Source organism: Richelia intracellularis HH01 (assembly GCF_000350105.1).
Taxonomy (GTDB): domain Bacteria; phylum Cyanobacteriota; class Cyanobacteriia; order Cyanobacteriales; family Nostocaceae; genus Richelia; species Richelia intracellularis.
In genome coordinates this window covers 1-56729 of record NZ_CAIY01000016.1, presented here as the reverse complement: position 1 = coordinate 56729, position 56729 = coordinate 1, and the positions used below count along the sequence as shown (strand labels likewise).

Below are 56729 nucleotides of genomic sequence, written 5' to 3'. Positions count from 1 at the left end.
GGAGAATTCTTGACTACATAATTTATTATTATTGTTACATTCTAATATTTGTTGTAATAGATTTATTATTTGTATTTTTTCATATTTACAACAAATATTTTTCGTATTAGAATACTGAAAAGCTCACCTAAATTATGCATCACTTTATATTCACAATTTCATAGCTAAAACAACAAAAATAGTAATTACAATGTCAAAATATTCTGAATATAAAGAATTCCATTGATGTATATTTACTATTTATTTAAAAATAAGTTTCTTATATAAGTTTCTCTCCTAATTAGATATTTTTTTCAGTCAATACTGTGCTTCTAGTATCGAAACAATAGCTCGCTGATAAATCTTAAGCTCACAAGTCTTTTCTATTGATCATTACTATGATACTGGGTTATGTTTATGATATTTTAGAATCAATGGGGTAATTTATTCTCATTAAATAAAATATATGTTGAGTGAAATTTAGCATTAACTTAGCATATACTTTTATATATTTTATTTTTGATTTTTATCATTAAATAATCAAGTAATAGCTCCTGTATTTGCAATATTGTTAACAAATACTTAGTAATCAGTATTCTTGCAATTATAAGTTTTTCTTCCTGGAATATCTAATTTTTTCTAATACATTATATTCTAGGTTTAGGTAAGAAGTTAATGCTATTCCTACTTTAAATACAACTATTTGACTATGTTAATATCATTATTTTAAATATAATGTATTTTTTATATTTTATGTACCAGCCTAACTTTCTAAACAACTAATTTTATAAAATATTTTACAAAGAAAAGTTATTGTCTAATAGACCTATCCATGTGTGAATAGTAGACAGTAATCCTGTAATCGATACAAGCAAGAATAGCTACAAGTATCTATTTAATTTCTTTTGTATAAACTGATTGGTAATCTAATTCCTAATACTAAAATATGAATATAGAATCATTCAAATTATAATTTATTCATTAAGCATATAATCTTCTGTATTTTCTCAAAATGATTAACATATTAAGCTTTACCTTAATACTTGCCACAATGATATGATTTATACATGTAACCAGTATGTAAACTTTGCTTAGCCTAAAAATAGGCTATAATCCTAAATAATTGAGTATTAACAGTATTAAGAAATTAATACATAGTCCATTATAATAGATACCTTATAAAATATGTATCTGGATAAATTCAGCTTTTATGATTACCTCTTAATACAATAAGTAATAGGTTTTCATATTAGTTTATCAAACTATTTTTAAGATCTGATTAGATTAATAGTATTGTACTAGTAATAAATATTGTGCAGGTAAGATTATATGTGTTTGATTTGACAAGATATTTATCATTAATCTGGAAATATAAAATATCATCTCAGAAAAATTATATATTGCAGTTATTAATATTGATATTGTGAGAGATAGACTAAGATACCCAGCCTATAACATATTTTTAGATATTCTTGGAGTTTTAGAGTTTATAAAATGATGAATTAAATTTTAGATCTTGAAAAAATAATTAATAGCTGAAAAAATCAAAATTAAGAATAGCCTTAGGATATTCTGTAGTTTACTCTTCTGTAAGGAAATTAGTGAAAATTTTAGTTGTTGGTAATGGTGGACGCGAACATGCTCTTACTTGGAATTTATTACAGTCTCCACAAGTAGAAAATGTATATTGCGCTCCTGGAAATGGGGGTACAGCTACCTTAACAGGTTGTCATAATTTACCTCTTAAGATAGATGATTTTTGTGGTTTAGGTAAAGCGGCTCTGGAATTAGGAGTACATATGGTGGTTATAGGACCAGAGGTACCGCTGGAAAAGGGTATTAGTGATTATCTACAATCGCAAGGCTTAATGGTCTTTGGTCCAACAAGGGTAGGAGCACAGATAGAAACTAGTAAAATTTGGTCAAAAAAGCTCATGCAAGCAGCAGGAATACCTACAGCTCAAGCAGCAGTATTTACACAGTCCTCAAAAGCAAAGTCCTATATCAGGAGACAAGGACTACCAATAGTTGTGAAAGCAGATGGTCTAGCTGGTGGGAAAGGTGTAACAGTTGCCACTACAGTTGAAGAAGCAGAAGCAGCTGTGGACTCTATTTTCCAAGGAAAATTTGGCAGTGCGGGTAAATTGGTGCTTATAGAGGAATATTTAACAGGACAAGAAGTATCGGTATTAGCATTGACTGATGGTCTAACAATTATTCCTCTTTTACCAGCTCAGGATTATAAAAGAATTGGAGAAGGAGATACAGGAGGTAATACCGGTGGAATGGGAGCTTATGCCCCTGTACCTATAGCTACCCCAGAATTAATGGTAAAATTACAGGAAGAGGTTTTTGAACCAGCAATTAACAATTTGAGAGCTAGGAAAATAAATTATTGTGGAGTACTTTATGCTGGCTTAATGATTTCTCACAAATTAGATTTTAAAGTATTAGAGTTCAATAGTCGCTTTGGCGATCCTGAAACCCAGGTAATTCTGCCTTTGCTGGAAACACCCCTTGAGGAGTTGATGTTAGCTTGTGTTCAGCAGCGCTTGGCACTAATGCCCTCTATTAAGTGGAAGCAGGGAGTAGCTGCCACAATAGTAGCTTCTTCCGGGGGTTATCCTGGTTACTATGAAAAAGGTAAAGTAATTACTGGCATTAGGGAGTCTGAAGCATTAGGAGTTACCGTATTCCATGCAGGAACACGATTAGTAGACGAACAAATGGTTACAGATGGTGGGAGAGTATTAAATGTAACTGCAACAGGTGAAACATTACATCAAGCTTTGGGCAGTGCTTATGCTGGAATTAAATGTATTGAATTTGAGGGAATATATTATCGTCGTGACATTGGTTATCAAGCATTGTAGCTATACTTTAAACTGATTTAATATTCTTAGGAACTTGCTGATTAATAATCTTTGTATTAATTTAATCAATTAAATTAGTTTTTATATGGTTATTATGACAAGCTACAAAGTAATTATATGCTACTAACTTAGCAAAAAAATATAAACAATCAAGCCTTTCTAGAATCTCCCAAATTTAGTTTCATTTTTGATGTTTAGGTTTATTAGCATAATTGCTTCTGAGTGAGTTTCTCTAAACCTTAGAATGATAATCTAAATTGGTTTTATAAATAAATGTAGGCTATTGTTTTCGGGCTAATGGGGAATAGTTAAATTTATCGCTTTTTTCTTTCCTTTTATTACCCCTATTTAGTTTAGATTAACTGTTAATTTTTTACTTGTTGGAATTTGTTTATAGAAAAACTACTAAGAACTTTCATAAAATGCTTGCTATTTGTCAAAATATCCGACAAGCTACCACGAACTGGTGGTCTGAGTTCACACTCCAAACCAAGCTTTTAGCTGCTGCAACCTTAGTAGTATCATTAGTGATGAGTGGTCTCACTTTTTGGGCCGTTAATACCATCCAACAAGATGCTCGTCTCAATGATACTCGCTTTGGTAGGGATTTAGGATTATTACTTGCTGCTAATGTTGCTCCTCTTGTTGCTGAGAATAATCTTACTGAAGTTGCTAAATTTTCTCGGCGTTTTCATAGTAGTACTTCCAGCATCCGCTACATGCTTTATGCAGACAAAACAGGCAAAATATTTTTTGGTATCCCTTTTCTCAGTCCAGAATTAGAAACATCTCTCAGTATTGAAAGGCGAATTGAATTGCCGAATAGTTATGCCAACAATGGAGGCAAACCTATGGTTCGCCAACATATGAGTCCCAGTGGTGTAGTAACTGATGTGTTTGTTCCCCTTATTGCAGATCAAAAATACTTGGGTGTGCTGGCAATTGGTATTAACCCTAATCCCACAGCCGTTATTTCCTCTAATATCACACGTGATGTAACCATTTCTGTATTTATTTCTATTTGGATAATGGTAATTTTAGGGGGGGTCATTAATGCTGTAACTATCACTAAACCTATTAAAGAACTATTGGGAGGAGTTAAACAGATTGCAGCAGGTAATTTCAAACAACGGGTTTATTTACCTTTGGGTGGGGAGTTAGGAGAATTAATTTCTGGCTTCAATGAAATGGCAGAACGTTTAGAATGCTATGAAGAACAAAATATAGAGGAATTAACAGCTGAGAAGGCCAAGTTAGAAACCCTAGTTTCCACAATTGCCGATGGAGCAGTATTAATTGATAATAATATGCAAGTTATTTTAGTTAATCCTACCGCCAGGCATATTTTTGCTTGGAACAATATCGACATAGTTGGCAAAAATGTCTTATATTACCTGCCATCATCAGTACAAATAGAAATCACTCACTCACTCCACAAAATGGCAATGGGTAATTGTGAGAGCGCAGAATTTAGGGTTCAACTTAACGAACCGACCAATAAAACTATCTGTATCTTGCTAACAACAGTTATAAATGTACAACGGGAAAATATCAAGGGCATAGCTATGACAGTACAAGATATCACCCGTGAAGTAGAACTGAATGAAGCTAAAAGTCAATTTATTAGTAACGTTTCTCATGAGCTCCGTACACCCCTATTCAATATTAAGTCCTTCATCGAAACTTTACATGACTATGGGGAAGATCTAGGTGCTGAAGAAAAACGAGAATTTCTTGAAACAGTGAATCATGAGACCGACCGTTTAACACGTTTAGTTAATGATGTTTTAGATTTATCCAAATTAGAATCTGGACGTAGTTATAATTTACATCGTGTAGATTTAACTCAAGCAATTGAACAAACTTTGCGTACCTATCAACTCAATGCTAAAGATAAAGGTATTGAAATCATTCAGGATGCCCCTTCAAATTTGCCGCCAGTAGTGGGTCATTATGACTTGTTACTGCAGGTTCTAGCCAATTTAGTTGGTAATGCCCTAAAATTCACTGAAGCAAAGGGAAAAGTTGCACTACGAGCTTACGAATTAGCAAATACATCATCTTTTGAACGAGTACCTCAAGTAAGAGTTGAAATATCTGATACTGGTACTGGTATTAGTTTAGAAGACCAACAAGCAATCTTTGACCGTTTTTTCCGGGTTGAAAATCGGGTTCACACTTTAGAGGGAACAGGCTTAGGACTATCGATTGTCCGAAATATAATAGAAGAAAAGCACCATAGCCACGTCCACTTAGTCAGTGAGTTAGGAGTTGGCACTACTTTCTGGTTTGACCTTAATATCTTTGATGAGGAAACTAAATCCGAATCACAAGATATTAAAAATAATAGTAGGTTAGATATGCATATTACCCCGGAAAATTCGTTGAAAAAAATGTGTTGAATTATGCACCAACTAGTTAAACTTGCGAGTTTATTGGTTAGTATATATGCAAGAGTTTGGTATTTGAGTATTAGCAATTAGCCAGTTGGATTGCCATAGTCATGAGAATAAGATATGTGTATCATTTTTAGCATCTATGATAAGTTATCTAGTCAAAATTATAAGTACCATGCACGTTTACATGATGACTTTAAAAGCTAATATAACTTTATAGATAAAAGTTTTTAAAAATATAATAATCTTATCTGAGATACTCAAAATAGTAGCCGGTTTTACAAGTATACAAGTCAAGCTAAGAAACTTCTTAACTCCTTACCTGGGTCAATCATAATAATAGTTTTAATATCCTAGAGCATTTTTATAAATACAACATATTAATAAACTGTCCGAATATATTTTGACGTGAATAGTTAATACAAAACAGTTTGAATGGAATACGAATTTAATTAAGAATATAGAGATTTATAGACATCAAGAAAAGTCCCTAATTGAGATTTTAGATAAACAATAGTATATTGACTCACCTATATAGATGTATTGTCTTCTTCCAGATTATGGTATTTAATTCTTACAAGCCTTATTTAAAATAAATAATATATTCTTAGAAAATATATAAAGTTAGTCAAAACTTATAAGTATTAGATTAAAGCATATTAATTGATTTGGTACTAGATAAATATAACAATTAGAAGACAGTAAGATTATAATTCATAAATTATTTTCCCAAGAATCTAGCACCATTGAATAGTATTATCAGCTTCTATAAAAAATCAAATAAGGTTGCATAATTAGATTAATTCTGCAACCTTATTTGTATCGGTATTGATAGATACTTCTGATCATAAGAAAAATAGTATTTACTATTGATAATTATCATACTTAAAAATAGCATTTATTTACTGAAGCTAACAAAGAAAATAATTAGGATAACAACTCTTTTATAAATACCGCTAATAGAGTAATGATCTCAGATTTTTTCATTTTACAATTAAATAAATACTCAAATCAGAATTTTTATAGATATAGCAAAAGTATCAATATTACCTATTAGTGAATAATGAAATACCGGAAAGCCATTATTAACTTTCCTTTAAGTTAACTTGGAGGAATATAAGTGATTTGCTGATATGATTATATTTAATCCTATTTGTTTTATTAGAAAAATTAACTCCCTAAAGAAATATGGTATTGAAAATAAAATCATTTGTTTCAAAAATCTGACTTTATTCTAGAGTTTTTTTGCTTAATTGACTGCTATTTTGGAACAAATTAAACGGTTTTTAGTTGTTGAGATTGTGCAGGACATTCAAATTTGTAACCAACACCCCTTACTGTTTGAATTAGTGCAGGTTGAGTTGCATCTATTTCAATCTTTTTGCGGATCTGACCAATATGGACATCAACTACTCTTTGATCTCCTACATATTCATAATCCCATACTTCCTGGATTAACTCAGCTCTTCGCCATACTCGACCTGGATGACTAGCTAAAAAATGCAATAAATCAAACTCTAGTGCTGTTAAAAGAATAGGTTGACTATTTAATGTCACTTCCCTACGTACTGGATCAATCATCAGTTTTTCAAATACAAGGCGCTTCTGCCCAGCTGTAGTTACAACCCTCTGACGGCGTAGTACAGCAGCGACTCTAACCTCTAGTTCTCCCAAACCAAATGGTTTTGTCAGATAATCATCTGCACCTTTTGAGAAACCACGAATTTTATCAGCTTCATCTGTACGACTAGTAAGCATAAGAACAAAAACACCATTACGACTTTGCATATCTTGACATAAATTAAAACCGATAATGTCGGGCAAATTCACATCCAGAATTACCAAGTCCGGATTAAACTGCTCAAACAAAGCTAAGGCAGTCTTGCCATCTTCAGCAGCTTCAACCTGGTAGCTTTGTTTCATCAGAAAGCGTTGGATTAAGTTTCGAACCGCAGGATCATCATCAACAACAAGAATCTTGGCTGGAGCCATGACTATCACTTTAAACAAATACTCATAGGATTAACAGACGGATTGGGTATTAATTAACCACTGTTTCCGTTTTACAAACAACTATTGACTACAAGAGGGCAGAATTAATTTGCTGGCTTTCGAAGAATAGCTTAACTTGGAACACATGCCATAACATTGATTTTTGTCCTGGTTTTTGCCCTTGTATTTGCTATTTTTATATACTCACATTTTATGTAGATGCATGAGTTACAAAATGGAATCACAGCAAATTAAAATTACTTATTGAACTCAACCACATTACCGTGTGATATCCTTACCATTTAAATGGATATGTGATTAGGTAATATCATTTAGCCAAGAAAGGGATATTTATTAAAAGCTCAGGGTATTGAAAATAGACAAGAAGTAATGATTTCTTCATAAATTTAAAGAGCTATTAAACTTTTATCCTTTAAATTCTAGATTAAATCTCTAAAGAGTCAATGACATGGGGGTATACACTGAGTTCTGATAATATGTTAAACTGTTCATAGTCAAACTGTTATTTTACCTACTATAGTTTATGTTAGAATCCCGAAAATTTTACATAATTTCTAAATCAATGAAAACATTCATTTGTTTTTTTCTGCAAATATCAAAATACTGTTAAGTATATAGTCAGAAACAAATAGGCAGAAACAAAAAACTCTCATGAGCGATCAAATTCCCTACGAAACACTTGGGGTATCAGAAGAGGCCACATTCGATGAAATTCAAGATGCTCGTAGTCATCTAATTCATGAGTATAGGGATGACAGCAGTTACTTGGAAATTATTGAGGCAGCCTATGATGCAATTCTGATGGAAAGATTGCGGATGCGCCAAGAAGGTACAATTAAAGTACCCGAATGCATTCGGTTTCCGGAAAGATTAGTTCAAGTATTACCAAAGGAAACATCATTGCCCCGAGAACAATCTCATAGATGGTTCCAGAAAATATTAGCTCAGCCTTCATCTGCGGATGTAATTTTGCCGGGATTATGGTTTGCGGGTTTGAGTGCAATAAGTTTGTTTTATCCTACTGGCAGTGATGTTGTACTTCAGCTAGTATTGATATCTGGTATAGGAGTTAGCATTTACTTTATTAATCGTAAAGAAGGTAAGCTAGGTAGATCAGTTTTAATAGCCTTATTTACCCTGGTTTTTGGTTTAGTTAGCGGAGAGTTGACTGCAAGTCTATTATCTTCACACTTGAGTTCTCTAAATTTAGCAGTGAATCAGTTTTCCACAATAGTTAGTTTTATCCTGTTGTGGTTGGTTAGTAGTTTTTTACGTTGACCTAAAATTTATATCTGAAATAATTTGATGAAAGGAGTAGTATTTAATTTACACATCGTTTTCTATCAATCTCTCTTATTATAATGGCGACTGTTCTAAAATTAATTTGAGTGCGGAATTAAAATCCTTAACAATTGAGTCTGGTGCTTCTTTTTGTAGTTGGTTATTGTCGCGGATACCAGATTCTACTGCTATTACTTTTATTCCAAATGTTTGTGCCGCTACAATATCCGCTTCTGTATCTCCAATCATCCAAGTATTGCAAGCTGGTGGTAACTCTTTTAAGGCCTGTGACATAAGCAGCGTCTTATCTTTTATGTCACCCACTTTAACATGATCATTACTTAGGCAATAACAGCAATCTTTCCGGAAAAACTGACCCAAATTATATTGATCAAATGCATAATTTAGCTCTCTAACTCTACGCATGGTCATTACAACTAAATCTATTCCGACTTGTTTAATTTTCAATAGAGTATCCAATGCCCCACTAGCTAAGCAGTCATAATGGAAGTAGGGTTGTGTATGTACCAATTTTCCTCTCATGTGAGAGAAGTTTTGAGCTTGTAATGCATCTAATCCGGAAATTACTCCAATCTGTATTTCGGAAACACGTGATCGCTTTAGCTGCCAAAACTCAGCTTTGTTGAGTTTTATTACTTTTTGTCCAGGATTCTGAATTCTATCCAAACAAATTAGATAAACACGATAGTAGCGCTCAGATACATCAATAATAGGACCATCGAAGTCTGTAATTATTCTTAGCATTTATTTATCACTATGGATCAAGTTAATTCAATTAACAGATTAAACCAGTTCATATCACTTCTGAGTTTTAAAAAATTTATCAGTGAATTATTTACTTCTGATCCAAAAAATTATCTTGTAAATAATATTTGTATTTATACCAAGTCATTAGATTAGTAAGTTAGATGTATATATCACTGATATCAGTATTAAGAGATTAATGTCAAAAACAGCCAAGTATACATGTAAGTCTCAATTCCCTAGTTTATAAGAGAGTTAAACTAAACAGCCTATTTTATTGTTGATAGGATATAAAAATATACTGAGAATAAGAGTATTTTTGTTTTACTAATAATTTAGATTCAAAATAAATTAACCGGTATTTATATACTATATATATTACAATTTCATGAATAAAAAGCAACATAGTTATTACAAATAACCTTACTTTTAATATGCTTTAATACTTAGTGAATGAATTTCACAACTTAATATTTATACTTACTGAGTATTGATACTTGCCAGAGTTTAGTCAGTTGTAATTAGTATTTTTATTTATTTATATCTATTGCTATTATTGTATTTGCTTAACATAGGTTAAATAAATGTAAATTGACTTATTTTATTTTAGTTATGTATATTGCATTAACCTATGAATAATTGATAATTTATACAAAAATAATTTTCATAGAGATAATCCTTCTAAAAAAATATTTAGTTCACCAAGATATGAATATTTTCTTTAATTCAATACTTTAATCTCTAGTGAAATCTTCATTAATAAATGTAAACATTATTTATATTATTATCTTATGGTTTCTAATATAGATGCTTGTAAGCTGGGTATTTGTAACTGTAATATTTTCAGATATTTCATTATTGTATTAATTTATATATAGGCATATATCTGGATTTTCTTTATCTTTTACCAAGTAATTTATGACTATCTCAATCATCATTGACAGCAAGAGATAATTAATAAATGTAGTGATCCTACAAGCATAAATTGCATGTTAAGCCAATTAAAATAGCAAATTGATAAGCAAAATAGGTATGTGTTGTATATCTTATCTAAGACTGAATATATTAAACTTTTTGCTCATAGAAAAAAGAAGGAATAAAAATCATAAAAATCAATAGTTAACTTTTATGAATATATTTTCACAAAGTTAATGCTTGAGAATGATTTCGCAAGTTTCTAAAAAAGGTAGAGGCGGATTAATGTCATATCTTACAATACAAGCTATTTTTGCAAGAAGCTTGGAGTATTAGTTTTAAAATACATAATCATAATGTATAAAAGGAAATCAAATTTTAATAATTGTAATAACAAACCAAATAAGTCAATTATCTTATATAAATAAGATAAAATATGTATAGGAATTTTCTAAACTGTCTACTGAATAAGTTAATGGTATTTCTATAAATAAACCAGCAAAAGTACTTACCACAATTACTTTCAATTTGGGTTGAAAACATGATTTTTTATTTGAGATAATAGGTATTCTCTTTTACTAGATCTTCCCCTGGATATTTTTCTTGTTATTATAAAATATAGCTCTTAACTATTTCCAAGTAATAAATGAACTTATAGAAAAGGAGAGATATGAGATTTGTTATTCTCCCGCATGACTTACTCACCTTAAATTCAATTGAATATTTATGGGTTGCACTCAAGTACACTAAAAGAACATATGAAGTAATAATCAGAACAATTTCAAGAATTTTGTAATCATGTTGTAACTGTAACCAAAATAGAAAATATTCTGATGTAAAATTCTTAACCAATACAGCGCATCTACTAATTATTTAGCATCAACAATTTATATTGTATGGATATTTACCTCCTAGTAAGGTAGTATAATCTACTGTTTTCTAGGTCTATGAGGGTGAGTGATTCTCATATCTAAATTAATAGAAACTAAATTTTGGAAATACTTTGTTGTTTATATATGGATTATTTTCCCAATTCTAGATAAAGATAATAATATATTCTCAAATGATGACGTCTGATTTTGGTATCAATCTTAAACTATCGATTTTTTAAAGATAACTCCTGATGTAAGCGATGTAGAATCGTATTATGTTCTACCTCTGCTAATATTTCGGTTATAATACTACTTGCACCTAGTTTCCCCCAATTACATCCTCTTTCCAGATATGCTTGCGTTGCTTTCCCTACTGCATAAGAGCTATATCCAGCAATCCCAGCTTGGGTTACTGCTGCACTGATATAAGTTGTAATATTTGCATGATTACCCCCATATGTAATTGCAATTGTACTTTTATTTAAACCAAGCAACAAATTGCTGCCAATTTCACTAAGTAGTATTCCTCCAGAACCCACTAAAATCGTTCTCAATAATTTTCCTGCCTCATAGCCAGTCATGGGTAGGCCATATAGTCGTGATAAGGAGCGAACTAGTACCAAGTCCGCCATCATACCACCTAGAACGTCTAATACAGCAATAGGGTTCAATGCAACTGTAAGAGCTTTATATTTAGCAAATTGCCAAATTAAATCTTCTGCTTGACCAGCATGAATTTCTATGGTTTTTGCTGCAATTGCAGATGATGCGTCACGTGCTTGTATTAAAGCATTTAGAGCTAGTAGTGATTGCCCCTCACGATTAAGAATCTTTAAAATTACCTGCTTTAAGCTTTCTACCTGGGATGGTGGAGTCTCCCATTTATAATCCACGGTACCATCAGTAAATTCTACCCTGACTTCTATGGGTGCAGGTTCAGCCGCAACCATGACAACTTCATCAGGTCGTAGGAGCTGACTTTGTTGATTAGCCTTACCTAACTGTTTCAACTTATGGTATATCTTCCGCCGATCCATGTCTGGATATAAATCAATTTTATTGAAAACTAGAATTAATGGTTTTTGTAATTGCCTTAATTCCTGTAAAGCTTGATACTCAGTGTGAGTAATATCACCAGAAACCACAAATAAAATTAAATCAGCTTGACAGGAAACTTCCCGAGCCATCTGTGCTCTGGATTCCCCCCCAATTTCATCTAAGCCAGGAGTATCAACTAATTCTAACTGTACTTTTCCCCCCGGATGCCAATATACAGAACGAGGATATTGGGTAACACCATGAAGGGGTCCAGTTTGTAAAATTTTTTCTCCCAATAAGGCATTCAACACTGCAGATTTACCCCGGCTTACCAAGCCAAAAGCACTAATCCGAATTACTTTGGAGTTAAGTTTATTGAGGGAAAAAATTAAAGTATCTAGATATGGTTTTACTAAACCGATTAATCCTAAATCTGATAATGTTTTGCCTGGTTTACGTAAATTACTGTGCCAAGATAGGATAAATTTAATACTGGCCCGGGCACGATTTAGATGGCTTTCTTGTTGATTACTGGACACGGTGGCAGTTTTCGGTTTTGAATTGGAATAGTTATAAAATATAAATAGTGCAAACTTACAAAAAACATTTGACATATTTAATATATAAGTTTGCACAAAATGCACAACACCTGTATATTTGAATGCTGACGTTATCAGGGTATAATATGAAACATTTATGAGCTTTAATTATAACTAAGTGCAAACTTACAATTACCCCCTAATTATATGGTAAATATGCATTATAAGTCGATAAAATAGCAAAGTTAAAATAGTTCTATGGGAACTTTATTTACATATTCTGTAGGATATCAACAGTGGTTTATCATATCTCATTCATATTTTTAATCATATCTTGACTTCAAACTAGAATAGTCCTCATTAATACTAAATCTAGAATACCAGTCTCACTCATATCTTACACCCTAAATTATATAGCTTATTTAATTTAAGTAAGGTTTAAAAAAATAATTAAGTCATTTAAAGACTGTGATAATTCTGAAAAGTTTAGCAGAGTAATATTACTATCAAATTAGTTAATAGCAACAGAATTCTGTATTTAATCTTAATGTCTTTTACATTCATAGCTATATTCATATCTAAATTAATGAATAATAGACTATTACCAAATAACTCATTGCTAATTAATTACTAATAATAATTATAGATCCTAGCCTTATTTTTATTTTTGAGAAATCAATCTTATTAAAGATATTTTTATTAAAAAACAAGTATATCTTTTCTAATAAAATGCATATCTAATCTTTTTCCTATGAAGTTATTAAGATAATTATGCGACATAGAGCTCTCTATTTTCTACACTTATATTTTTACAACATATTTATCGAAAAACAACTCAGAATTATCAAGCTGAAACTTAAAAGTTTTATCTATTTGAGAAGCTAGTTTTATGCTTTATTTAAATAGCAGATTGACAGTTAAGTATTAGATACTCAAAGGTAATTAAAATCCTAGACTAATTTTTGAGAAAGATTATTCCTGAATTATTCTCAGATTCTACTCTTGTTAAGTTGTTATTATAAAACAAATATAATTATATTAATTTCTGCTTTTTTTGTTCAGCTTACTACCTTTATTATTATTTAGATATTATACTGCTTTTGGGGTTTCTTTAAGCCTAAATATATTGAGATTAACATTTTATTAAGTATACTTACTATTATCCTGTCCTAATATATTTAATAATTTTTCTATAAATTCTCTATGGTTTAGTTTTTCTTAAACTCATTAGTCTCTCATTCTAATATAATATTTTCATTTGTTTGTAAATGTGCTTTTGTTATGCAGTAAAATAATTTAATTTCTATCTTACCGGGTTTTGATAGTCTTCAATAGAAATTTAAAGCTTCATGAAGTACTAATACTTTAGAAGTATTATGGGTAAATTAACATAATAAATTAATTTTTCCCAGTGAATGCTCAATATATGAGATACTAGGGTATTAAGATTTCCTATTTCCATATGGTTTATCATCTACATTCTCCAACATTTATTCAGTACTTTCTTAGTTCTTTGTTATTTTTATAAGCTTACCGGAAATTCTTTACTATCTCTTATTCTCTAACAGTAAAGTATACTGGAAACTAACAGCTATATGTACTAGATGCAGATAGGTATGGTTTTTTATTCCCAGATGAACCTATTTATTTTTACTATTGGTTGGTATTCCCCAATAGATTATTCTTTTATTTAGTTAATATCATACTCACATACTTCCTGCTTCTAGCATCCTATATAGAATGCTTTATTCATACCTAGCAGAGACGAACTTCCCACTCATTTTTTGGTTATCATTAATCCTAGTTAATTTCTGTATATTTCGCTAATGAAATACTTATAGAAAAATAAACCAGTATAACTATCAATTATCTATGAAAAATTTAACTATATTAACTATTAACTCTTTTAAGGTTACACTTATTGAAGTTTGTAATTATATAGTTAGTATAACTAATTACAATAAGTTTTAAGTTTAGATGTTATCTCCATAAAAAAACTTATAATTATTTGCATTCTTATAAATCTACGTGATTGGATGCTTATCCCTAAAATAGGAATATTTTTAGCTATTTGCATGAGAAACCCCTCTACTCATTTTTTAAATAGCTAGTCTATATTTTTAGACAGTTGATTTTTCTCATATAACAATCATGGTAAATGAGAAAATAGATGTCCTTATTATGGAAAAATGATGTAATTCTACACTTCATTATTATTAACCAAATAATTATTAGGCTTAGGATTTTGGGGCTAGATTAACACCTGGACTGGAAGAAACTATTTGCCGTGTCACAGTCACAGCGAATTTGGTTAGTTAAAGCTTTGAGTGAGTTAAACTTTTGTTCGGAACGCAAAAATTTTTCTATTTTTACTAGTAATCTTTCTCCATACAAATCTCCAGACCAATCTAGTAAGTGTACCTCTACCGAAACTTGAGTGCCATTGACTGTAGGACAAATGCCTATGTTCATTACTCCGCGGTAATCACTCTTTAATACATTCTCTTCTGTAGAACTTGTAATGGAAACATGTACTGCATAAACTCCTTTCTTCGGTAAAAACTTATCTGACGGTAATTCCAAGTTAGCAGTAGGAAACCCAATATTTGTACCTAACTTTTCTCCTTCTACTACTGTGCCCACTAGGGTATATTTTCTTCCTAGTAATTGATTAGCTTTTATAATATCTCCTTGATTTAGAGCTTGACGAATTGTCGTGCTACTAATAGGTGAGTTCTCTTCATCACCTGCCAAAGGCACAATATGTACTGGGATATTATATTTAGCTGCAATTATTTGTAAATCCTCAGCAGCACCCAAACGACAAGAACCAAAGCGAAAATCCTGCCCAACACTAATTCTTACTGCTTTAAGTTGTTGAATTAGAATTTTTTCTACAAATTCTGTGGGGGTGAGAGCAGATAACTCTTTGTCAAATGGTAATAATACTAATTGCTTCACCTTTAGTGAACATAGCTGTTCAACTTTTTCTTCTAGGGGTGTTAATAAATTATGGGGTTGTCCACTAAAAAATTGTTGGGGATGAGGATCAAATGTCACAACAGTCGAGTAAATCTTATCTGTAATTTCCCTGTTTTGCCCTTCTAATATGGGTTGAATAACTTTTTGATGGCCGAGATGAATACCATCAAATTTTCCGAGGGCAATAGCTGTGGGAGTAAGAGACAATTTAGTTGCATTAGCAACCCATATAGAAAACCCATTTTGAGACAGATTTTGCACGTCGATTCTGGGAAGGTAATTTTTTTCAGAGGTAACAAAGTAATAGGATAAAGCGGATAAAACAATAACCATATGTATTAGGGATTTATACTGAACCCTAAACCCCACTATAGGAAAGGGGATAAATCAATCATCGCTTTTGAAACCTGAGCTATACTACATCTTGAATTTTACCTAAACAGCTATAGTTAAGGTGATACTTTTGCAATAAACCATCCATGAGTCCCCATCACCAATCTAATCTAAAATCTAGAATTACACTAATAGTTGCCATTAAAGCTAATGTTAATTAACATGAACAAGAGGAAGTTTGATCCGTGCATAGAAATTAGGATAACAAGTGCTAGTAGTATCTCCCTAAATTTAATTGAATCAGAGGATTTTTCTGCTTATTAATTCTCAATAGTATTCGAAAAATTATCATTAATCATATGCAAGACAGTGATTTTTCATTACCAAAGTCCTTATATTTTGAAAAAATAGTACCCTTAAAATTTCCGTGGTATACCGAATGACCCAGTTAGTTTCAGATAGTGTTTGTGAAATACACTCTTTATTTGTACAAGATGGAATCATAAATTAAAGTATTAGCATCCTTAAGTGTTCACAAAAATAATATTTTTGTATGATCTTCAGGTCTTCCACCATAGTAACAATATACAGAGAGTTCATGCTAGAAATATGAATTTCATTCCTCTTTAAAAAAGCAGTAGTGAAAAGGAAAAATTCCTGTATTTGCCCACAATTAAGTACAGGTAAAAAAGAAATTAACCTCTACAAACATTTATATTAACAGGGATTCCTGAAAATCTGTATACTCGCAATACTATCAAAAATTAACATTTTTTTAACTACTATAATATCTGGGTAAATTATGAATGAGCTTATAGGTTATATAAAATTCAATTCACTGAGGGGTAGATTAATTAGAAAATCACCACTATGAATAATCAGAGTTCAAGGGATAATAGAAAAATGATAATTATTAATATAATAAAGTAATATCTGTTAGATATGATGTTTAAAGTAAACTATTGGAGTATGATATCACTGCTACTTTTCTGGAATTATATGTATACTCTTATTATTTTATAAAAGAATAGTGAACAATTATGTAGTTTAAGTATTCTCATAAAAATATTATCTTTTTCGTGTAAGTCCTGTCTATGGAAAAATAAAAATTACTTAAACTGTAAATTCCATTCATTTAACTGATTGATTCCAACACCATATGTAAGGTTGTATTGTAGGGGTGTAATACTAATGTAATTATTACGTACCACGTCTACATCAATAGGTATGTTTTTGGGAATATTTACATCCTGAGGAGTTTCCGTATCCTCTATGACTTCTCCTGTAAGCCAGTAGTAAGTTTTGCCTCGAGGATCTACTCGTTTATCAAATACATCGACATACCGACGCACTCCCTGGTGAGTAATGGCAGCACCAGCAATGTCTGACCATGGTACTGCTGGGATATTGATATTGAGTAACATTAAGTCTGATAATGGCTGAGATTTAATCCTATCAACTAAAATTTTTGCGAAGTTTGCAGCAGTCTGAAACTCTTTGCTAGTATGACTAGCAAGGCTGAAGGCAAGACTAGGAATGCCTTCAATAATTCCCTCCATAGCAGCAGCAACGGTTCCAGAATAAAGAATTTCTGTGCCTAAATTAGCACCTTGATTGATTCCAGATAACACCAAATCTGGAAGTGAATCTAACAAAACCCACAGGGCCAATTTAACACAATCAGAAGGTGTGCCAGAACAAGCCCAAGCCTTGATACTAGGGTGAAAGATAGAATCAGTAATCTCTGCTCTAATCGGTTGGTTCAAAGTTAAACCATGTCCAGTAGCAGAACGCTCGCGGTCAGGACAGACTACAGTGACCTTATGACCTGCTCTTGCTAAAGTATTAGCCAGAGTGCGAATTCCCAAAGCGTAGATTCCATCATCGTTACTAATAAGTAATTTCATCTGTTAGCCATCAAAATAAATTATAAAAAATTTTAGCCTTCACATAACTTATTAAAACATTCTTCGCGGTATTCTATTTATCTTCCTATAGTAATGGTGATTAAAAAAAGTTCACTTACATTGTTTTAGATTCTAGACTGTTAGGAAAGACCTTTTTTCCATCTTTCTTTTTATTGATAAGTAAAATTACTCGTAACTGTAATGATGAATCTACCCAACAGCTTGGAGGCTCAAATTTTAACACTGCAGCAAGAAGGAGAAAAAGCAATCTCCTCTGCCAATACTCTAGAAAGCTTAGAAGAACTGCGAATTAACTATTTAGGCAAAAAGGGTAAAATGGCTGGTGTGTTGCGTAGCATGGGGCAATTGAGTGCAGAAGAAAGACCAAAAATTGGGTCCATTGCTAATTTAGCTAAAGAAACTCTGCAGGCTTTTATAGATAGGCAACGTCAAACCTTAGAAACAAACAAAATAAAAGCACAAATAGAATCGGAAACCCTGGATGTCACTATGCCAGGTATTTTTCGTCCCCAAGGAAAAATTCATCCTATTAATGGGATGATAGATAGGGCTTTAGATATTTTTATAGGTATGGGCTATACAGTAGCTTCTGGTCCAGAAATAGAAACGGACTACTATAATTTTGAAGCTCTTAATACACCTTTAGATCATCCTGCCCGTGACATGCAAGATACTTTCTACTTACCTGATGGGAACTTGCTGAGGACACATACATCGTCAGTTCAAATTCGGTATATGGAGACTGAAGAACCTCCAATTCGAGTTGTGGCTCCAGGAAGAGTTTATAGAAGAGATAATATTGACTCTACTCATGCCGTGGTTTTCCACCAGTTAGAGCTTCTGGCTATAGATGAAGGGCTAACCTTCGGTGATCTTAAAGGTACGATCAAAGTATTTTTACAAGCGATATTTGGAGATTTACCCATTCGTTTCCGCGCCAGTTATTTTCCCTTTACAGAACCATCTGCCGAAGTCGATTTGCAGTGGAATGGCCGTTGGTTAGAGGTTATGGGTTGTGGTATGGTTCATCCAAATATGTTAAAAGCTGTAGGCTATGATCAGGATATTTATACAGGATTTGCAGCTGGTTTCGGGATAGAACGTTTTGCCATGGTATTACACCAATTAGATGATATTCGCCGAGTTTATGCTAGTGATTTGAGATTCTTAAAGCAATTTTAGATATACTTCCATAGTCAGAACTTTTTGGTTTAGGGCTTGCAGTTAACCTTCCCTTTTCTCATATATTCACCTGATTGTAACAGTTCATTATTATGATATCTGCATTGAACTGTTTTTGTTTTCTTAAAAATCGAAAAGTTTTAGATCATAATTTCCAACGAAGTTTATAGAAATGTCTATTAATGTATATTCTAAGCAGCACTACACTGATTTAGTTTTAATTTATAAAATAAGATAAGAGAAAGAGAAATTACTTAATCAGAGTATTTCTCTGATTAAGTAATTTCTACGTTACTTGAGGTATTTGTTTATTTCTATATTTATAATTAGTTTCTAGGCGTAGGTAATCATCATTTACTCAAGGTAGTAATAAACAATATAATATTTAGAGAAGCTCTAGTTTTATTGTAAGAATCTATTGATAGAAAGTGAGAAAATATAACTAATTATCAACTTGATATAATATTTATATTATAAATTATGGTTTTTTTATAGAATATATCTGTTGCTGGTTTGGTCAGAATATTTTATGCTTAAGATTATATATAGTATTGCATTATCTTAAAATTAAATAAGTTGCTAAACTTAATTTTGAATTTCTTATTTATCTTAAGATAAGCAGCTTTTGATAAAGTTAATACAAGAAACTATAAGCAAATTTGCCAATAGTAATACGTATAAAAGAAATAAAATAAAGAATAATATATCCTACTAATTCCTCTAGTCATAGCTATATTAAATTGATAAAACTCTAATGATACTAATCATTAAAAAAATAGCCAATAAGTATCATACCCAGAAAATATTTGAGATAATTGAGGCTACTCTTATTTATATGTACAGTAATCCAAATTTAGACCTCCGCATGAAAAAGAGTTTGACGTAACTTTTAATACATAATAAATATTCGTTAGAAAATACCCAATATATCAAGGAGCTATGATAACCAAGAGGAACAATTACACACAAAATATCAAACTACTTAACGTTCGGTTCTCAAGTGTATATTCACTCAATAAAAAATAAAAGGGTAGTATGGTTTTTTATGAGATCATAAGTTTACGGTCATTTATATTTGTGTGCACGTTACCACTAGTACATAGTAGCAATAGTCAATCAGGAATCTATGGTGGTAGATTTAAACTTATGGTCTAATCCACTAGGGTCCATATATAGTAAGGCAACTACCCCATGCTGAAAAAATAATTGATTTACATCGAGCTGTGACTTCACTGCGATTAAAAACTTGAGTTGAATTTCATTTTGGCACATATAACCCTCAAATCAAGAGGATTATTAGGCTTACTTTACTCATTTTTCTCATGTTAATATTGAACTTTATGCACAGTAAAATACTTTATCTTAAAGCTGAATACCTTGATTCTAGTTTACAAAGATTAAGTCCTTCTCTTGTGGGGAGTATTAGCTTTCTAATCAAATCCAACTTAATTAGCTTTACAATACTAAATACAGACCTTAGGCCTTTAACTCATACATTTGGTGTGGAATGTAATGAGGATAGAGAATATTATAAGTTATACCAATAATAAATTTTTACCCTTTTCTGTTTTTAAGTTTTATAATTAACGTAGTTTTTTATTATAACCCAACTCAAGAAAAACGATGGAGAGGTTAAAATTTATAGCAGTATCTTTGTAATGATGTGCATCAAGATAGATTTAACTAAATGTATATAGTTTATAAATTTCTATATTTACAGTTATTCTTGTACGTAAAATACACCTACACTTAATATCCCAATAACAAATAGCTTTTAGCAGTTAATGCAAGTCTACTTTTCTGGGCTGTCAAACTAACTTATTTATGATTACCCTTTAACTAGATATCGTTTCATATCTTAGAGTAAATTCCTAAACACCTTGTAGTTTTGATGTTAAAACTAAATTCAATTAACTGTAAGAATATCCTAAATTCCTTTATAAATTAATTACTAAGATAATTAACTTATACATATCTTACTTAATTCAAGTGTATCAAATAAGCTCCAAGCGAACTCCGTACTTGGCAGTGTTTAAGCTTAGATACAAAATAAAATACGACTCATTATTGGTATTAAGTGGGCAGATATTTAATTATGTGAGTTTTGGTTTATGAATATCTCCTGAGTCTATAAATGTATAACCTATTAATATTGATGGGTAAATCCTCCGGGACTTATTTCCAAGCTTTATTGCTATTATCATTGCAATAAAGCTAAAGCTATATTATTGGTTAGCAAATAAAATAACAACCATTTACTATTATCCAAAATCTAGCAATGAATATTACATTATAGAAAAATTCTTACAGTACTAGACATATTCGTTTTAGTCCTGCTATAATTATTTATTATCTTTGGGGTGTAGCCAAGTGGTAAGGCAGCGGGTTTTGGTCCCGCCATTCCTAGGTTCGAATCCTAGCACCCCAGTACTAAAAGAAACACTACAACATAAATTCTTAAAGTAAATTCCTAAAACACAATTACATGCGCAAGTGTAAGGTTAAACCCCCTAAACATGTACATATGTAAAATTTTACATAAAATAGTCATAATTGAAGTTATTTATCTTTAAATGAGCAATTAGATTGTTTTTAGATTGATATTATAAATATATGCCAAATCATCAGAGTTGGTATCTATTGCAGCTGCAGCATACAATCTAAGGCTTCTTTCATAAGGATTTTGGCGTTTATCGTACTACTCAAGCTCATTCCTTCTAGCAGAAACAATTGTAGTTTTTTCTTTAAGTTATATTTTTTCTGTTGATAATATTTTCACTAAATTTAACCATTTAAATTCCTGCTTATTTTGAGCTTATATATTTCTTTGTATAGTTTTATTAAAATACTGGTCAGCCAATCCATATTTTATAATTTTTCAGAAAAAATAACATATACCAGCTTTTCTATGTTCTAATAGTTGAAATATTTTATCGTTTGATTTTAAGATTAGGCTCTCTCATATAGATATGGTATATTGTTGAGTATATCACTTACTTTTAAATTTATAAGATGCCTAGATTCTTGCATTAGGCTATAGTGTACAGGAAATTTTAATTAGTCTTAGTTCTCTCCTTAAGATATTATCTAATCAAAATAGAAGAATATATATAAGAGACATGTTAGATATTCAAATAAAAAATATTGAATGGACATTTTTTATTAGTCCTTTTCACATGAAAATTTTAGAGTCTAAAGACTCTAAATTAACAGGGTGGTCTATTTTCTATTCCTGTATTTGTTTATTCCACATAATCAGAATTAATAATAATTTAAAACTAAATGCATAGCAAACAAAGACCTATTGCTGTAGATCTTTTTGCAGGTGCCGGTGGTATGTCACTTGGTTTTGAACAAGCTGGTTTTGATGTACTTGCTGCTGTAGAGTTAGACCCAATTCATTGTGCAGTTTACCAGTTTAATTTCCCATCTAGTTCAGTCTTATGTAAAAGTATTGAAGAATTAAATGGTGGAGAAATTAGGGATTTTTCTCAAATTAGTAACTACACAATTGACGTAGTATTTGGTGGTTCTCCTTGCCAAGGGTTTTCCTTGATTGGTAAGCGTGCGTTTACAGATCCATATAATAGTTTGTTATTTCACTTTTGGCGAGTAGTAACTAATCTGAAACCTAAATATTTCGTGTTGGAAAATGTACCTGGATTAATAATGGGGAAACATCGTCATTTCCTGGTGGAAATGATGGACAAGTTCCGGGAATCTGGCTATCAAATACAAGAGCATTATCAGGTATTAAATGCTGCTAATTATGGAGTTCCCCAAAATAGAAGCAGATTATTTCTATTGGGGTGTCTTCAAGATCTATCTCTACCTCAATATCCCCAACCTCAAACCAAACCAGCTAAGTGGCAGAAGACAAAACATTTACTCTTTCGGGAAGATGATTTACCCTACACACCAGTAGTATGGGATGCAATTGGTGATTTACCAGAGGTAGAATTGATTCCTGAACTACTAGAACAAGATTGGGCAACTGTAGAATATGGTAGATTCAGTGACTATAGTTACAAGTTGCACTATCCCCAAACTGACAAATATAATTATGGCTATGAACGTATATTTGATTTATATAAATTAACATCTAGTGTTCGTACTCGCCATGGTATTGAATCTATAAATAGATTTGAGGCAACTGCAGCAGGTGAAAATGAAGCAATTAGTCGCTTTTATAAACTGGAAAAAGATGGCCTTTGTAATACCCTTAGAGCTGGTACCCCCAGTTCTAGAGGTTCTTTTACTGCCCCTCGTCCAATTCATCCATCTACTCCCAGATGTATCACCGTACGGGAAGCAGCACGTTTACACTCCTATCCTGATTGGTTTCGCTTTCATGTGACAAAATGGCATGGTTTTCGTCAAGTAGGTAACTCAGTGCCACCCTTACTAGCAAGGAAAATTGCCAGTGAAGTTATTCATGCTTTGGGTGTGATTCCAAGTAAGCCTCTTACTATTTTAAATCTTGGTGATGAGTCACTAATTAATTTTACTAATTCTCAAGCAGCTCTATATTATGGTATTTGTAACAATTCAAATTCATCGGCAATAAGAAAAAGAAATGCTTAAGAAGTTGAATAATTATAGTTAGAGGTTAAATAGCTAGTTTTGATTTTAAGTATTATGATGTCTGGACTACATGATCAAAGTTTACTCGAGTGGAATAAATATATATACCATTTAAACTATTTATCAATTTGATTCCTAAGGCCAAATCTGATGTTTACAAGTTCAAAGTTAATGTTTAGTGAGCCGGGAACACAATTTTATATACTGAGGTAGAAGAATTGAGACAGTAAAACTTATCTTCCGACTTCCTACTTATAGAAGATAGTGGAAATTAGAATACCTTGTAAATAAGTTAAATAAGTAAGATTATTTTGGTTTTGGAATCTAGACAAATTCAATTTTTTTCAAACCTTAATTGAATAAAAGTTACTACACCAAATTGGATTATTTAAAAATACCCCTATATAAGGTTTACACAGACTTGTCAGATTACTACTTTGAATACTTAATAGAATTAAATTATATGCTCGGAAAGCTTTTTAGTCATTCGCTCGAGTTTGCTAATAACCTATGATGAAAAATCAAATAAACCTCAACAGCAATGAACTGCAATATTTAATTACTTTCGATTCAATTGATTTAAACTCCAAAAGTAAATCTGAGCCTGATTTAGATCATACTCTAAATTCATATGATATTCGAAGTTATTATCCAATTTATACTCAATTGATTTCATATTTTCCAATTTTTTATTATTTATCTACTTTTTATTCACCATACTTGCTGAGCTAATTAGATAGCTTAGGATTCCTAAAATTTTAAATTACTATCTTTTTAAGAATGTTATATATGAAAATATATCTAATATATTATGGGGTAACCTAATTGTTAGAATGGTAGCCAATACAAGTGATCTTTTTTATTTCTTTTATAAAGAGAAGTAACTTTTATACAAGCTTGCTTATACTATGTATAGTGACTATAGAATAATAAGTTTAGATGAAAAAGTAAGTACTTATGGACATCATATTCTGGTCAATTAAACTTATAAAATTCGGATTTGTACTTATGATGAACACACATTATCAAGGGATATTCTTTTGCATAGATAATTGTTAATTAAGTAGTATTTTACTATTTTTTATATAGGAAATTATAACCTTTACACATGTTTTATGAAGCAAAAAATGTTTTATATATTTTTTGATAATTTATAAATAGATTGAAGATCAGTAATTTTCTTCAGTTAATATTTATTATTTTTTTAAATCAGCCATGTCAAATATAAAGGTGATACTAGCATCAGTAAATAAGCCAATCATAAAAGTAAAAATGTTCCCAAGAGAATTATCATATTAGATGCTTGCTTTCATCTCATAATTCACATTTTACTAAACATATAATTTAGCTGATTTGCAGCATATGATCCAATAATGTTAATCACACCATTTATATCATTATTGGTGGAGAATAAAGTAAATAAACAATAAGTAATATACTGATAGCTGAATCTGTCACCCGCTGCGGTAGTCTAGATGAGAGTGAATTTGACTCCTGACTCTAAGTATTTAGTTTATGACATCTCTTGTTTCCTGTTCTAAACGTACTATTCGTATTGGTTCTCGTAAAAGCCAGTTAGCTCTGGTTCAAACATATTGGGTAAGAGAAGAACTCCAGAAATCCTTTCCTGATATCAATTTTGAAGTCTGTGCCATATCTACTCAAGGTGATAAGATCTTGGATGTTGCCTTGGCTAAAATAGGAGATAAAGGGCTCTTTACCAAAGAATTGGAACTAGGGATGATAAATCATGAGATTGATTTTGCAGTTCATTCCCTGAAGGATCTTCCAACTAATTTGCCAGAAGGTTTGGTCCTAGCCTCAATTACTGAAAGAGAAAATCCCGCGGACGCCTTGGTTGTAAATACTAAGTATAATAAGCTACAGATTGATACCTTACCCATTGATGCTATCATCGGCACATCTTCACTAAGGAGGTTGGCTCAACTACGTAATAAGTATCCCCACTTTAACTTTAAGGATGTAAGAGGTAATTTGAACACTCGTATAGCAAAGTTGGATACTGGTGAATATGATGCTTTAATTCTTGCGGTAGCGGGCTTGAAGAGACTGGGTATGAGGGATCGTATTCATCAAGTCATTCCCAATGATATCTCCCTACATGCTGTTGGACAAGGAGCTTTAGGAATTGAGTGTCGTGCTGATGATGCAGAGCTAATTTCTCTCCTAAAAGTTATTGAGCACCCTGAAACCCGCGATTGCTGTTTAGCAGAACGGGCACTCCTTCGAACCTTGGAAGGTGGTTGTCAAGTTCCTATTGGTGTAAGTACTAGAATTATTGATGATAGATTGACATTAATGGGTGTAGTTGCCAGTATAGATGGAAAAAGGTTAGTAAAAGATACTATCATCGGTACTATAGAAGATGCTGAGCAATTAGGTTTTCTTTTAGCTGAAAGTCTAAGCCAAAAGGGGGGGCAAGAAATTTTGGATGAAATATTAGCCGGATCAAGGTGAAGTTTCTATTAGCCTGACATCCAAAAATTGCCAGTAGAAATATCAGGGTCGCATTATGCATATTGGCTCATTATTAGTAAGTAGAAGTTAAATTTCTCTAATTTCATGCCATGAAATTAGAGAAATTTAACTTATAAACGTACCAACTGCAAAAGCCGCGGGTGCAAATTTAGATCAAACATATAGGGATAATTAGGAAAAACAAGTTATCATGCAGGTTCTATTTGTTGCAGCAGAGGCTGTTCCTATTGCAAAAGTTGGGGGTCTGGGTGACTTTGTGGGGGCACTACCTGATATTCTCAGGAAAATGGGTCATGATGTACGCATCTTCATGCCCTATTATGGCTTTCTCATAGACAAAATGGAAATTCCCAAGAAGCCTATTTGGTGGGGATACGCTATGTTTCAGAATTTTGCTGTTTACGAAACAGTTCTACCTGGTACTAGTGTGCCTTTGTATTTATTTGGACATCCTGTCTTTGACCCCCGACGCATTTATTCTGGAGCAGATGAGGCTTGGAGATTTACATTTTTTGCCAATGGGGCAGCAGAATTCTGTTGGAATTACTGGAAACCACAAATAATTCACTGTCATGATTGGCATACAGGAATGATTCCAGTATGGATGCATCAATCTCCAGATATTAACACTGTATTTACCATCCATAATCTTGCATATCAAGGTCCTTGGCGATGGTATTTGAATCAAATTACTTGGTGTCCTTGGTATATGCAAGGACATAATACTATGTCAGTCGCGGTACAATATGCAGATAGAGTTAATACTGTTTCTCCAACTTATGCAGCTCAAATACAAACAGCTAGTTATGGTGAAAAACTAGAATGCCTTTTATCTTTAATGAGTGGAAAAATCTCCGGCATTCTTAATGGTATTGATGCAAATATTTATAATCCAGCTAATGACCAGTATATTTATCAGAATTTTACTCCGGAAACATTGGAGAAACGTAAATTCAATAAGATTTATTTACAAGAAGAAGTAGGGCTAGAAGTTAACTCCAATACTTTCTTAATTGGTATGGTAACAAGGTTAGTTGAACAAAAAGGAATTGATTTAGTTTTACAAATCCTTGATAACTTTATAGCATATACAGATGCTCAATTTATTATTTTAGGCACAGGTGATCGTTATTATGAAAGTCACATGTGGCAAATGGCATCTCGTTACCCTGGACGTGTAGCTACTTACTTGCTTTATAATGATATTCTATCCCGACGCATATATGCGGGTTCTGATGTTTTCCTTATGCCTAGCCGTTTTGAGCCTTGTGGTATTAGTCAAATGATAGCCATGCGCTATGGGAGTGTACCTATTGTTCGTCGCACCGGGGGACTAGTAGACACAGTCTCTCATCACGAACCTATGGGACAGGTAGGTACTGGTTACTGTTTTGATAGATATGAACCCTTAGATTTATTTACCTGTATGGTAAGAGCTTGGGAAAGTTTCCGTTACAAAGACCAATGGAAAACCTTACAAAAACGATGTATGAAACAAGATTTTAGTTGGCATACTTCAGCCAAGCAGTATTTAAATCTGTATCAGTCAGCTTTAGGCTTGACAGAAGAAACAGAACAAAAATATGAATCGGCAAATATTAATTGAAAAGTATTAAAACTAAAACTTTGGCTTGAGTTTTATGGTTATATTCTATTTGTATTAGTAACACTTAAAGAAATGCATTGTGAATACTATTTTTTTAAAGTGTTTTTTGGCCTTGCTTTTTCTCTTTGGGGAATAATAAATTTACTTAGTATTTCAGAGACTATGTTATCTATCTATTCAGAAAAATTTCAAGGATATAACTGAATTAATCATTACACTGACAAAATTTTAACCTGAAGTTAATTATATTTTAAGATGGTTAGTTCTCTTCTATTCTTATCTTCTTGAATTAGCTAAAGCATTTTAAACTTAGTGTATCTTATTACAAAATTCATCTATTAAGAGCTTTCATCAGCAAAATTTGTAGTTTCTTTTTTCAATGACAAAATGTTGCCCCTAATTTTCGAGTTAAGTTTAAGGGAGTTTCTGGTAAATAAATTTATGTATAAGTTGTCTAAAGTGTTCTTGGGATATATAGTAATTACTTATAGACTTAATGAAGTAACATGCAGCGAGTCATATAATAACTGTAAAGCTTTATAATGATCAAGGTAATACAAGTAATGATTGTAATCATTATACTGATAAGACTTCAGACTGGGGAAATAAAAAATACAATAACAGAAATGATTTAATGAACATTAATATGAGATCGAGCTTATAGAATTTTTAGGTTGATTTAGATCAACTCTTAACTGTTTATTTCTCTGATGATTCCTGCTGTAAGGTGTTTAACCCTATGTTCAGTAGTTCAGTTACGTTTTCTATACGGGGTGTTTTGGGACTATTGCAAGTATATAAGCGACTGAAAGCCCTGGATTTTATCAGCTTTACGATGCTTATGAAATCTGAAATTTAAAAAATTCACCACAAAGAAAAGGAACTATACATCAAAATATCTAGTACCAATTAGAATTACCAGGTTAAATTAATAACATAAAGATATTTAGTTAATCAGATTTTTCTATATCAGAGGTTTTTAGTAATATCCAATGTGACTATGCTATCTTAGTTAAGAGAACATTAATGAATACTAGTGAACAATCACAAATTCAAATCATACTTGTGCTCAATTCAATAATAAACTACTTTTATAAAATTATCTTTTAGATTACAGTCAGTTGTCAATAGATTAGCAAATTAATAAAATGGCAAAGTTGAATAGGTAAAACATAACTGACTAGAATAAAACTTTATGAATATTGTTACATCACAAGAAATTGCACAGTTCCGCTCTCTATTAGCAGATTATCCCCAAGCCTTAGAAGCCCTTGATTTAATTGAGGATTGTGAGGGAGATTTAGAAGATGCAACTATGACTCTATCTATTCGTATTGGACAGGAACCAGGTACAGAAAATTCGGAGTGGTTATATAGTTTAGCAAAAAAATGGCGCACTGTTATTTGTCGAAGCGAGTTCAGGGAAGACTTACTTAATAGCAATTTAAAAGGAGTTATGATGTACTTCGAGCAAATTTCTAGTTTTCCAATACTATTAGCAGCACCAATTCTCATGTATGCCTTTAAAAAGGGTTGGAATAATTTTTGTCAACCATTAGACTCAACTCTAAACAATTTTAAGGGATAGTAGACTTTTATTAGACTCTTACTTTAGCCCCCAAAATAAAGCATAAGCAAATTTTACATTGTAATTAATAAGAATATATTGCTTATAAACAGTATTATTTAACTGGTTTCAGCAAACTGGAAGAATGATTTTGTGTATTTTTATGACAAATAGTCTGATTAAATTGGGTGAATATATGATCATCAAGTTTACTGGGGTGAACAATATACAAAATTTGAGTGATATAAATAATTGCATGGAGTAAATATTGGCATGTGGGTTAAATATTTATAAGTAAATATACTGCATCAAAATTAACCTAAACTCCCTTATAGCAGTACAAAAGGATAAATTCCCTAAAGAATTGATTTTAGTCTCAGTAATCGAGAAAAACCTATAATAATCTTGTGCTTCTGGAGAAACCACAATTATCTAAAAAGTCTAAATTGGTTTTTCTCCGTAGTATACCTCTTTGGAAGACTAAGGGAAATTATATATTTTTAGTCATGTTCCCATGCCAGCTCACTTACTCTCATTACCTACCACTTACAAACCTTATTATCTATCATTATTTTTGGTGAGTTAAAGTAGTTAATTTTTATTTTGTACTTCCATAATTACTTGTTGGGCTCTCACCAAGAAAAGGCCTACAAATTTTTATGCCGGAGATAACCGATTAAAGTCAAATGATTGGGAGTAAATTACCCAAGCAACGTTTATAAAAATTCTATGTAGTAGAATATGTTTGTCACTTTCTCTCCCTTATATTCATTAATAATTTGATAAAATATTCATTAATAGTTGAAGTCTAAACATAAATAAAGCCATCAATAAACTTTTCTCAGCAATATTCTTTCAGATTTTGTCAGCCCTACAGTTTAAATTACACGAGACACTAATTATAGATAGTTAGTTGAGTATTTACCCAATATAAACATATTACTAATACAAATATTGTTGTTGTAAGTCTGGTACAGTATAAAATATTCTCTGTTAACAAAACACTTATATATTAATGAGCTCAGGTAAGAATATCCCTAATAAGGATAAACACGGCATTATTTCTATGCTTTTGGTATGATGAATACAATAACATTTCTCAGTTTAGGCAAATTGTTATTTACATAATTTGCCTACAAATCTAGTTCCAAAGACTTATCCCACAAAAATTTATCCCGTTAAATAACTAATTATTACAGCTAAATTGTATATAATTCTACAATTAGAAATAGTTGCAAATAGTTATGATCGTGATGAGTAAAATAGCAAGTGGATTTAGCAAAACTATATTAGTCATAAATAATATGAAAAGTATGCCAATTCTACTAAAACCATTAAGCTTATGAATTATCTTATTGCTATATTATCAGACAGAATGAAAGCAGAAGCTGCTTATTTAGCTTTGGAAAAGCAAGAAATTCAAAGCACAATTATAGGTAAAGGATATAAGACAGCTGATGAATTTGGTTTAGTTGATCCAAAAGAGTCCGCAAGAAAACAATTGAAGTTAATGGCTTTATGGTTAGTTCCATTTGGTTTTTTTGCAGGCTCTTCATTCAGTTTCATTACAGATCTGCAAACATTTGCTTGGGCTGGTGAAATTGGTAATCACATTGTTGGCGGGCTTTTGGGTGCACTTAGTGGCGCTTTAGGCAGTATATTCGTAGGTGGTGGCTTTGGTTTATTGACTGGAAGTGGTAATGCGTTAACATATAGAAATAGATTAAATGCCAACAAATATTTGATTGTAGTCCAAGAATCAGAAAATACTACATACAGAGCAAGACTGATTCTACGGCAATTTGATCCAGAAAATCTTCAGGATTATACAGATCTAAATCTAAGATATTAGGGAATTACATAAATTTCCTAATTTATCATTCAGAATTCGTTGTTTATTATTATTAATAATGCTGCCAAGGGAAAAGATTTTAAAGGGTATTGAAAGTCGAGAAACTATAGCTCGTGTGATTGATTTAGCAGAACAAGCAATTAGAACTTGGGAAGTAGTATTAACAGACTTTTTATCTCCCCTTGAGTTAGCAGAAACACAACAAGTTTTCAGCCGATTAACAGAAGTAAATATATTAGCTTGGGGGGGTTATCCCCAAGCAGAACGACAAAGAGTTGCAATTGCATGTTCAGAATTACTCCTAGAACAATGTCAAGTGACGATTGCAGCTGTAAATATTTCAGGCAATTTTCTTTTCGATACAGCTAGCCACCGTGACTTTTTGGGTGCAATTTTAGATACTGGGATTATACGGGGAAAGATAGGAGATATTAATTTGTTGGGAGAAAGGGGGGCACAAGCTATATTTATACCAGATTTGGTGGGATTCTTAGAACTTAATCTTAAAAAAGTGCGGTCAGTTACTGTGAAAGTAGAACCCATTAATTTAAGTGAGCTAAAAGTTCAGGAACCTCGTAAAAAAGAATTGACCACTGTAGAAGCGTCTTTAAGATTAGATGCCATTGCATCTGCTGGTTTTGGGATGTCTCGAAGTAAAATGCTTGGACTAATTACTTGTGGAAATGTAAGAGTTAACTGGAAAGAAATCATACAAGCTAGTTCTCAAATTAAATCTGGTGATTTAATCTCCATTCGTGGTAAGGGGCGTTTAAAAGTAGGCAATATCACTGTGACAAAAAAAGAGCGCTATCGAGTTCAACTAACTAGGTATGTATAAGTCTTTCTATAAAATAGGTCAAAAGAAATTTATGATTTTAGATTGCTAACCCTTTTGTCTTTTATCTATTCATATTCTTTTATGTCTGTCTTGATTTATAAATATTGTCTTAGGACACTTATTTCTAGTGCCAAAATTAATGGAAAATTGTATTGTGGATTTACTTATGAAAATTAATACTTGGAAATTTTACAAAGTCTACAAAGTCTACAAAGTCTACAAAGTGTTTGTATAGAAGAGTACTCATTTTGTATCTAGTATTCTGTTAAAACTATTTAAGGAAAATATAGTGGGATTATTATCCTCCATTAGAATTGTAATATTCCTGGTAAACCTTAATTTTAGGGTTTTACAAAATTCACCTATAATTAACTCCATCCTAAAACAAAGATATAAAATTTATAGAAAATTTGATCAGTAAATTTCCCAACAGCTTTCTAGAAAATCAGCGTTAGTACGTTTATTCTATAGTGAACTAAACAGCTTTGATAAAATTTTAACTGTCATTTCCCTAGGCAGGAATCTGGAAATATTAACTATAGCTTGATTAATAAAACCACCAGTGACAGCAATGGACTTCCCCTTTTCTAAGGAATTAAGAGCATTATTAACTACTTCCTCTGGTGTGGAGATGGAATTGGCTTTCCTGACAACATCCATGGGTAAATCTGCAGCAGTAAAAAAGTTGGTATCCGTAGGACCAGGACAAACAGCTAGTACTCTTACTCCATAGTGCTTATTTTCCGCCCATAAAGCCTCGCTAAAATGAAGTACAAATGCTTTACTTGCAGCATACACAGAAAAATAAGGTATGGGCTGAAAACCGCTAATGGAAGATATATTAATGATACTTCCCTTGTTACGCATTTGCATCAGTGGTAAATATTTATGAGTTAAATCCACTAATGCCAATACATTTAATTGCAACATTTTAATTTGCTGTTCCCCATCCCTCTGGGCAAACTCGCCATAGTCACCAAAGCCAGCATTATTGACTAGTAAATCAATAGTTAAATTTTTTCCCTGAGTGATATTAAATACATTATTACAAGCATCAGGTTCTGTTAAGTCTTGAACAATTATTTCAGTTTTAACATTATATTTCTCCTGTATTTTTTGACGTAATTTTGCAAGTTTACTTCCCGAACGAGCTACAAGAACAAGGTTTGTACCATTTGCTGCCAGCTTTTCTGCAAAAGACTTACCAATTCCAACAGAAGCACCAGTAATTAAAGCTGTTAACATTTTTCTATATTATAATTACTAATTAACCTAACTAACTTTAACAAAAACTAGAAACTATTATTACTACTAGAGAAAGTTATTAGCTCTCAATTAATTTACATTTAATTTTCTACTTTGCTATATAAAATAATAATTATAATTGGGAATATTCCATGCTTGGTACTTATATTTTATTTTCATTATTGAAAATAAAATATGTATTTTAGATATTTTTATTATATTAAATATACTTTAAACTCAAGTATATTCTCCAAACTATTATGTGACAGTTGTACATCACAATTTTAAATATATTATTATAATGTAATGAGAAAATTAACAAATAATTAATAAAAGCTAATTATTTTTTGGAAGCCTTCTAGTATGCAAATTAATTGGCAATGAGATATGTTCGAAAATAATGGAAAATAGCAATTGCTATACCTAGTATTTAGGGCTGAAATCAGAGCTGCTAAATTAGGCAATGACTAGATTAAGTAGTAGAACACTAGTTTCCCTATTATAGAGATTTAAACTTTCTGTGAACCAAAATTATGTTCTATTTTACCCCAATATAATTTTCAGTAATACTTAAATTTCAGCCGCAAAAGGACAAATATAAGTGATTTGAAATTCTATTTTCCTTCAAATATTATGTGGTAGTTAGTTAACTGGGAATTTTATTAGGATGTTAATAGTACTAAGCTCACTAATTAATAGGCTATAAGATAATTTAGAACATGCTTTAGTAGGGAAAAAGTATCATCTCAGCAATTCAATTAAAACCTATGAAAAATTAATTAAGGTTTTTAGTATACTGAGGTATTTATGTTAATTATTGTTGAATATTACACTGTAATTTTATCAACATCTACAAATAAAATGAAGTAACCTAGTAAAAAATAATAAGCTAAATTTAGAATTTACCAAAGTTCAAAAATACAACTAGCAAGCCTAAATATAAATAAAGTTATCTGCAAAGATCAGAGAAGAAATATATTCTGTAAATCAATTGTACACTCGGAAACAGTTCATTATCTTGCTTATTTATTAAAATTCCTTTACTTCTTAGGATTAGAAAATAGGAGTATTTCACCACAATATACTGTATAAAAAAATTAGTATAATAGTATACCTTAACATTATGATTTATTTAACAATTAAACATGACTTATAGCAAGTAAAAAAACTAGGGAATTTCTATTAATATATAATCCTTATAATAGATATTATACTTGATTATTAGCAGGATAAATTTTCCAAAATTATTGTTTAATTTTTAGTGATATGAGAAGGATATTATTGTGTATTAAGCAATATGAAATTAATGTACACCTTAAAATCAAGCAATTGCCAAATTTAAGGATTTGTTAAATCTTTTCCTATAAATTGGAATGAACTCGTAGGAACATTACAGTAAATTATCAATTGGTAACTTATAATAACTTATCCCAGTATAGAACATAGATTCTACTTAATCAGTGATTACAAGGTTTCTGGATAAAAATATTTATGCTAGTATTTAAGATACTTAGATAGGGACGTATAGCTCAGTTGGTTAGAGCGCTACGTTGACATCGTAGAGGTCACTGGTTCGAATCCAGTTATGTCCACTTGCTTTTGTTTTACTGACTTTGAACTGAATATCCGAGAGAATTTTGTTTTTCTCAAACATTGGTACTCTTTGATGATATTGTGTTTCTTGACTCTATGATTTAAGCTTTTTCTCCAGGGCAAGTTCTGAGGTTGTTTTTTTTAAAAAAAACAACCCCAGAACTTGCAAATTTGGATTTATGTTTGGATTATAAATGATGTGTTTATCATAGGTTTTTAAATCCAATTAATGATGCACATGAATTTTGTGGAAGATAGGTATATTATCACTATTTTCAAAACCTTGGAAAGTTAGTGATTATCTGCAAAGGACATATTTTAAATATTTAACTTATCTTAAAACACAGAAAGCCATAAAGATTACCTAATGGCCGAATAGATTTTTGAAAAGAATACAAAAACTTTATTTCCCTTGGAATTACAGTGAATTATCCTATTTTGTCTAGCCCCAAATCAACACCAATCCTATGGGCACAGGCAAATCCGGAAAATGCTACCGCATTTAAACCTTGTCCAGGAAATGTACTATCACCTACACAATATAGTCCTGGAATTACTGTTCTATTAAAAGGCATTCCTAATAAACCCCACAATTTCTGCCGGGGAATTGCTCCATAAGTTCCATCTTCCCTACCTAAAAAGCGTCGATGAGTAAGGGGTGTTCCCACTTCCAAATAATCTAATCCAGTATTTATATTTGGAAAAATTTGCTCTAGTCGCCTAATAATTCTTTCTGCAGCTTCTTCTTTTCTAACCGTGTATTCTTTCGCTGAAAGACCTTGCCATCTACTTATCCAATGGGGGGTAAATGCGTGAATGATATGATAACCCTTAGGTGCCAATTTAGCATCTAGTAATGTGGGAATGGAAACAAACAAAGTTCCCTCTTCATCTGTCATTTTTTTCCAGTCTTCAAGTATAACATGATGGCATTCTGTATCTAAAGGTAATACTTCTGCTTTTACCCCCATATGTAAATTAAGAAAACTTGGTGATTTTTGGTAGCGTTGTTGCCATTTATATTCGCAGTATGGTTTTAAATCTTCTGATAATAATTTGTTGAATGTATCCCAACGAGTAGCATTAGAAACAATTCGCTTAGCGTAATAAACCTTGCCATCAGATAGTTTCACTCCTACTGCTTTTCCATTTATAGTCAATATTCTTGTTACCCTTGACTTGTATTTAATTTGACCTCCAACTCCTTCTAATCCCTCTACTAATTTTTGAGCAATTTTTCCTACACCTCCTATCGGATAATTAACCCCCCCATAGTGCCTGTCAGAAAATACCATACTAGCATTAATCATTGGTGTCATTTCTGCTGTTACTGCCGACCAGCAATAACACTCAATATCGATGAACTTCAAAAGTAAAGGATCTTGAATATGGCGTTTGGCTATATTTCCCAAATTCAAGGGTAAATATTTGGCTAATTTTAAACATGCTATGGGATTTTGCCGAAAAACTCTAAATAAATATTTGGGTTCTTCTAGTGATAATAAATCTATTTGATTAAGATAGTTAAAAACTTGCCAGCACTCATCGTAAAAGCTTCGTATTCCATGCTTTTCATATGGAAAATACATAGTAATATTTTGAAGAAATTTCTCATAGCTGCGATCAACTTTGATATCTAATTTATTAGGAAGATGGTAGTGGATTTGTACTGGATCAGGTATAGTTTCTAATCTCATATTCACAGTTTGCAATGCGCGTGTAAGTAGATTAGTAGTACCGTATTTACCAAAACCCAATATCATTGATGCCCCAACATCAAAATGATAACCTTGACGTTCAAAATAGCCAGCACTACCCCCTGGGACCAAGTGTCTTTCTAACACCAATACGTTTGCACCTTTTTCTGCGAGTTGAGTTGCCGTGACCAATCCGCCAATTCCAGAGCCTACAATGATCACATCTAATTGTTGGCTAACTTTTGCTTTTACAGGATAAGTTTTTTGCTGCATGGAGCCATCGTTTAATTACTATTGATTCAGTTAACACTTATTAAATGATACTAAAATCAATGTTAGATTTTAAACTTACCTCACTCAAAAAATGATAGAAAACAGGGCAGTCTGAAATTGCAGATTTACCCTTTCTCTCATCCTTATAAAGAGAGAAAAACTCCAACATATGTAAATTATAGATGTTTTAATAAATCATCTCAATAAAAATTGTTGAGATCAAACAATTAATGATATTAAATCTTATTAGTTTAATCATTTTGAGTATTTTTTACTTGAAAGAATCAGACTATAATAGTTGACTTGCCTGATTAATATGAGATAAAGACTGTACAATACGCACATACATAATGGAATTAATCACAGGGTAGATTTATTCTGTTAATATTTTTTACATTTATTGATATTGTAATTTGATTTTTGTAAATACCAGTTTAATACAGTAACAGGTTATGATGTTGTTTCAGTTGTTATACGGATTGATCCTTCTGATCATTTATGTCCCAACAATTACGGGTTTATATTCCCCCCCATCCCTTAATTAAACACTGGTTAGCGGTAGCCCGTGATGTAAATACACCCTCCGTGCTGTTCCGGAGTGCCATTATAGAACTAGGTCGCTGGTTAGCCTATGAAGCAGCCAGAGAATGGCTACCGACTAGAGATATGTTAGTGCAAACTCCTTTGGAGACATGTGATGCTACTTTTATTGATGCAGAAGTACCAGTGGCAGTTATACCTATTCTGCGTGCAGGACTGGCACTACTAGAGGGTGCACAGACATTGTTACCTCTAGCTTCCATTTATCACTTAGGTTTACAGCGTAATGAAGAAACATTACAGCATAGTTGCTATTTGAACTCCATGCCAGAAAAATTTGATCCCCAGACGCGAGTTTTAATTACTGAACCAATATTGGCAACAGGGGGGTCAATTATGGTAGCAATGTCGGAATTATTACAGCGAGGAATAGATCCATCTTTAACTAGAGTTATTTGTGTCGTTTCATCCTCCCTCGCTTTACAACAATTGGGTAAAAATTACCCTGGTCTTATTGTTTATGCGGCAACAATTGATCAAACCATAAATGACCAGGGTTTGGTTTTACCTGGATTGGGAGATGCTGGCAATCGTATTTTTGGTAATTGAGTTGGGATATAGCAAAATTCAGGTGATAAATCATAAATGAACATCCTGAAATTAGCAAAGTTTAGTCGTAGTGGTTAAAAGTATGAATCAGCGAGAAGGTTTTGGAAGTGGGTTTTTGGCTGGAGCTGTTCTTGGTAGCTTGGTAGGAGGTATTATTGGTTCTATTCTTGCTAGTCGAGGTGATATGGAACAATCTGTAGAAGAATCACAGGTTCATAGTGGATCTGTTGAAACCTACCAAAGCCATAGAAAACCAAAACAGATTAAAGTTACAAACAGTGAAATTAATATGGAAATGACTCGGCGATCCCTCGAAGAAAAAATAGCCCAGTTAAACATTACTATTGATGAAGTTAGACAACAGTTAGGAAATGTCGGTCAAAGTTCAGTACCTGTCAATAGCAATCACACCAGTAACACATAGTTGTAAACGGAGAAGGGATCCATGTAACTCTAAAAACAAATTATGTTGATTGTTAAGCCATAATTATTTTGAATATCCCTCCAAAAAAATATATTTGTGTAAAATAAAATGCTTTTGAATCAATTCCCCTGAGCAATTAATTATGATATTTGCGAAAGTGGAGTTTTAAAAATAGCAGACATTATGACTATCCCTCCATTAAAATCAATAATTAAAGTATCATTTAAATTGAGTAGGAAATATCATAGTTCATGAATTTATTAGTTACCACACTCGCTACTTTTATTGGAATTTATAGCTCCTTGCTATTTATACGTGTGCTTTTGAGTTGGTTCCCTAATATTAATTGGTATAACCAACCATTTGCAGCACTTAGCCAAGTTACTGACCCCTATCTAGGTCTATTCCGTTCCATTATCCCACCTTTCGGAGGTATGGACTTTTCACCTATTTTGGCTTTTATTGCCTTACAAATATTGAGAGATGTTTTATTCCAACTATCCCGAGTATCTTTTTTATCTGGGTTCTGAGTAAGAATTTGTATTTTTTTCAATTTGTAGAGATACTTTGATCATCAGTAACATATAAAGTATCTCTACAGTATCTCTGATTCTCCTTGGGTTTTAATGTTGTGATTCTAAATTTAAGTATAATTTTTCTGGTCTAACAGAAGAACTAAATCCTACTGCTTTAAACTTTTTCAGTTTTAGTGGAGTTGGCTGATTTGTAGGTACGGAAATTCTCAGGTTGAAATCATTTATTCCTGGAGAAACTTCTGGAATGGAGCCTAGTCTATTTCGGTTTTGCATTACTGGGTCATTGTTAGCATCATAAACACGCCCAAAAATGTCTGCATCATAGACTGTTTGATTTGTTGTATTTTCAGCTTTTCCAGTGACAATGAAACAGTTTGCTGGCAGAATGTTTCGACTATTGCTATTTACTAACCCTTTAGCTATTTCTGGAGTACACTCATGGTAAGATACTTCAAATAATTTTATCTGTGTCAATGCAATCGCATCGGGGGTAAATACTAAATAAATGGCATTGATAAGAAGAGAAATAAAAACAACTGAAATTAAGGACAAATGCATATAAAGGTAAGGAGAGGAGACTGTATAGGAATCTGGGAAGTTAGACATAATTAGTTGGTTGAGAGCAAAATAACTTGCTTACTAATCTATAGATTTATGAGGTAAATAACATATATTCTGAATAAAATGCGGAAAATACTCTTATCCTATTACGAAACAAAGCAGTTTTATATATAAACTCAACTAAAAAAAGCAATAGTTCAAGCTCACCTTGAATATAAGGAATAAAACATTATAAAGTACCTAACTAAAATTATTTGTGATTACTTAAGTCTTTAATCCTAGACTAATTTAATATTATTGGGGATTAAATTAAAATAATAATCGACAAATTATATGAGCATCATAAAACAATTATTTCATATAAGTGCTTCAATAAACCCCATGAAAACTATGTTAATTTATTACAATGAAATTTATGATAAATCCACAAGGTATTTTGAAATGATTAATGTATTATCTATCGATACAAAAATACTTGTCCTACCAAAAAGGTGAGTAAAATAATTAAATTTGTTAATTGATTTATTACCAAAAATCTAAAATACGGTAGTCTAAATCACTCAGCATCTGCCTGAGCAGGGGTAAACTCAATCCAATTACATTGCTGTGGCAGCCTTCAATTTTTTCAACAAACAACCCACCACAACCTTCCAATGCAAAACTACCAGCACAACGAAGGGGTTCTCCCGTGCTAACATAAGCTTGAATCATAGCATCATCCATATGGGCAAAATAAACCCTAGTTATTTTACATTTTATTAACCTCTTATTTTTAACAGTATCAATTAGAGCATGACCCGTATGTAATTCGCCAAAATGTCCTTGCATTTTATGCAAGTTTTTGCAAGCTTCTTGATGATTTTTTGGTTTGCCGTGAATATGACCATCAACAACTAATACAGAATCACAACCCAGAATTAAAGCAGAACTAAATTTAGGAGCAATGGTTTCTGCTTTATGTAAAGCTAATGTATTAACTAAATGTTCTGGATTCGTTAGTTTAACTAAAGACTCATCATAATAACTGGGATCCACTATGGGTTTAAGACCCACCATTCGTAATAAACGTTGTCGTGCAGTGGAAGCTGAAGCCAGGACAAATGTTAGCATTGGTATTTCAATCTAAGGAGATAGGAGAATTGTATCAAAAAGCTTATCTTATAACTAAAATATCTAAACTAAGTCAGGTTCTCAAAAATGTGATGGTTATTATGTTCCTTATAGCTACTATGGCTGTTAAATAATGATATAGACCACTTCGTGAATTCACTCTCTGATATTTTTATTGCCAAGTTTTATAAATTTTTATTTAACCATTGACACTTTCTTACCTTAAAACTTAGTAAACTTCAAAAGAGTTTACAGAGTCTATAATAATTCCTTTTGTTCTACATTAATATCTTTCTGCCACTGAAGTGTTGAAGGTAAATAGTTTACATCTGCTAGTAGTCATTCTAGCTATGTTATATCTCCTAAAATCATTTGGCAACTTAATTTCATATTCTAAAATGTATTATTTTTACCATCAATATTCTTCCTCTCTGAATTTACTAACTTTGTGGTTATCCCTAAGCTATTAGATGCTAGGGTACTATTATCAAGTTTGTAGCCTATCTCCTTTAGTATAACGAATTTAGTTAAATTCTTAATTTCTGGAACAGGGTTAATTACTACAGAAATGTTCTCTCTAGATTCAATTAAGTTATGAAAAACTATATAGGGATCATTAGCTACTTGAACTTGTAATCAGCCATCAGGGTATAGGAATTGATAGTAATCTATGATGTCTACAAAACTTCTCATTCTAGCCACAATTTTGACTATAGGATTAGTAAAGACAAAAATTAAAGTGATAAGGTAAGGGTGTTTTTATCCCTCATAAACTTATTTTTCTGTGGTTCAAATTGATTATGTTATCAACATGAGACTATGATTATACTTTCTCAGTATATAGTAAAATTGAGGTAATTATTCTTAGGAATAGTTATAGTTATAAGGAAGAATATACACACTTAAAATTATAAATTCACTGAAAAAACTTATGATTTTATATCAAGTCTTAAATAATCATTTATTTGCGGGGTTTATTTTGTGATATAACCATTTAAAACTTTACTTATTGAGTAGTAGTCAATATTAAATAAATATCAGAATTCTTAATTAGAATATTATAGATTAACTTTATCAAAAAATCAGTCTCCACTTTAAACAAACCCTAACTAGTCATGAGTGAATTTCTCTCAACCCTAAAATTTAGATATGATCACAGTATATATGATATCCATGAAAGTAGTTTTTTGGTTTATTTCATTAAAATCTATTATTTATTATATTTTTAAGTCAGTTAGGATTAATAATCCTAAAAAGTAACCTATTATTATAAATATATAGCTATAAAAAGACTACTAAAAACATTAACTAATAAGCTTTTTTACTTATATTTATAAACTACTTGCAGGCAAGTTATAAAACTCATCATGAAGAGAGTAACTTTGAGGTTTTCCGGAGATGAAAAGCAAAAAATGTATAAATACTTATTCTTTTTGCCTGAATACAGCCAAAATTTATTATCCTCTCTTCAAGGGTTTTAATGACAGAATTTGATCAAGTGAGTATTACTCTTACAGATTGGGAATTTATAACCATCAATAGTTTAATAAATAATGAAATTTCTGGGTATTGATTTTGGCTGGAAGTCCCAGCCCAGTGGACTTTGTTGCCTTGCTTTAGTTCATAAAAAACTGCAAATTATTGATATTAATCGTCAAGAAATAATTGAAGATATTCTTGCATGGATAGATGAATGGATTCCGCCAGGGAAGTCAGGGATTATTGCTGTGGATGCGCCTACATTGATCCCCAATGTAACTGGAAGTCGTCTACCCGATAGACTAACCCACAAGTATTTTGGTAGGTATCATGCCGGCTGCTATCCTGCAAATAGAAATTTGCCATTTGCTGAGCGCACTATAAAATTCGGGTTGGAGCTAGAAGCACGTGGTTTTGCCCATGCACCAACTATTAAACCAAGAAAACTAGGTAGGTATCAAATAGAAGTATTTCCCCATACTGCAATTATTCATTTTTTCAATTTGCAGCGTATTCTCAAATATAAAAAAGGACGTATTAAAGAACGTCTACAAGAACTACTGAAATTATACAATTACATTACTGGTATTATGCCATCTTTAGAACCAGCTTTAAATATCCAATCTTCATCGATAGTCAAAGAGCTAGGACTATTTAGTATTGATTTTTTCTTTTCTTCTCCCACTAGTACAGAACTAAAAATTGTGGAAGATAAACTAGATAGCCTTATCTGTGCTTATGTTGCAGCTTATTGGTGGTACTGGGGAAAACATCGTAACCTAATCCTTGGGGATGCTAGCACTGGGTATATAATTAGTCCAAACAGGTTGAGTAATTAGTAAGAGTAAAAAGTGTGTATATTCAATTAGGGAAATTATAGGTTCTACATATATGCTTTGAAATTTCTGTGATATCTATAATGTTTAACTTCTTTTCTTACTTCCTTATTGTAGTTTTGTTCTTACTATACTGAAGCAATTAATATTGATTGATGAGAATTTTTTATGTATTAGTCTTCAATTATGATTAACAGCAATATTCATAACAACCTAGTATGCTTCAAATTTTATATTTTTCTCCACTGATTTTGTACTGATCGTAAGGAATTTATTCGCTTCTATCTCTTTGCTGGAAGATAGATTTAAATCTTTGATTTCTAAAACTAAAATAGTTTATGTTGAGATTATTTATGCCATTAGGTAACTATTTTATCAATACACAGTGGTTTGTATTTATCGTTTATTTTAGTAAGTTCCAGTATAGGCTGACTAGATAGTATTTTATATGAGGGGATATTTTTAACCTCAAAAATATATGAAACAATGGAAAATTTAGGTAAATGACATTCTCCATGCTCGCTATTTAATTTCTATATGAAACGATAGAATCCCAATGATTAATATATCAAATAAATAATCTATTTTCCGGTAAATTACATTAGTCACTAACCACTATTTTATAGTAAATTACAAATGATAAGATCAGCTTTCTATATACTATTACCAGATTTATAATTAAATAAGTTACTTTTATTTATGAAATCTATGTTACACATCTATATGTAAAAAATATTGATGTCTAGTATACCATTCTTACCTAAATAATTATGGTAGATTTGTACTGATATACAGCTAACAACTATCAACTAAAAAATGGTAATATCATACTTAGTTATAAGAGCTAGTTGTTTGTCTAGCTTGACTCCGCAAGTTAATTAGTTAATGTGGTAAGATAATTTTTATCCTGAAGTGTTTTTTAAGTGAATTTTACTAAAAGTAATAAGTTTTACCTTGTTCTCTTCACAAAATTATCCTCCATCTTTTGATATGACTTGATACCAGTGGGGTTACTATAATTACGGGTAGTGTACTTGCACAAATAATTCCAACGGACCATTTACAGTTATAGGAATTGTGTGTATCTTAGGTTTACGTAATTGCCAATGCAGAAATAGTAGGATTGTTTAAGTAGGAGATGCTTTGAAGATATAATCTTACACATGCAACATCGGAATTCATGGATGAGAAAAATATTTGCGACTTTGCTACATTTGATCATTAAGGATTAGATACATCTGCGTCGATGCTATTTATGAATCTTTTGTAGCTAATAGTGTTATTTACTATATAAATATAGTAAATAACACTATTAGTAATTTTTTCACGATTACCCCCTTTTCAAACTCATTCTTACACAATCTTTGAAATAGAGTGATAAATTTTGGCATAATCAATTATGCCTTGAGGAGTCTAGCATGTATGCATGATATCCCTAGTGGTGTAAAATCTACTTTGAGAGTAGCAAATAAATACCTTCAGTTGCTCTAGTATAGCTAGAAAACCTCAATATTGAAACAATCTACGATTTGACTTATCATAAGCATAATCTGGCTCTTCCTCTGGAATGAAAATACAAAAATGTTCCACGTATATAAAAGTAATATAACCCTCATTAATATTGTCCGTGGTTGGCTTTTTACCTAAGTAACTTGACATTCCTTGCAATAGATACTTTCCAAAAAGATTTTCTTAATAGATTTACATGTTTGCATCATCATAGTATAGTTGGTTACCAAATATCATAGTTGTAGTTATTATTGGCTTAGATGGGGATGTTAGAAAATCACTAATATTTGAATTTAAAATTAGTGGTTTTTAATAAATTTACCTGTTGAAGCGAATAATAAAATTATCTGCACTCGTTCCTGTAGTGTTAATCACTACTCAATGTTTGATCTTCTTTCCACAAAAAACGAAATTGCAGAACTTTGATCTAAACTATCAATTTACTTCTTAGTAAATTTGGTTATATTTAAGTTGTATATTATTAATAATGTTGGCGGAAAATAATATTAACTCCTATTATCAGTTATTACAAGTATTTACAACACTAGTTTTTAGTGATTATTTTTCTATACTATGTCAACTTATATCCGTTTTTGGTAGCTTGCTTAAAGCTAAAAACTTTATCTAGACTGGATTGCATGACTTTAGGAGAATCTATAATTTCTCCCGAATCCACCGTATCATCTGAATGAGTTTCTCATAAGTTTATTGCAAATTTAATTCAGAGGTGGTGAAACAATTTTAAAATAATCAGGATTTCTATTCTTTTATTCCAAAGTAACGTATATGCCCCGCCGTGAAAACATCAGAAAAATCCTCCTCCTTGGTTCTGGTCCTATTATTATTGGACAAGCTTGTGAGTTTGATTATTCTGGGACTCAAGCTTGTAAAGCTCTCAGAGAAGAGGGTTATGAAGTGGTTTTAGTGAACTCAAATCCTGCAACAATAATGACAGATCCAGAAATTGCAGATCATACATATATCGAGCCATTAACCCCGGAATTTGTAGCCAAAATAGTGGAGAAGGAACGTCCTGATGCTTTTCTGCCTACTATGGGAGGACAAATAGCACTGAATATTGCTGTAGCTCTTGCAAAAGATGGAACGCTCACAAAGTATGGAGTAGAATTAATTGGTGCCAAGTTACCAGCAATCCAAAAAGCAGAAGATCGTAAGTTATTTAATGAGGCCATGGATAAAATTGGGGTGAAGGTCTGTCCCAGCGGAACGGCTTCATCTTTGGCAGAGGCAAGAACTATAGCACAGGAAATTGGCACTTATCCTTTAATTATTCGTCCTGCTTTCACTATGGGTGGTACTGGTGGGGGAATTGCCTACAACAATGAAGAATTTACGGAAATAGCAAGAGGAGGCATTGATGCTTCCCCTATGTCCCAAATCCTCATTGATCAATCCTTAATAGGCTGGAAGGAATATGAATTAGAGGTAATAAGAGATTCAAAAGATAATGTTTTAATTATCTGTTCTATTGAAAACCTCGATCCTATGGGTATTCATACTGGAGATTCCATTACTGTTGCCCCTGCACAAACACTGACAGATAAAGAATATCAACGTTTACGGGATATGTCGATCAAGATTATCCGGGAAATTGGGGTAGAAACAGGAGGTTCTAATATTCAGTTTGCTGTGAATCCAATCAATGGGGAGGTTGTGGTAATTGAGATGAACCCGCGAGTATCCCGTAGTTCTGCTTTGGCCTCCAAAGCAACTGGCTTCCCCATTGCAAAGATAGCAGCAAAACTAGCTGTGGGGTACACCTTGGATGAACTCAAGAATGACATTACAAAGCAAACTCCTGCTTCTTTTGAACCTACTATTGACTATGTAGTGACCAAAATTCCTAGGTTCACCTTTGAAAAATTTCCCGGTTCTGACTCTAGGTTAACTACCCAAATGAAGTCTGTAGGCGAAGCAATGGCTATTGGAAGAACATTTAATGAATCTTTCCAAAAAGCCGTGCGCTCATTAGAAATTGGACGTGCTGGTTGGGGGAGTGACAGAGATGAAGAACTGCCTAGTAGTGAACAAATTCGTGCTCAATTAAGAACACCCAACCCAGAAAGAATTTTTGCCCTGCGTCATGCCATGAAACTGGGTATAAGCCAGGAAGAAATTTATGAATTAACCGCTATTGATCCCTGGTTTCTGGATAAAATGCAGCAACTTTTAGAGGTTGAAAAATTCATTCAATCCACCCCCTTGAAAGAACTAACAAGGGAATGCATGTATACAATAAAGCAAAATGGATTTAGTGATATTCAAATTGCCTACGCAACAAAAACTACTGAGGATGATGTTCGCACTTATCGCCAAGACCTAGGAGTAGTACCAGTTTATAAAACAGTAGATACTTGTGCTGCAGAGTTTGAGGCTTTTACCCCGTACTACTATTCCACTTACGAACAGGAAACGGAAATTGTCTCTAGCAACAAAACAAAAGTGATGATTTTAGGGGGAGGACCAAACCGTATTGGACAGGGAATTGAGTTTGATTATTGCTGCTGTCATGCTTCCTATGCTCTCAAGAGTGCAGGTTATGAAACTATCATGGTCAACTCTAATCCTGAGACTGTTTCCACCGATTACGACACTAGTGATCGTTTATATTTTGAACCCCTGACTAAAGAGGATGTACTAAATATAATTGAGGTAGAAAATCCCATAGGTGTTATTGTTCAATTTGGCGGACAAACCCCTCTTAAGTTAGCGGTCTCCTTACAGGAATATCTGCAAAATACTGCCCCAGGAGAAGGTATAACTACCAAAATTTGGGGTACTGCTCCTGATTCTATTGATATTGCTGAAGATAGGGAAAAGTTCGAGAAAATTCTGGAGAAACTTAATATTACTCAACCTCCCAATGGAATTGCCCGTAACTATCAAGATGCTTTAATTGTGGCTCGATGTATTGGTTACCCAATCTTGGTACGTCCTAGTTACGTTTTAGGGGGCAGAGCAATGGAAATAGTCTACTCTGATACTGAGTTAGAAAAATATATGACATTTGCTGTTCAGGTTCAACCAGAATATCCCATCCTTATTGATAAATTTCTCGAGAATGCAATTGAAGTAGATGTGGATGCGATTGCTGATATCACAGGAAATGTGGTTATTGCTGGTATTATGGAACATATTGAACAGGCAGGTATACACTCAGGAGATTCTGCCTGTTCCTTACCTTCTATATCTCTCTCTTCCGCGATTCTTGACCAAATTCGCCAATGGACGATAGAGTTAGCTAAATCATTGAATGTCATTGGTTTAATAAACATTCAATTTGCTGCTATGAATGCCCAGAGTAATAATCCACAGGTCTATATTCTTGAGGCTAACCCTCGTGCATCTCGGACAATACCCTTTGTTTCTAAGGCTATCGGAGTTCCTATAGCTAAACTCGCTTCCTTAATAATGTCTGGCAAAACCTTAGAGGAAATCGGATTTATCCAAGAAGTTATACCCAGTCATATTGCCGTTAAGGAAGCTGTTCTTCCCTTTAATAAGTTTCCTGGAACAGATACAATCCTTGGTCCCGAAATGCGCTCTACAGGAGAAGTAATGGGTATAGACATTGATTTTGGTCGTGCTTTTGCAAAAGCAGAAATGGCTGCGGGAGAGAGATTACCTTTAACAGGCACGGTGTTTGTATCCATGAATGATCGCAACAAACAAGCAGTTGTATGTGTAGTCCAGGAGTTTATCAATTTAGGTTTCAACATCATGGCTACTGATGGAACCAGGCGGATCCTTCAGGAAAGTGGATTAGAGGTAAAACTAGTCCTAAAATTACATGAAGGTCGTCCTAATATCTTGGATGCAATTAAGAACCGTACAATTGAACTAATAGTAAATACACCTTCAGGGGAAGAAGCTCAAACCGATGCCAAATTGATTCGACGTACAGCTTTGGCTTACAAAATTCCCATTATTACTACCATTTCTGGTGCACAAGCCACTGTTGCAGCTATCCGTTCTTTACAGAAGGTTAATACTTTAGATGTTAAGGCTATTCAGGAATATTGTGGGGTTGGTTAACAGGTAAAAAGGAAGAGATTAAGGGTTTTGCTTGGTTCTACTTGCTAATTAAATATAAGTATAATCATTTATCCCATTACCCAAATTCTGGTAATATTATTTTATGAAAACCTATGGAAGGTTTACCCTAGCAATAAGTTTTTATGTAATACAAATTAACCCTATTAGTGTTGATTATCCTTATAATATTACCTGAGTTGTTTTCCAGTCATTATTTTGTAAATTGACTTGCTTAGCATCCGGGGCTGTTCAAAAGAAGTCGGGTTTCTGATAAATCCGACTTCTTTTGAACAGCCCTATAGAAAACCATATAGAAAAATTAAGAGCATAAATTTTTGTTTTTTTCGGTGTTGAAGATGAACAAAAACTAAAGACTATAGATACTTGTATTTGATGATAAATATTCAGATATAAACTATGGGCAATGTTTAGATTTGGGTACCTACTATAGCAGTTGCATAAAAATGCAACTGATAACAAACTCTTGTATTATACATTACCAAATGTATCAAAATGTTATTCAGTAAAGAATAAAGATAACGAAAAAGTTTTCACTAACAATATCACACACAAATTTATTGGTTATTTATGCAAACTATAAATTGCATACTGTAGGCTTATTAACAGAAATTAATCTGCAAATAAACAACTGTAGTAAAATATACACACGAATAAGAAATATTATTCATAAGTTTAATTTAAATAATATCTCAGTACATTCAACTAATGTTTGATACAATAATTTTATTTCCGATAAAATTAAATATGGCTCTGATATGAACTTAAATAAGCTATCTATAATATTTGTTAATAGCAGCTGCTTTTAAGCTAAGTTCTTACATTCTATTTTAGAAAATTTATTTGAATTTGGTCTTATTACCTAATTTTAATTAGACGCTATTACATCTCAAATATAAACCCTTGATAATTAAATAGTTTTATTAAAATACAGTACAAACATTTGCAAGTAAATAAATAAGACTAAAAATATAATCAAATGCAATTATTAAGATATTAAAACTAAATACATAAACAAAATATTTTATCATGCAAGTTATAATAAGTTCCAGTTTTGCTGAAAACACTAACTATATGGAAATACCATAGCGCGAATTAATTATATCAGAATGTAATTGAAAGTTTAAAACTATGACTAATAATATATTTGCTTTCCATGGTACCTGTTTATAGAGTTCTTCTTACAATTTGGTCGCTAATTCATGTTAGGAAGTCGTCTTTTGTAATCTAAATAAATAGTATAGAATAGAAGTGGGAGGGGTTTTAATATAAGATTTATGAGTAAAAAGAATTATACAATTATTCTAAGTTAATACAGCCAATTATAAATTAAAAATACAGATTGTATATAATCAAATAGAAAATATACTAATAATTATCAATTAATATTAATTTGTGAGCTATTTTGATTATAGTATTTATTGAATATAATACTTCTGAAAAATTATAAATTGCTGGCTGCTTTGATCATTGATTTTATCTAAATTTAATATTCATTATATGATTCTTATCGCTTATAGAACAATAATAAAAGCTATAATATTAGTATTCAAGTGAATATTGAATTATCATTATTGTAAATCAAAAGATTTGGTACTAAAGATTTGGTACTAAACAGATGTCAGAAAATACAGTGCTATAGCCCAATTAATGTCAAAATGAAGTTAACCTTCCAGCAAAGAAATGGCTTATGAAAGAGTTGGAGCGGTATTATCAAATACTAGAATTGCAGTCTGGAGCAAATTTAGAAGAAATAAACGAAGCTTATAGAGATTTAGTATTTGTATGGCATCCTGATCGCATCCCTTATGATAATCTCCGCCTACAAAAAAAAGCTCAGCAGAAGCTACAGGATATCAATGAGGCGCGGGAAAAATTGCGGTTGTATAAATTAGAACATGAGCAGTATTCTTGCTCGCAACAGAGAGAATGCAAACCATTTTCTTCTAGAGAAAAAATCTACTCTCCTTCTACTAGTTATAAGGCAGAACCATATAAAAAAGATTTAAGTGGTAAAAACTTTAGTCAGGCAAATTTGTGCAATAAGGATTTATCTGGTAGGAATTTGAGCTATGCTGATTTGTCTAGAGCAGATTTAAGTGATGCATTTATGCATAAAGCTGTTTTAAGGGGAGCTAATTTGTCAGAGGCAAATTTACTCCGGGCAAATTTGTTGTTGGCAGACTTGAGAGAAGTCAATTTACGTTCTGCAAATCTTATTGGAGCTGATTTAAGTGGTGCTGATTTAAGTGGTGCTGATTTAAGTGGTGCTCGTATTCGTTCCGGCAGTCGTTTGATGGTTAAGTTGATTGGAACCAAATTATCTGGAACTATTATGCCTGATGGCAGAGTTTATACTTAATTGGAAATAATACTTTGAGTGCCATAATCACTAAAACTATTAATTGGTTATGGGAAGCTATATATAATAATAAACCTAACAAATAATTTGTCTTGCTTGCAGTTATCAGAAAGCTATTCTAAATTTTAAATAAATGCGTAGATATCATCACTGAAATATTACAGTCAAAAATATGATTGAACTCATTAAGATATCCTGAAAGCGTTTGGTAAGTAGTAATTATTAAATAATCACTACTTACCAACTTATTATCATCAATTTAACTCAATAAAACTTATGTAGTTGTTTAGCCAACTTTTTTGTAAACTTTATATTAAAATTTTTGAGTATTACTGTGATTCTAATGAATAGAATACTCTTTTAAAAATGAAGATAGATTTTTTTAACTAAAAAATCATAGTGAAGTTGTATGAAGCTATAATTACCTCCTAACAGTATTCGTTTAACCAGTATTTAGACTTGAAGCATTTTGTCAGGGAGTTACTCATAATTTTATCTAAGTGAAGGAAAGCATGTTTGAATTGATAAATAAGATCATATTGGTAAGAAAATAATTTAGTCTAATATCTTCATTCTTCTTACTTTTTTATTTATTATTTTATTGTGTCTTATCGATTTTGTGAAATATCTGCAAGACACTGGTATGAAGACAATTTGGTAACAGAATATATCATATAAACTAATGGAGATAAAAAAAGACTATATCCCACTAGCAAGTCATCTGACCATAGAGTATGGTTAGAACCAGTCTACCTAACTTCAAGCAAATAACCTACAATTATTATCAAGGATAATTTTCGGAAATACCAGTCAGAATTTTTGTGCACACATAACTCTAGTTTTTTTCTCATAATATGGAATAGATTTGTGTGTTTAGCTCAAAAGGGTAAAAGAAATAACAGTTGGTAAGTGCTAAAAGATAAGCAATTATAGAAATTTAAATAAAATATACAATACCTGTAATATAGATTTATTTCAAACTTGGATGTTAAATACTTATCTATGTATCCCACGCTAATAGGGCAGGAAATTATTGACAGTTCCAATCCATATCTACTAATACTTTTACCCATATATATCGCTATATAGCCTAATGTAATAAGTTGTGATTGTAGATGGTTTGTACTTACTATAATGAATACCTATGACTACATTTACCATGGTTTGATGCTGGTAACTGCCATAACTCCAATCAAAAAATGGTCATATTTATATATGGCCAAGATATCCTCCTCTAGAAGGATCTAATGATAGAGTGACATATCTAATATACGGTTAGCACAAGGTGATTTTAAGATTATTCTTTATCTTAGTAAAAAATGTTCTGAATCCCACTTCTGTAAAAATATTACCAATCTGTGAGTGTGATTTTGGCAGTTTTGACACACCTGCAATATCTATTAAGCTATAAGAACAACCTACAGCATGAAATTAGGTTTGAAGTCATAAAACGGAATTAAATACTTTACTTAGTAAGAGAATAAGCCAAGTCAACTAGAGAATAGAAATATTTGAGAATTGAAAGTCTATTTTGTGGTCACATCACTCATACGAATTTCAGAAGTAAAGGAAGTATAGCTGACACCTCCAGCATTTTTGGCAACACTTACACGCATGCGTAGGTTAGGACTAGCAAACCATAACCGCTCTTCCAAATACGTATTTCCTACTCTAACGTAAAGAGTCAAAGCTTCATCTTCTCCAATTTTATATGAACCTGGCAAATGAAGGGAAACATTAGATTCTGGTATTTGATGTAGGAACTTTCCTAATAGGGGACTTTCAGTACTAGGAATCAATACAATTATCATAGAACCTGTTTTTTTTTGATTAAGCTTTGTGATGTCATCCCAGTACAACTTAGCACTACAAGTGGCTTGTTTCGGATCAAATTGGTATTTTTGGCAAACTTGTATAACTCCTGGATGGTCTATAGGTAAGCTTTTGATAATAAGTTCTGACTTACCTTCCTCTGATGTTTTACTTATCAAGTCTGTATAGGTACGATGGGCAAACCACTTACCAGCGCTTAATTCAAAAAATTCTTCAATATTCATTGATACAAACTACCTTATACTAAATAAACATATGCAAATCCAACTATACATAAGTTATCAGGAAGAGTTCACTTCGGCTACGTTAGTGTAATAGTTGGAGCAGGGTAAGTGAGATATAAGCATTCATACCAATAATCTGGAATCCCTTAAATATTATCTTTGACCCATGTATTTTAAATTTGTTCCTTAGCACGAGATAATCTTGATAGAGAAAGTCTTGCAGCCTCAACAACATTATGATTATTATATTTTTCTAAAAACTTCAACGCAGGAATAGTTTTAGGACTGGGAAGGTTTCCTAGTGCTTCTGCCAATCGTTGACGTACTAGCCAATCATCAGATTGAACAAACTGGAGAAGTATGATCCACCGTATCAATACCCTGTATTTCTCCTAAAGCTGCTATCGCAGCCTGTTGAATTACCACTTCTTTGCTTCTCAAAGCTTGAACAAGAATGTCATGAGCGCGTGGACATTGTAAATTGCCCAGGGATACTGTCACACTAAAACGAATTAACCAGTTAGTATCTTCATAAAATATTCGAGATAGAGGTTCAAATGCACGAACATCCCCAAGGTATCCTAATGCCCCTATAGCATCATCACGGATATTATAATCTTTTTCCGATTCCAGAATTCGAATTAGCAATTCATAGGATTCAAGCTCTTTTTTAAGACCTAGAATGAATGCAGCTATTGACCTTACCTGCAAGGAATCATCAGCTAATACTTTCTTAATCAAGAGTATTGCATCTTTAGGGCTTACATCATGAAGATTTGCCAAGGCCAAAATGCGAGCACTTAACTTAGGACTCTCTAATTGGTTAGAAATTTCTTCTAAGTTTGGAGAGATCATCTAGTTTCCATGTAGTAAGGGGTATAGATATGAAACAGTAGTATCAGATCTTATTAAGAAAGAAGTTAACCATTCTTATATATTATGGATAAATTTTATAGTAAGGATAAAGTTTTCTTACGTGAGACAGAACGAAGTATGAATATAAAACCCTACTAACTCACCAATTGATTAGTATTCTGGTGGTTCTCGGGCCAAAAAGCACTTTAGTTTTTTGGGGTAACTTTTCATCCTGCTTTTAATTTCATCAATTTAATACTTATTTTTTATCTGTCCTATAAATCTTGCCCACTATGATTATTTTGTCTCAACTTCAGTAGTATTTCTGCGTGCATTTCCTTAGTAATAGGGTAAAAATAGGTTAAAAATAAACTAATGATTAAGCAAATGGTAGGCACTGTTGAAATTGCTAGACGGATCGCAAATATTGTAGATTCTGGCTGTAATATCAATGTTGTCTGATCTTGAAGTCTACCCTGAAAACCAGAAGACTCTAAAATTATTCCCACAAAAAATAAACTTAAAGCCAAACTTAATTTTTGCAGTACTATCATAAAACCGTAAAAAATTCCTTCTCTTCTGTGCCCAGTTTTTAACTCATCTAGTTCAATTACATCTGGTACCATTGACCAGGGAACCAGGTAGGCTACGGAAACTCCACAACCAGATATTAGAGCAATCATATACATTAATATTACCTGATGAGGCTGCAAGAAAAATAACGATACTTGGGCAATAATCCATAAAAGTATACCCAGAAAATACACAAATTTTTTTCCTATCCTCTGGGCTATATAACTCCAGATAAACAACATTAACAAGGCGCTTCCTTGAACGCATATTAATACTGCAGGGACATCTGATTCTCTCAACTTTATACATTCAACAGCATAGTAAGGTATCATACTAGCCGTTACCTGTACTGCTAACCAAGAAAATAGGTAAATGCCAATTACAAATAAAAATGGTCTATTAGAAAGAGAAGTTGCCAAATGTTCGGCTATATGTGTAGATTTTACTCCTTCAAATTGGGAACGTTTAGCCTCAAATGCTAGAATGCTATCGCGAGTACCCCAAATGCAGCAATATAGAGATAATATAGTGATAATTGAACAAGTTGCCGCTAGTAATATGTACTGTTGCTGGTGGTTAGTAATACTACTAAAAAACACCTTCGCCAAAATCAATGCTAGTATACTTCCCCCAATAGAAAAAGCAAAGCGAAAACTATTAAGTTGGGTTCTTTCATCATAATCCTGGGTAAGTTCAGGAGTCATTGCTATGTATGGCAGATTGACCACTGTATAAAATAACTGGTATGTTGCACCAATGATAACGTAATACCAAAACAAGCCTAAGGAATTTATATTTGGGGGTACTATCCATAGCAAAAAAAAGAAATGCCAAAGGGGACAGTACCATAAAATATCCAAGGAAGACGGCGACCCCAAGTGGATTTAGTTTTATCAGTTAAGAATCCTATGACAGGGTCGCTTGCCGCATCCGAAATTTTACCAATTAGTAGTATAGTACCAGCCAACCCAGCTGAAATACCAGCAACATTGGTGAGGAAAACCATAGTAAAAAATGTAAAAATACTACTAGTGATTGCCGGGCCTAAATCCCCTGCACCATAGGCTAATTTAGTGGTTAACTTAAGTTTTTGTGTTATGTCTATACTATTATTACGGATAGGACTGCACATTAATAATTTGCACCTATTGTATTTAATCATGTGATAAGCAAATTTTCCCGTATAAGCCATAAATCATGTCAATTATGCTAGACTCAGAGGTTTCTTGGTCAGATTACTACCAAAAGATAGAACGGTTGGCAGTGAAAATTTATGAATCTGGCTGGGAATTTAATCAGATTGTTTGTCTTGCAAGGGGTGGACTACGAGTTGGAGATATTCTCTCCCGCATATATAATAAGCCGCTAGCAATTCTAGCAACATCTTCTTACAGTGGTATGGGTCAACAGGAAAGAGAAAAGTTAAATTTTGCTCGCCATCTTACAATGATTAAAGAGCATTTAGGTTTGCGGATACTACTGGTGGATGATTTAGTTGACTCCGGTATGACTCTCCAAAAAACTGTTCCCTGGTTGCATAAGTATAGCCATAACCCAATTGAAGAAATTCGCACAGCTGTAATTTGGTATAAAGCACACTCGATTTTTATACCTGACTATCACATTGATTATTTATCAGGGAATACATGGATTCATCAACCTTTTGAAACATATGAACTTATGAATCCTGAAGATATTGTTGCGAAGTATAGAGAAAATAAAAAGATGCAGAGAAAAGGAATAAAAGTAGATGATAGGCATTAATAATCATTATATGTACTTAGTTTATGAAACATTTATTAATGTAGTGTCAACATAATAATTTTCACATACCCAAAATTTTTCCTAACTATAGCTTTATCTAAGTATTAAGTGAGAGTTTCTAATGTTTAATTTCATCCAGTTTATAGAGATATATTATAGAAGTACCAGATTTGTTATCTTTTTTTCAAGATTTGATTTATTATTTGATTATAATCATACCATTACATATAGTTATAAGCATATTGTAAACATATCTTATCTAATATATATTTCCCAATTCTTTGGAGTACTAACTATCCCTATATTCTAATAGAAGCAATTTAGCTTTATCAGATAGTTAAGTTCTATTTATGTCTCGTCGATTATTAAATTATAATATCCTTTATATATTAGCTTTCTTATTAAGATAGATACATTAATTAGATTATTAGTTTCATCTATTCTTTAAAACCTATCTAAGTCTGACATATCTCCGTTATTTATAATCATAATTTCTTCTTTGAACTGATGATAGTTACCATAATATTATTGCTAATTTTTTATTTCCCCATAACTTAACTATACAAGCTAGTTCTTTTCTTTTTATGGTT

Annotated in this window: 30 protein-coding genes, 2 tRNA genes and 2 pseudogenes; 19 read left to right on the top strand and 15 right to left on the bottom strand. The window is 32.1% G+C overall.

Annotation, left to right across the window (positions count from 1 at the left end):
• The first annotated feature begins 1580 nt into the window (after positions 1-1580).
• Together purD and nblS are read left to right on the top strand one after the other, a co-directional pair.
• Positions 1581-2852, top strand: coding sequence for a phosphoribosylamine--glycine ligase (gene purD, locus RINTHH_RS01600; RefSeq protein ID WP_008232069.1), 1272 nt, complete (start codon positions 1581-1583; stop codon positions 2850-2852).
• A 422-nt stretch (positions 2853-3274) separates the two neighbouring features.
• Positions 3275-5254 carry a two-component system sensor histidine kinase NblS gene (gene nblS, locus RINTHH_RS01595; RefSeq protein WP_044304364.1) on the top strand — a complete coding sequence of 660 codons (1980 nt, stop codon included), beginning with the start codon at positions 3275-3277 and terminating at the stop codon, positions 5252-5254.
• A gap of 1269 nt (positions 5255-6523) precedes the next feature.
• Here the strand turns inward: nblS and RINTHH_RS01590 are convergent.
• Entirely contained in the window at positions 6524-7240 is a 717-nt protein-coding gene (locus RINTHH_RS01590) for a response regulator transcription factor (protein WP_044304362.1), read from the bottom strand.
• A 672-nt stretch (positions 7241-7912) separates the two neighbouring features.
• Here RINTHH_RS01590 and RINTHH_RS01585 point away from each other — a divergent pair.
• The gene (locus RINTHH_RS01585) at positions 7913-8539 is read left to right on the top strand and encodes a CPP1-like family protein (protein ID WP_008232063.1); all 627 of its coding nucleotides are present in this window, start codon (positions 7913-7915) and stop codon (positions 8537-8539) included.
• 78 nt (positions 8540-8617) lie between these two features.
• Here the strand turns inward: RINTHH_RS01585 and RINTHH_RS01580 are convergent, their stop codons facing one another.
• From RINTHH_RS01580 to surE, 4 genes are all read right to left on the bottom strand, one after another.
• Positions 8618-9307: an HAD family hydrolase gene (locus RINTHH_RS01580; protein WP_008232062.1), complete on the bottom strand. Its 690-nt coding sequence runs from the start codon at positions 9305-9307 to the stop codon at positions 8618-8620.
• A 2011-nt stretch (positions 9308-11318) separates the two neighbouring features.
• Positions 11319-12671 (bottom strand): GTP-binding protein, encoded by a 1353-nt coding sequence (locus tag RINTHH_RS01575; RefSeq protein WP_044304368.1) that lies wholly within the window; start codon positions 12669-12671, stop codon positions 11319-11321.
• A 2256-nt stretch (positions 12672-14927) separates the two neighbouring features.
• On the bottom strand, positions 14928-15914 hold the full coding sequence (locus RINTHH_RS01570) for a bifunctional riboflavin kinase/FAD synthetase (protein WP_196794866.1): 987 nt from the start codon (positions 15912-15914) through the stop codon (positions 14928-14930).
• 1181 nt (positions 15915-17095) lie between these two features.
• Positions 17096-17893, bottom strand: coding sequence for a 5'/3'-nucleotidase SurE (gene surE, locus RINTHH_RS01565; RefSeq protein ID WP_008232054.1), 798 nt, complete (start codon positions 17891-17893; stop codon positions 17096-17098).
• A gap of 204 nt (positions 17894-18097) precedes the next feature.
• Here surE and pheS point away from each other — a divergent pair, with 204 nt between their 5' ends.
• The 8 genes from pheS (at position 18098) to RINTHH_RS01525 (ending at position 32042) form a co-directional block, all read left to right on the top strand.
• Positions 18098-19096: a phenylalanine--tRNA ligase subunit alpha gene (gene pheS, locus RINTHH_RS01560; protein WP_008232052.1), complete on the top strand. Its 999-nt coding sequence runs from the start codon at positions 18098-18100 to the stop codon at positions 19094-19096.
• Positions 19097-21452: 2356 nt separating this feature from the next.
• Positions 21453-21524 (top strand) — tRNA-Gln (locus tag RINTHH_RS01555).
• A gap of 854 nt (positions 21525-22378) precedes the next feature.
• The gene (locus RINTHH_RS01550) at positions 22379-23680 is read left to right on the top strand and encodes a DNA cytosine methyltransferase (protein ID WP_044304361.1); all 1302 of its coding nucleotides are present in this window, start codon (positions 22379-22381) and stop codon (positions 23678-23680) included.
• A 1515-nt stretch (positions 23681-25195) separates the two neighbouring features.
• Complete coding sequence (gene hemC, locus RINTHH_RS01545) at positions 25196-26158, top strand: hydroxymethylbilane synthase (protein WP_008232042.1); 963 nt, start codon at positions 25196-25198, stop codon at positions 26156-26158.
• 211 nt (positions 26159-26369) lie between these two features.
• Positions 26370-27785, top strand: coding sequence for a glycogen synthase GlgA (gene glgA / locus RINTHH_RS01540; protein WP_044304359.1), 1416 nt, complete (start codon positions 26370-26372; stop codon positions 27783-27785).
• A gap of 1195 nt (positions 27786-28980) precedes the next feature.
• Complete coding sequence (locus tag RINTHH_RS01535) at positions 28981-29373, top strand: hypothetical protein (protein ID WP_008232037.1); 393 nt, start codon at positions 28981-28983, stop codon at positions 29371-29373.
• A 1321-nt stretch (positions 29374-30694) separates the two neighbouring features.
• The gene (locus RINTHH_RS01530) at positions 30695-31204 is read left to right on the top strand and encodes a hypothetical protein (RefSeq protein ID WP_044304357.1); all 510 of its coding nucleotides are present in this window, start codon (positions 30695-30697) and stop codon (positions 31202-31204) included.
• A 58-nt stretch (positions 31205-31262) separates the two neighbouring features.
• Positions 31263-32042 carry a photosystem II S4 domain protein gene (locus RINTHH_RS01525; protein WP_008232033.1) on the top strand — a complete coding sequence of 260 codons (780 nt, stop codon included), beginning with the start codon at positions 31263-31265 and terminating at the stop codon, positions 32040-32042.
• A gap of 465 nt (positions 32043-32507) precedes the next feature.
• On the opposite strand, the gene RINTHH_RS01520 is transcribed toward RINTHH_RS01525, so the two are convergent.
• Entirely contained in the window at positions 32508-33287 is a 780-nt protein-coding gene (locus tag RINTHH_RS01520) for an SDR family NAD(P)-dependent oxidoreductase (protein ID WP_008232031.1), read from the bottom strand.
• 1518 nt (positions 33288-34805) lie between these two features.
• Between RINTHH_RS01520 and RINTHH_RS01515 the strand changes: the two genes are divergently transcribed.
• Positions 34806-34879 (top strand) — tRNA-Val (locus tag RINTHH_RS01515).
• Positions 34880-35308: 429 nt separating this feature from the next.
• On the opposite strand, the gene crtH is transcribed toward RINTHH_RS01515, so the two are convergent.
• Positions 35309-36850, bottom strand: coding sequence for a carotenoid isomerase (gene crtH / locus RINTHH_RS01510; protein WP_008232029.1), 1542 nt, complete (start codon positions 36848-36850; stop codon positions 35309-35311).
• Between the two features lie 498 nt (positions 36851-37348).
• On the opposite strand from crtH, the gene upp reads away from it, so the two are divergent.
• The 3 genes from upp (at position 37349) to RINTHH_RS01495 (ending at position 38953) form a co-directional block, all read left to right on the top strand.
• The gene (gene upp / locus RINTHH_RS01505; RefSeq protein ID WP_008232027.1) at positions 37349-37999 is read left to right on the top strand and encodes a uracil phosphoribosyltransferase; all 651 of its coding nucleotides are present in this window, start codon (positions 37349-37351) and stop codon (positions 37997-37999) included.
• A gap of 82 nt (positions 38000-38081) precedes the next feature.
• A complete protein-coding gene (locus RINTHH_RS01500) occupies positions 38082-38423 on the top strand; it encodes a hypothetical protein (RefSeq protein WP_008232025.1) in 342 nt (113 codons plus the stop codon).
• Positions 38424-38674: 251 nt separating this feature from the next.
• Entirely contained in the window at positions 38675-38953 is a 279-nt protein-coding gene (locus RINTHH_RS01495) for a YggT family protein (RefSeq protein WP_008225613.1), read from the top strand.
• Positions 38954-39046: 93 nt separating this feature from the next.
• On the opposite strand, the gene RINTHH_RS01490 is transcribed toward RINTHH_RS01495, so the two are convergent.
• The 4 genes from RINTHH_RS01490 to RINTHH_RS11130 all read right to left on the bottom strand — a co-directional run bounded on the left by RINTHH_RS01490 (position 39047) and on the right by RINTHH_RS11130 (position 41218).
• The gene (locus RINTHH_RS01490; protein WP_044304366.1) at positions 39047-39517 is read right to left on the bottom strand and encodes a hypothetical protein; all 471 of its coding nucleotides are present in this window, start codon (positions 39515-39517) and stop codon (positions 39047-39049) included.
• 528 nt (positions 39518-40045) lie between these two features.
• A complete protein-coding gene (locus tag RINTHH_RS01485) occupies positions 40046-40630 on the bottom strand; it encodes a Maf family protein (RefSeq protein ID WP_008232020.1) in 585 nt (194 codons plus the stop codon).
• A 283-nt stretch (positions 40631-40913) separates the two neighbouring features.
• A complete protein-coding gene (locus tag RINTHH_RS11645) occupies positions 40914-41009 on the bottom strand; it encodes a hypothetical protein (protein ID WP_408005742.1) in 96 nt (31 codons plus the stop codon).
• Between the two features lie 14 nt (positions 41010-41023).
• A complete protein-coding gene (locus tag RINTHH_RS11130; RefSeq protein ID WP_231291138.1) occupies positions 41024-41218 on the bottom strand; it encodes a PsbP-related protein in 195 nt (64 codons plus the stop codon).
• Positions 41219-42183: 965 nt separating this feature from the next.
• Between RINTHH_RS11130 and RINTHH_RS01480 the strand changes: the two genes are divergently transcribed.
• Entirely contained in the window at positions 42184-42948 is a 765-nt protein-coding gene (locus RINTHH_RS01480) for a DUF429 domain-containing protein (protein ID WP_008232007.1), read from the top strand.
• A gap of 1503 nt (positions 42949-44451) precedes the next feature.
• Here the strand turns inward: RINTHH_RS01480 and RINTHH_RS10940 are convergent.
• Positions 44452-44604: a hypothetical protein gene (locus tag RINTHH_RS10940; protein WP_196794867.1), complete on the bottom strand. Its 153-nt coding sequence runs from the start codon at positions 44602-44604 to the stop codon at positions 44452-44454.
• 636 nt (positions 44605-45240) lie between these two features.
• Here RINTHH_RS10940 and carB point away from each other — a divergent pair.
• Entirely contained in the window at positions 45241-48510 is a 3270-nt protein-coding gene (gene carB, locus RINTHH_RS01475; RefSeq protein WP_008232002.1) for a carbamoyl-phosphate synthase large subunit, read from the top strand.
• Between the two features lie 1708 nt (positions 48511-50218).
• Positions 50219-50890 (top strand): pentapeptide repeat-containing protein, encoded by a 672-nt coding sequence (locus RINTHH_RS01470; RefSeq protein WP_008231999.1) that lies wholly within the window; start codon positions 50219-50221, stop codon positions 50888-50890.
• Between the two features lie 1526 nt (positions 50891-52416).
• On the opposite strand, the gene RINTHH_RS01465 is transcribed toward RINTHH_RS01470, so the two are convergent.
• From RINTHH_RS01465 to RINTHH_RS01450, 3 genes and pseudogenes are all read right to left on the bottom strand, one after another.
• Entirely contained in the window at positions 52417-52947 is a 531-nt protein-coding gene (locus RINTHH_RS01465; protein WP_008231997.1) for a phycobiliprotein lyase, read from the bottom strand.
• Positions 52948-53120: 173 nt separating this feature from the next.
• Positions 53121-53802 (bottom strand): annotated as a pseudogene (locus RINTHH_RS01455) (HEAT repeat domain-containing protein).
• Positions 53803-54077: 275 nt separating this feature from the next.
• Positions 54078-55507 (bottom strand): annotated as a pseudogene (locus RINTHH_RS01450) (MFS transporter).
• A 74-nt stretch (positions 55508-55581) separates the two neighbouring features.
• Between RINTHH_RS01450 and RINTHH_RS01445 the strand changes: the two are divergent.
• On the top strand, positions 55582-56139 hold the full coding sequence (locus RINTHH_RS01445; protein ID WP_044304355.1) for a phosphoribosyltransferase: 558 nt from the start codon (positions 55582-55584) through the stop codon (positions 56137-56139).
• The last annotated feature ends 590 nt before the right edge of the window (positions 56140-56729 follow it).

Bases quoted from the DNA above. Each gene is read 5' to 3' on its own strand.
- nblS (WP_044304364.1), top strand. From the start codon at position 3,275: ATGCTTGCTATTTGTCAAAATATCCGACAAGCTACCACGAACTGGTGG.
- RINTHH_RS01590 (WP_044304362.1), bottom strand. From the start codon at position 7,240: ATGGCTCCAGCCAAGATTCTTGTTGTTGATGATGATCCTGCGGTTCGA.
- RINTHH_RS01585 (WP_008232063.1), top strand. From the start codon at position 7,913: ATGAGCGATCAAATTCCCTACGAAACACTTGGGGTATCAGAAGAGGCC.
- RINTHH_RS01580 (WP_008232062.1), bottom strand. From the start codon at position 9,307: ATGCTAAGAATAATTACAGACTTCGATGGTCCTATTATTGATGTATCT.
- surE (WP_008232054.1), bottom strand. From the start codon at position 17,893: ATGAAATTACTTATTAGTAACGATGATGGAATCTACGCTTTGGGAATT.
- pheS (WP_008232052.1), top strand. From the start codon at position 18,098: ATGAATCTACCCAACAGCTTGGAGGCTCAAATTTTAACACTGCAGCAA.
- RINTHH_RS01550 (WP_044304361.1), top strand. From the start codon at position 22,379: ATGCATAGCAAACAAAGACCTATTGCTGTAGATCTTTTTGCAGGTGCC.
- hemC (WP_008232042.1), top strand. From the start codon at position 25,196: ATGACATCTCTTGTTTCCTGTTCTAAACGTACTATTCGTATTGGTTCT.
- glgA (WP_044304359.1), top strand. From the start codon at position 26,370: ATGCAGGTTCTATTTGTTGCAGCAGAGGCTGTTCCTATTGCAAAAGTT.
- RINTHH_RS01535 (WP_008232037.1), top strand. From the start codon at position 28,981: ATGAATATTGTTACATCACAAGAAATTGCACAGTTCCGCTCTCTATTA.
- RINTHH_RS01530 (WP_044304357.1), top strand. From the start codon at position 30,695: ATGAATTATCTTATTGCTATATTATCAGACAGAATGAAAGCAGAAGCT.
- RINTHH_RS01525 (WP_008232033.1), top strand. From the start codon at position 31,263: ATGCTGCCAAGGGAAAAGATTTTAAAGGGTATTGAAAGTCGAGAAACT.
- RINTHH_RS01520 (WP_008232031.1), bottom strand. From the start codon at position 33,287: ATGTTAACAGCTTTAATTACTGGTGCTTCTGTTGGAATTGGTAAGTCT.
- crtH (WP_008232029.1), bottom strand. From the start codon at position 36,850: ATGCAGCAAAAAACTTATCCTGTAAAAGCAAAAGTTAGCCAACAATTA.
- upp (WP_008232027.1), top strand. From the start codon at position 37,349: ATGTCCCAACAATTACGGGTTTATATTCCCCCCCATCCCTTAATTAAA.
- RINTHH_RS01500 (WP_008232025.1), top strand. From the start codon at position 38,082: ATGAATCAGCGAGAAGGTTTTGGAAGTGGGTTTTTGGCTGGAGCTGTT.
- RINTHH_RS01495 (WP_008225613.1), top strand. From the start codon at position 38,675: ATGAATTTATTAGTTACCACACTCGCTACTTTTATTGGAATTTATAGC.
- RINTHH_RS01490 (WP_044304366.1), bottom strand. From the start codon at position 39,517: ATGCATTTGTCCTTAATTTCAGTTGTTTTTATTTCTCTTCTTATCAAT.
- RINTHH_RS01485 (WP_008232020.1), bottom strand. From the start codon at position 40,630: ATGCTAACATTTGTCCTGGCTTCAGCTTCCACTGCACGACAACGTTTA.
- RINTHH_RS01480 (WP_008232007.1), top strand. From the start codon at position 42,184: ATGAAATTTCTGGGTATTGATTTTGGCTGGAAGTCCCAGCCCAGTGGA.
- RINTHH_RS10940 (WP_196794867.1), bottom strand. From the start codon at position 44,604: ATGTCAAGTTACTTAGGTAAAAAGCCAACCACGGACAATATTAATGAG.
- carB (WP_008232002.1), top strand. From the start codon at position 45,241: ATGCCCCGCCGTGAAAACATCAGAAAAATCCTCCTCCTTGGTTCTGGT.
- RINTHH_RS01470 (WP_008231999.1), top strand. From the start codon at position 50,219: ATGAAAGAGTTGGAGCGGTATTATCAAATACTAGAATTGCAGTCTGGA.
- RINTHH_RS01465 (WP_008231997.1), bottom strand. From the start codon at position 52,947: ATGAATATTGAAGAATTTTTTGAATTAAGCGCTGGTAAGTGGTTTGCC.
- RINTHH_RS01445 (WP_044304355.1), top strand. From the start codon at position 55,582: ATGCTAGACTCAGAGGTTTCTTGGTCAGATTACTACCAAAAGATAGAA.